The organism is Nocardioides marinquilinus (assembly GCF_039543705.1).
GTDB lineage: Bacteria > Actinomycetota > Actinomycetes > Propionibacteriales > Nocardioidaceae > Nocardioides > Nocardioides marinquilinus.
In genome coordinates this window covers 169,427-224,526 of sequence record NZ_BAABKG010000002.1, presented here as the reverse complement: position 1 = coordinate 224,526, position 55,100 = coordinate 169,427, and the positions used below count along the sequence as shown (strand labels likewise).

General features: G+C 72.6%; 57 protein-coding genes and 1 tRNA gene (2 of these 58 running past the window's edge). 18 read left to right on the top strand and 40 right to left on the bottom strand.

Annotation, left to right across the window (positions count from 1 at the left end; translation table 11 throughout):
• Positions 1-523, top strand: the 3' portion of a protein-coding gene (locus ABEA04_RS07135; RefSeq protein WP_345456211.1) for a hypothetical protein. Its footprint begins 488 nt before the window's first position; the window shows 523 of its 1,011 coding nt (coding positions 489-1,011); the start codon falls outside the window, past its left edge; it ends in the stop codon at positions 521-523.
• Between the two features lie 538 nt (positions 524-1,061).
• Here the strand turns inward: ABEA04_RS07135 and ABEA04_RS07130 are convergent.
• Positions 1,062-2,285 carry an HNH endonuclease signature motif containing protein gene (locus tag ABEA04_RS07130; protein ID WP_345456208.1) on the bottom strand — a complete coding sequence of 408 codons (1,224 nt, stop codon included), beginning with the start codon at positions 2,283-2,285 and terminating at the stop codon, positions 1,062-1,064.
• A 461-nt stretch (positions 2,286-2,746) separates the two neighbouring features.
• The gene (locus ABEA04_RS07125; protein WP_345456206.1) at positions 2,747-3,550 is read right to left on the bottom strand and encodes an acyl-CoA thioesterase; all 804 of its coding nucleotides are present in this window, start codon (positions 3,548-3,550) and stop codon (positions 2,747-2,749) included.
• Positions 3,551-3,639: 89 nt separating this feature from the next.
• On the opposite strand from ABEA04_RS07125, the gene ABEA04_RS07120 reads away from it, so the two are divergent.
• Both ABEA04_RS07120 and ABEA04_RS07115 read left to right on the top strand, forming a co-directional pair.
• Positions 3,640-5,625, top strand: coding sequence for an ATP-binding protein (locus ABEA04_RS07120; protein ID WP_345456203.1), 1,986 nt, complete (start codon positions 3,640-3,642; stop codon positions 5,623-5,625).
• 35 nt (positions 5,626-5,660) lie between these two features.
• Positions 5,661-5,882, top strand: coding sequence for a hypothetical protein (locus ABEA04_RS07115; protein ID WP_345456201.1), 222 nt, complete (start codon positions 5,661-5,663; stop codon positions 5,880-5,882).
• Here ABEA04_RS07115 and ABEA04_RS07110 read toward each other — a convergent pair.
• Together ABEA04_RS07110 and ABEA04_RS07105 are read right to left on the bottom strand one after the other, a co-directional pair.
• Positions 5,876-6,967 carry a TerC family protein gene (locus ABEA04_RS07110; protein WP_345456198.1) on the bottom strand — a complete coding sequence of 364 codons (1,092 nt, stop codon included), beginning with the start codon at positions 6,965-6,967 and terminating at the stop codon, positions 5,876-5,878. The genes ABEA04_RS07115 and ABEA04_RS07110 overlap by 7 nt on opposite strands.
• Before the next feature lie 198 nt (positions 6,968-7,165).
• Positions 7,166-7,882, bottom strand: a complete 717-nt coding sequence (locus ABEA04_RS07105) for a DUF6624 domain-containing protein (protein ID WP_345456195.1) — start codon at positions 7,880-7,882, stop codon at positions 7,166-7,168.
• 28 nt (positions 7,883-7,910) lie between these two features.
• Here ABEA04_RS07105 and ABEA04_RS07100 point away from each other — a divergent pair, with 28 nt between their 5' ends.
• On the top strand, positions 7,911-8,852 hold the full coding sequence (locus ABEA04_RS07100) for a TIGR03619 family F420-dependent LLM class oxidoreductase (RefSeq protein ID WP_345456193.1): 942 nt from the start codon (positions 7,911-7,913) through the stop codon (positions 8,850-8,852).
• Here the strand turns inward: ABEA04_RS07100 and ABEA04_RS07095 are convergent.
• A complete protein-coding gene (locus tag ABEA04_RS07095; protein WP_345456191.1) occupies positions 8,843-9,157 on the bottom strand; it encodes an EthD family reductase in 315 nt (104 codons plus the stop codon). The two genes, ABEA04_RS07100 and ABEA04_RS07095, sit on opposite strands and share 10 nt — an antisense overlap.
• On the bottom strand, positions 9,154-9,657 hold the full coding sequence (locus ABEA04_RS07090; protein ID WP_345456188.1) for a P-loop nucleotide/nucleoside kinase family protein: 504 nt from the start codon (positions 9,655-9,657) through the stop codon (positions 9,154-9,156). The genes ABEA04_RS07095 and ABEA04_RS07090 overlap by 4 nt, the downstream gene beginning before the upstream one ends.
• A 59-nt stretch (positions 9,658-9,716) precedes the next feature.
• Here ABEA04_RS07090 and ABEA04_RS07085 point away from each other — a divergent pair, with 59 nt between their 5' ends.
• The gene (locus tag ABEA04_RS07085; protein WP_345456185.1) at positions 9,717-10,217 is read left to right on the top strand and encodes a mycothiol transferase; all 501 of its coding nucleotides are present in this window, start codon (positions 9,717-9,719) and stop codon (positions 10,215-10,217) included.
• A 9-nt stretch (positions 10,218-10,226) separates the two neighbouring features.
• Here the strand turns inward: ABEA04_RS07085 and ABEA04_RS07080 are convergent, their stop codons facing one another.
• The gene (locus ABEA04_RS07080) at positions 10,227-10,565 is read right to left on the bottom strand and encodes a YnfA family protein (protein ID WP_345456182.1); all 339 of its coding nucleotides are present in this window, start codon (positions 10,563-10,565) and stop codon (positions 10,227-10,229) included.
• A 374-nt stretch (positions 10,566-10,939) separates the two neighbouring features.
• On the opposite strand from ABEA04_RS07080, the gene ABEA04_RS07075 reads away from it, so the two are divergent.
• A complete protein-coding gene (locus tag ABEA04_RS07075) occupies positions 10,940-11,575 on the top strand; it encodes a hypothetical protein (protein WP_345456179.1) in 636 nt (211 codons plus the stop codon).
• On the opposite strand, the gene ABEA04_RS07070 is transcribed toward ABEA04_RS07075, so the two are convergent.
• Together ABEA04_RS07070 and ychF are read right to left on the bottom strand one after the other, a co-directional pair.
• Positions 11,572-12,075, bottom strand: a complete 504-nt coding sequence (locus ABEA04_RS07070; protein WP_345456177.1) for an HIT family protein — start codon at positions 12,073-12,075, stop codon at positions 11,572-11,574. The genes ABEA04_RS07075 and ABEA04_RS07070 overlap by 4 nt on opposite strands.
• A 42-nt stretch (positions 12,076-12,117) precedes the next feature.
• Complete coding sequence (gene ychF, locus ABEA04_RS07065; RefSeq protein WP_345456173.1) at positions 12,118-13,194, bottom strand: redox-regulated ATPase YchF; 1,077 nt, start codon at positions 13,192-13,194, stop codon at positions 12,118-12,120.
• Between the two features lie 172 nt (positions 13,195-13,366).
• Between ychF and ABEA04_RS07060 the strand changes: the two genes are divergently transcribed.
• The 5 genes from ABEA04_RS07060 (at position 13,367) to ABEA04_RS07040 (ending at position 19,723) form a co-directional block, all read left to right on the top strand.
• Positions 13,367-15,502, top strand: coding sequence for an ATP-binding protein (locus tag ABEA04_RS07060; protein ID WP_345456170.1), 2,136 nt, complete (start codon positions 13,367-13,369; stop codon positions 15,500-15,502).
• 30 nt (positions 15,503-15,532) lie between these two features.
• Positions 15,533-16,321, top strand: coding sequence for an exodeoxyribonuclease III (locus tag ABEA04_RS07055; RefSeq protein ID WP_345456168.1), 789 nt, complete (start codon positions 15,533-15,535; stop codon positions 16,319-16,321).
• Entirely contained in the window at positions 16,318-17,892 is a 1,575-nt protein-coding gene (locus ABEA04_RS07050) for an EAL domain-containing protein (protein WP_345456165.1), read from the top strand. The genes ABEA04_RS07055 and ABEA04_RS07050 overlap by 4 nt, the downstream gene beginning before the upstream one ends.
• Before the next feature lie 221 nt (positions 17,893-18,113).
• On the top strand, positions 18,114-19,205 hold the full coding sequence (locus tag ABEA04_RS07045; protein WP_345456162.1) for a DNA recombination protein RmuC: 1,092 nt from the start codon (positions 18,114-18,116) through the stop codon (positions 19,203-19,205).
• A complete protein-coding gene (locus tag ABEA04_RS07040; protein ID WP_345456160.1) occupies positions 19,202-19,723 on the top strand; it encodes a DUF6542 domain-containing protein in 522 nt (173 codons plus the stop codon). The genes ABEA04_RS07045 and ABEA04_RS07040 overlap by 4 nt, the downstream gene beginning before the upstream one ends.
• Here ABEA04_RS07040 and ABEA04_RS07035 read toward each other — a convergent pair.
• Positions 19,686-20,306 (bottom strand): L-threonylcarbamoyladenylate synthase, encoded by a 621-nt coding sequence (locus tag ABEA04_RS07035; RefSeq protein ID WP_345456157.1) that lies wholly within the window; start codon positions 20,304-20,306, stop codon positions 19,686-19,688. The two genes, ABEA04_RS07040 and ABEA04_RS07035, sit on opposite strands and share 38 nt — an antisense overlap.
• Positions 20,307-20,432: 126 nt before the next feature.
• Between ABEA04_RS07035 and ABEA04_RS07030 the strand changes: the two genes are divergently transcribed.
• A complete protein-coding gene (locus ABEA04_RS07030; protein WP_345456154.1) occupies positions 20,433-21,434 on the top strand; it encodes a glycosyltransferase family 2 protein in 1,002 nt (333 codons plus the stop codon).
• Positions 21,431-21,859 (top strand): GtrA family protein, encoded by a 429-nt coding sequence (locus ABEA04_RS07025; RefSeq protein ID WP_345456151.1) that lies wholly within the window; start codon positions 21,431-21,433, stop codon positions 21,857-21,859. Before ABEA04_RS07030 ends, ABEA04_RS07025 begins: the two co-directional genes overlap by 4 nt.
• Positions 21,860-21,891: 32 nt before the next feature.
• Here the strand turns inward: ABEA04_RS07025 and ABEA04_RS07020 are convergent, their stop codons facing one another.
• Complete coding sequence (locus tag ABEA04_RS07020) at positions 21,892-22,893, bottom strand: 4-hydroxy-3-methylbut-2-enyl diphosphate reductase (RefSeq protein WP_345456148.1); 1,002 nt, start codon at positions 22,891-22,893, stop codon at positions 21,892-21,894.
• Positions 22,894-22,958: 65 nt separating this feature from the next.
• On the opposite strand from ABEA04_RS07020, the gene ABEA04_RS07015 reads away from it, so the two are divergent.
• Positions 22,959-23,936: a ketopantoate reductase family protein gene (locus ABEA04_RS07015; protein WP_345456145.1), complete on the top strand. Its 978-nt coding sequence runs from the start codon at positions 22,959-22,961 to the stop codon at positions 23,934-23,936.
• Here ABEA04_RS07015 and ABEA04_RS07010 read toward each other — a convergent pair.
• The 12 genes from ABEA04_RS07010 to ABEA04_RS06955 all read right to left on the bottom strand — a co-directional run bounded on the left by ABEA04_RS07010 (position 23,911) and on the right by ABEA04_RS06955 (position 32,164).
• The gene (locus tag ABEA04_RS07010) at positions 23,911-25,167 is read right to left on the bottom strand and encodes a hypothetical protein (RefSeq protein ID WP_345456142.1); all 1,257 of its coding nucleotides are present in this window, start codon (positions 25,165-25,167) and stop codon (positions 23,911-23,913) included. The genes ABEA04_RS07015 and ABEA04_RS07010 overlap by 26 nt on opposite strands.
• Positions 25,164-25,667: a SigE family RNA polymerase sigma factor gene (locus tag ABEA04_RS07005; protein WP_345456139.1), complete on the bottom strand. Its 504-nt coding sequence runs from the start codon at positions 25,665-25,667 to the stop codon at positions 25,164-25,166. Before ABEA04_RS07005 ends, ABEA04_RS07010 begins: the two co-directional genes overlap by 4 nt.
• A gap of 160 nt (positions 25,668-25,827) precedes the next feature.
• The gene (rplQ, locus tag ABEA04_RS07000) at positions 25,828-26,406 is read right to left on the bottom strand and encodes a 50S ribosomal protein L17 (RefSeq protein WP_345456136.1); all 579 of its coding nucleotides are present in this window, start codon (positions 26,404-26,406) and stop codon (positions 25,828-25,830) included.
• Positions 26,407-26,675: 269 nt separating this feature from the next.
• Positions 26,676-27,692, bottom strand: coding sequence for a DNA-directed RNA polymerase subunit alpha (locus ABEA04_RS06995; protein WP_345456134.1), 1,017 nt, complete (start codon positions 27,690-27,692; stop codon positions 26,676-26,678).
• 94 nt (positions 27,693-27,786) lie between these two features.
• Positions 27,787-28,395: a 30S ribosomal protein S4 gene (rpsD, locus tag ABEA04_RS06990; RefSeq protein WP_345456131.1), complete on the bottom strand. Its 609-nt coding sequence runs from the start codon at positions 28,393-28,395 to the stop codon at positions 27,787-27,789.
• Between the two features lie 24 nt (positions 28,396-28,419).
• Positions 28,420-28,824, bottom strand: a complete 405-nt coding sequence (rpsK, locus tag ABEA04_RS06985) for a 30S ribosomal protein S11 (protein WP_345456128.1) — start codon at positions 28,822-28,824, stop codon at positions 28,420-28,422.
• Positions 28,825-28,892: 68 nt separating this feature from the next.
• Positions 28,893-29,270 (bottom strand): 30S ribosomal protein S13, encoded by a 378-nt coding sequence (gene rpsM, locus ABEA04_RS06980; protein WP_345456127.1) that lies wholly within the window; start codon positions 29,268-29,270, stop codon positions 28,893-28,895.
• Between the two features lie 167 nt (positions 29,271-29,437).
• Positions 29,438-29,551, bottom strand: coding sequence for a 50S ribosomal protein L36 (gene rpmJ / locus ABEA04_RS06975; RefSeq protein ID WP_028656369.1), 114 nt, complete (start codon positions 29,549-29,551; stop codon positions 29,438-29,440).
• A 32-nt stretch (positions 29,552-29,583) separates the two neighbouring features.
• On the bottom strand, positions 29,584-29,805 hold the full coding sequence (infA, locus tag ABEA04_RS06970; RefSeq protein ID WP_300401326.1) for a translation initiation factor IF-1: 222 nt from the start codon (positions 29,803-29,805) through the stop codon (positions 29,584-29,586).
• Positions 29,806-30,031: 226 nt separating this feature from the next.
• Positions 30,032-31,081 carry an LLM class flavin-dependent oxidoreductase gene (locus ABEA04_RS06965; protein ID WP_345456118.1) on the bottom strand — a complete coding sequence of 350 codons (1,050 nt, stop codon included), beginning with the start codon at positions 31,079-31,081 and terminating at the stop codon, positions 30,032-30,034.
• 49 nt (positions 31,082-31,130) lie between these two features.
• Positions 31,131-31,943, bottom strand: coding sequence for a hypothetical protein (locus ABEA04_RS06960; protein WP_345456116.1), 813 nt, complete (start codon positions 31,941-31,943; stop codon positions 31,131-31,133).
• A gap of 139 nt (positions 31,944-32,082) precedes the next feature.
• Positions 32,083-32,164 (bottom strand) — tRNA-Tyr (locus ABEA04_RS06955).
• A gap of 147 nt (positions 32,165-32,311) precedes the next feature.
• Here ABEA04_RS06955 and ABEA04_RS06950 point away from each other — a divergent pair.
• Entirely contained in the window at positions 32,312-32,803 is a 492-nt protein-coding gene (locus ABEA04_RS06950; RefSeq protein ID WP_345456113.1) for a YajQ family cyclic di-GMP-binding protein, read from the top strand.
• A gap of 6 nt (positions 32,804-32,809) precedes the next feature.
• On the opposite strand, the gene ABEA04_RS06945 is transcribed toward ABEA04_RS06950, so the two are convergent.
• The 5 genes from ABEA04_RS06945 to ABEA04_RS06925 all read right to left on the bottom strand — a co-directional run bounded on the left by ABEA04_RS06945 (position 32,810) and on the right by ABEA04_RS06925 (position 38,114).
• A complete protein-coding gene (locus ABEA04_RS06945) occupies positions 32,810-34,279 on the bottom strand; it encodes a PASTA domain-containing protein (RefSeq protein ID WP_345456111.1) in 1,470 nt (489 codons plus the stop codon).
• Between the two features lie 140 nt (positions 34,280-34,419).
• Positions 34,420-35,397, bottom strand: a complete 978-nt coding sequence (locus ABEA04_RS06940; protein WP_345456109.1) for a sulfate/molybdate ABC transporter ATP-binding protein — start codon at positions 35,395-35,397, stop codon at positions 34,420-34,422.
• Entirely contained in the window at positions 35,394-36,275 is an 882-nt protein-coding gene (locus ABEA04_RS06935; RefSeq protein ID WP_345456107.1) for a sulfate ABC transporter permease, read from the bottom strand. The genes ABEA04_RS06940 and ABEA04_RS06935 overlap by 4 nt, the downstream gene beginning before the upstream one ends.
• Complete coding sequence (gene cysT, locus ABEA04_RS06930) at positions 36,268-37,047, bottom strand: sulfate ABC transporter permease subunit CysT (protein WP_345456105.1); 780 nt, start codon at positions 37,045-37,047, stop codon at positions 36,268-36,270. The genes ABEA04_RS06935 and cysT overlap by 8 nt, the downstream gene beginning before the upstream one ends.
• A 68-nt stretch (positions 37,048-37,115) precedes the next feature.
• The gene (locus ABEA04_RS06925; RefSeq protein ID WP_345456103.1) at positions 37,116-38,114 is read right to left on the bottom strand and encodes a sulfate ABC transporter substrate-binding protein; all 999 of its coding nucleotides are present in this window, start codon (positions 38,112-38,114) and stop codon (positions 37,116-37,118) included.
• Positions 38,115-38,410: 296 nt separating this feature from the next.
• On the opposite strand from ABEA04_RS06925, the gene ABEA04_RS06920 reads away from it, so the two are divergent.
• Together ABEA04_RS06920 and ABEA04_RS06915 are read left to right on the top strand one after the other, a co-directional pair.
• The gene (locus ABEA04_RS06920; protein ID WP_345456100.1) at positions 38,411-40,321 is read left to right on the top strand and encodes a 2-oxoacid:acceptor oxidoreductase subunit alpha; all 1,911 of its coding nucleotides are present in this window, start codon (positions 38,411-38,413) and stop codon (positions 40,319-40,321) included.
• A gap of 26 nt (positions 40,322-40,347) precedes the next feature.
• Positions 40,348-41,427, top strand: a complete 1,080-nt coding sequence (locus tag ABEA04_RS06915) for a 2-oxoacid:ferredoxin oxidoreductase subunit beta (RefSeq protein ID WP_425577011.1) — start codon at positions 40,348-40,350, stop codon at positions 41,425-41,427.
• A 37-nt stretch (positions 41,428-41,464) separates the two neighbouring features.
• Here ABEA04_RS06915 and ABEA04_RS06910 read toward each other — a convergent pair whose 3' ends face one another.
• Positions 41,465-42,202 carry a class I SAM-dependent methyltransferase gene (locus ABEA04_RS06910; protein WP_345456095.1) on the bottom strand — a complete coding sequence of 246 codons (738 nt, stop codon included), beginning with the start codon at positions 42,200-42,202 and terminating at the stop codon, positions 41,465-41,467.
• Positions 42,203-42,332: 130 nt separating this feature from the next.
• Positions 42,333-42,860 (bottom strand): hypothetical protein, encoded by a 528-nt coding sequence (locus ABEA04_RS06905; protein ID WP_345456093.1) that lies wholly within the window; start codon positions 42,858-42,860, stop codon positions 42,333-42,335.
• Positions 42,861-42,989: 129 nt separating this feature from the next.
• Here ABEA04_RS06905 and rarD point away from each other — a divergent pair, with 129 nt between their 5' ends.
• A complete protein-coding gene (gene rarD / locus ABEA04_RS06900) occupies positions 42,990-43,910 on the top strand; it encodes an EamA family transporter RarD (protein ID WP_345456091.1) in 921 nt (306 codons plus the stop codon).
• Between the two features lie 2 nt (positions 43,911-43,912).
• Here the strand turns inward: rarD and ABEA04_RS06895 are convergent, their stop codons facing one another.
• The 10 genes from ABEA04_RS06895 to ABEA04_RS06850 all read right to left on the bottom strand — a co-directional run.
• Complete coding sequence (locus ABEA04_RS06895) at positions 43,913-44,083, bottom strand: hypothetical protein (protein WP_345456089.1); 171 nt, start codon at positions 44,081-44,083, stop codon at positions 43,913-43,915.
• Positions 44,080-45,012 carry a polyprenyl synthetase family protein gene (locus tag ABEA04_RS06890; RefSeq protein ID WP_345458253.1) on the bottom strand — a complete coding sequence of 311 codons (933 nt, stop codon included), beginning with the start codon at positions 45,010-45,012 and terminating at the stop codon, positions 44,080-44,082. The genes ABEA04_RS06895 and ABEA04_RS06890 overlap by 4 nt, the downstream gene beginning before the upstream one ends.
• Positions 45,013-45,095: 83 nt before the next feature.
• Positions 45,096-46,694, bottom strand: coding sequence for an NADH-quinone oxidoreductase subunit NuoN (nuoN, locus tag ABEA04_RS06885; protein WP_345456086.1), 1,599 nt, complete (start codon positions 46,692-46,694; stop codon positions 45,096-45,098).
• A 1-nt stretch (position 46,695) separates the two neighbouring features.
• The gene (locus ABEA04_RS06880) at positions 46,696-48,342 is read right to left on the bottom strand and encodes an NADH-quinone oxidoreductase subunit M (RefSeq protein ID WP_345456084.1); all 1,647 of its coding nucleotides are present in this window, start codon (positions 48,340-48,342) and stop codon (positions 46,696-46,698) included.
• A gap of 40 nt (positions 48,343-48,382) precedes the next feature.
• Complete coding sequence (nuoL, locus tag ABEA04_RS06875) at positions 48,383-50,311, bottom strand: NADH-quinone oxidoreductase subunit L (RefSeq protein ID WP_345456082.1); 1,929 nt, start codon at positions 50,309-50,311, stop codon at positions 48,383-48,385.
• A 16-nt stretch (positions 50,312-50,327) separates the two neighbouring features.
• Entirely contained in the window at positions 50,328-50,621 is a 294-nt protein-coding gene (nuoK, locus tag ABEA04_RS06870) for an NADH-quinone oxidoreductase subunit NuoK (protein WP_345456080.1), read from the bottom strand.
• A complete protein-coding gene (locus ABEA04_RS06865) occupies positions 50,622-51,455 on the bottom strand; it encodes an NADH-quinone oxidoreductase subunit J (RefSeq protein ID WP_345456078.1) in 834 nt (277 codons plus the stop codon). It abuts the gene before it with no gap.
• Positions 51,455-52,081, bottom strand: coding sequence for an NADH-quinone oxidoreductase subunit NuoI (nuoI, locus tag ABEA04_RS06860; RefSeq protein ID WP_345456076.1), 627 nt, complete (start codon positions 52,079-52,081; stop codon positions 51,455-51,457). Before nuoI ends, ABEA04_RS06865 begins: the two co-directional genes overlap by 1 nt.
• Entirely contained in the window at positions 52,081-53,400 is a 1,320-nt protein-coding gene (gene nuoH / locus ABEA04_RS06855) for an NADH-quinone oxidoreductase subunit NuoH (protein WP_345456074.1), read from the bottom strand. Before nuoH ends, nuoI begins: the two co-directional genes overlap by 1 nt.
• On the bottom strand, positions 53,397-55,100 hold the 3' portion of the coding sequence (locus ABEA04_RS06850; protein ID WP_345456072.1) for an NADH-quinone oxidoreductase subunit G. 726 nt of this gene lie beyond the right edge of the window; the window shows 1,704 of its 2,430 coding nt (coding positions 727-2,430); its start codon lies beyond the right edge, outside the window; it ends in the stop codon at positions 53,397-53,399. Before ABEA04_RS06850 ends, nuoH begins: the two co-directional genes overlap by 4 nt.

The following is a 55,100-nucleotide window of genomic DNA, read 5'->3' as shown; positions in this document are numbered from 1 at the left end:
GGGGCTGTTCACGTTCCGGCTCGCGGACGTCGTCCGGCTGGCCGACCCGCGCGCCGCCTTCGGCTACCGGCTGGTGCTGCCGGTGGCGTGGCAGTACCGGGCGCGCACGGCGGAGGGCGTCGAGCGGTTCCGCTACTCGTTCCTGGGCCTCGACCACGGCTCGGCCGGCGGGCCGTCGTTGCTCGCCGGCGAGTACACCAACGCGGCCGCGCGCACCCGCCGGCTGGCGCGACTGCCGCTCGACCCCATCACCGGCCTGCCCACCGGGGACGTCGAGCTGATCGGCTCCGGCCCGCTGCGCATGCAGGGCGTCGCCGCCGCCGGTGGCCGCGTGTTCACCTCGGTCTCCCAGGGCCGCACCACCCGCGGCTCGGTCTTCGCCGACGACGTCGAGCACCCCCACGCCACCCCCATGGGCAACGAGGACCTCGCCCACTCCCCCGCCGACGACCTCCTCTGGGGCGTCAGCGAGCACCCCACCGCCCGCTGGCTGTTCACCATGCGCCGCAGCTACTTCGACTGACGGGTACCCACCGCTGGTCGAGCAGGCCGAGCACCTGCGCGAGGCCGTCGTCGAGACCCCGGGAAGTCAACGCAATCGCGCCCGCACGGACCCTGAGCTTGTCGAACCAGGGCCGGTGGTCTCGAGGCTCGTCACCGGGGCTCCTCGCACCTCGACCATCGTCGGGCGCCTTCGCGGTGGTCGAGGTGCGAGGCCGGCCACGGCCGAGCCTCGAGACCCCCCACGGTCAACACGAACGCACCCCCACGGACCCTGAGCTTGTCGAAGGGACGTCGTGCGCGAACCTACGCGTGTATCTCCGGTGGTCGAGGTGCGAGGCCGGCCACGGCCGAGCCTCGAGACCCCCCACCGTCAACGGCAACGCACCCCCACGGACCCTGAGCTTGTCGAAGGGACGTGGTGCGCAAACGCCCACGTGGATCTCCGGTGGTCGAGGTGCGAGGCCGGCCACGGCCGAGCCTCGAGACCCCGCAGGGTCAACGCGAACGTGACGCACGGGGCATGCCGGTAGCCCCGCGGTGGGCGGGGTGTGGGGCGGTCAGGGTCGTCGGCGGCGGTCGACGAGGTGGGTGCGGCCGGTGGGGCTGATCCACTCGTACAGGCCGGGCTCGAGCATCCGGTAGCGCCAGCGGCTGTGGGTCTTCGCGCGGTGGTGCCGGCGGCAGAGCGGGGCGAGGTTGGACGTCGAGGTCGGTCCGCCGGCCTCGTGAGGGTGGATGTGGTCGAGGTCGACCCGTCGTCTGGTGCAGCGCGGGAAGACGCAGTGCCGATCGCGCAAGGTCACGTGCTCGATGACGGTCGGGCTGGGGCGGTAGGCGTCGCTGGACGTCTCGACGTTCAGGTCGACGACCGGTCGCACGGTGACCTTCGTGCCGGCGGCTGCGCACCACGCCTTGATCTGCTCGATGAGCACAGGGGTCTGTGTGTTGTCGAGGACGCCGACGTCGGTGCCGTCGAGGTGCGCGTACAGCGTGACGCCGCGTCCCGACCCGGGCTCGGTGTCGAGGTCGAGGGCCAGCTGTGCGCGGGCCATCTCGCCGAGGGCCTGGGAGCGGCGGACGTCGAGGGTCTGGGTCGAGCCGAGGTCGGCGGACTGCTGCGCACCGGCGCGGACGGCGGCCTCGAGGTCGATCGCGTCGGCGACGTCGAGGGTGGCGGCGATCTCGACGGTGCCGTTGATCGGGACGTCGAGCCCGTTCAAGCGGATGTCGACGCCCCGTCGCTCGGCGGCCTCGACCCGGCGCCGCTCGGCTTCCTCGGGGTCGAACCGGGCCATGGCACCGGCCGTGGTCCGTTCGATCTGGGCGAGGGAGAGGTCGTGGGCGAACGGCGCCAGGGCGTGGTCGACGAACGCGGCGCCGACCTTGCTGAGGATCACGGTGTGCTCGGCGACGCGGAAGGCCCGCCACACCGGAACCTCCATATCGAGGACCCGGCGGTATAGGCGGGGCAGGCGGTGGCGCAGCTCGAGGGCGTGACCGAGGTAGCGGAGTCCGGAGTCGGTGGAGACGCCCATGACCGCGGCCAGGTCGAGGGCCGCCCATTCGCCGACCACCGGCGCACCCGGGCCGGCGACCTCGAGGCCGGGCTCGGCCAGGGTGTTAGTGATGTAGTCGGCGTCGGTGGTGGTGTGGTCGGCCGCCCAGGCCAGCACGGCGCGGAGCTTGGCGACGTCCACCCGGGCCTGCTCGGCCACCACGGACTCGACCGCGTCGAGCAGCGGGTCGCTGCTCACGCGGGGTGTCTGGGTGGTGGTCGGCATAGGCCGATCCTACCGTCGACCACTGACAACCGCTAATGTGTTCGATGACCTGTGGAGAACGTCGAAGTGCCCCTCGACAGGCTCAGGGTCCGTGGGGTCGGGCTGGGCTTCGACGGGCCGGCGGTCTCGAGGCTCGTCGCCAGGGCTCCTCGCACCTCGACCATCGTGAAGGCCTGCGCAATTCTCGCGCGAACGCGCGCCGACGGACCCTGAGCTCGTCGGAGGGACGTCGTGCGCGGACGTCTGCGTGGAGGGCCGGTGGTTTCGACGACGCTCGCGCAGACGCTCGCTGCTCAACCACCGGTGTGGGCCCTTCGACAGGCTCAGGGTCCGTGGCGTCGGGCTGGCCTCAACGGGCCGGTGGTTTCGACGACGCTCGCTGGGGCCTGCTGCTCAACCACCGGCGGGGGCCCTTCGACAGGCTCAGGGTCCGTGTGGGTGGGCCGGCGTCGAACGGCCGGTCAGCGCGGGAGGCGGGCGAGCTGGCGGGACTGGGCGACGAGGCGGCCGGCGGCGTCCCAGACCTCGCAGTCCTCCTCGAACAGCCCGCCGGCCATGTTGCGGGTGCGGTGGGTGACGAGCAGCCAGCCGGGGGCGGGGCGGGCGCGCACGTGGGCGGTTAGCTCGAGCGTGGGGGCCCAGCCCATCGCGCCGAAGGTGAAGGTCACCGGCGGCAGGGCGTCGACGGCGAGCAGGAGCGCGAGCGGGTCGGGCTCGCGCTCGTCCTCGAGCCGGAACCACGCGGTCAGCACGCCGGAGTCGTCGGGCCGCCCGCGGGCCCAGCCCAGCGCGGCCGGGTCGAAGCGCAGGTCGAAGCGCCGCAGCAGCGGCGAGGCGTCCAGGAACTCCTCGGGCGTGGCGTCGCGGTGCGAGACGCACTCCTCGGGCGGCGGCAGGTCGGGGCGCACCGCCGTCGTGCGGACGTCGTCCGCCTGCCTGCCGAGGTCGCCGAACGTGGCGAGCACGCTGAGCCGGGCGACGCCGTCCTGGCTCACGTCGGCGGCGGCGGTGGCGGTGCTGCCGCCCTCGCGCAGCACCCGCACGTCGACGTCGGCGGGGCCGGGCCGGCTGGCGGAGAGGTAGTAGGCGCTGAGGGCGACGGGGTCGGGCCGGTCGGCGAGCTCGGCGCCGAGCGCCTGTGCGGCGACGGCGAGCAGGTAGCCGCCGTTGACGCCGCCGCCGACGACCCAGCCGGCGTCGAGCCCGGCCCGGTAGGCGCCGTCCTGGCCGGTCACGGCGGTGGCGCGGTCGAGCACGGAGGTCACGCCACGCAGGCTAGGCCACGGCGATTCGGGTCCGCGGCGGCGTCCGGTCGGCCACACTGGGGCGCCCCCACTCCCCCGAAGAGACGTCGATGCCCGAGGCCACCAGCCGCACCCCGACCTGGGTGCTGGCCGCGCTGACCGCGCTCGCGGTCGTCACCTGCGCGACCACCGACGCCCTGCCCGACGCGGTGACCAACGTGCTGATCATCGTGGTCAACGCCGGCGCGGCGTCGTGGGCGTGGCTCGGCTCGCGCCGCCACGGCGGGCTGCGCCGCCTCGTCTCCACCACGCTCGCGATCGCGCTCGCCGCCAACGCGCTGGGCGACCTCGTCTACTTCGTCGACGCGGTGAGGCGCGACGTCCCCGACGCGTCACCGGCCGACGTCCCCTACCTGCTCGCCGTCGCGCTGCTCGGCCTCGGGCTGTTCTTCGGCTCGGCCAACGCCAGCGGCCGCCTCATCGACCTCGACTCGGTGGTCGACGCGCTCACCGTCGCGGTGATGTCGGTGCTGGTCGTCTGGGAGGTGCAGCTGCGCCTCGGCGGCACGGCGGGCCCGACCGACCTCGGCACGCTCGTGCTCTCCGCCTACCCCGTGCTGGACGCCGTCGCGCTCGGCCTGCTCGTGCGGGTCGGGCTCAGCCCGCGGCGGCGCAGCGAGATCGGCGGCGCCTGGCTGATCGCCGGCCTCGCCTGCTGGATGGGCGCCGACCTCGCCTCGCTGCTCGACCTGGTGTCCGACCTCGACGACCGCTGGACCAACCTCGGCTGGACCCTCGGCGGCGCCCTCATCGCGCGCGCCAACTGGTCGACCGTCCGCGCCGTCGCCCCCGTCACCGGGGCGGCGCGCTCGGCCACCGGGCAGGTGCTGGTGGCGATCATCCCGCTGGCCACGCCGACCGTGCTGCTCCTGCTGCCGACCGGCGACGAGCCGGTGGCACGGCGGGTGATCCTCGCCGGCACCGTCGCACTGGTCGCGCTCGCGGTCACGCGCACCGTGCGGGTGCTGCACGCGATGGACCGGGCCCGCGCCGACGTCGAGGCCGCCCGCGACGACGCGGTGGCGGCGTCCCAGGCGAAGTCGGAGTTCCTGGCCACGATGAGCCACGAGATCCGCACACCGATGAACGGCGTCCTCGGCCTCAACGCGTTGCTGCTCACCAGCGACCTCGACGACCGTCAGCGCCGGTGGGCCGAGGGCGTCGACGGCGCCGGCAAGGCCCTGCTGTCGATCCTCAACGACGTCCTCGACTTCGCCAAGATCGAGGCCGGCCGCATCGAGGTCGAGACGGTCGAGCTGGACGTCGCCCGCGTGCTGCGCGACGTCGCCGACATCGTGGTCGACCCCGAGCGCGCCGGCGAGGTGCGGGTGCGCGTCGACGCCGACGCCCCGCCGGGGCTGCGCGGCGACCCGTGGCGGCTGCGCCAGGTGCTGCTCAACCTGGCCGCGAACGCGGTGAAGTTCACGCCGCGCGGCGAGGTCGGCATCTCCGCCCGGACCGAGGGGTCCGACCTCGACCCGCCGGACGTCGTCCGGGTGCGCTTCGAGGTCACCGACACCGGCATCGGCATCGAGCCCGACGACCTGCGCCGCATCTTCGAGCCCTTCGCGCAGGCCGACGCCTCGACGACGCGCGAGTTCGGCGGCACCGGCCTGGGCCTGTCGATCAGCCAGCGGCTGGTGACGGCGATGGGCGGAGAGCTGCGGGCCGAGAGCACCCCCGGCACGGGCAGCCGGTTCTGGTTCGTGCTGCCGCTCGGCCGCGAGGTCGCGACCCGCGTGCTGCTGCTCGAGGACGGCGAGGTGAGCCAGCTGGTCGCCGAGGGCGTGCTGCGCCACCTGGGCTACGAGGTGCTCACCGAGGCCGACGGGGCCAGGCCGGGTGACGCCGACGTCGTCCTGGCCGACCTCGACCGGGTGCCGGCCGACGCCGACGGCACGCCCGTCGTGGTCACCTCGGCCGACGTCGTCCCACCGCCCGACGGCGTGGCCGCGCTGGTGCGCAAGCCGCTGCGACCGGACGACGTCGCCGTCGCCCTCGACCGCGCGCTCGGCGCGGGGAGGACGGCGACGTAGTCACCGGCCCGGCGGCGTCGTGTGATGCTGCCCGGGTGCTGTGGTTCCTCGGCGTGCTGACGGGCGTCTCCGGCCTGTGGTGCGCGCTGGCCGTCTGGCTGCTCGTCGCCTCACGCGTCGGCGACCCGGGCGACGACCCGCACGGCTACGCCGCGATCGCCTCGGTGCTGATGCTCGTGGTCGGCCTGCCGGTGCTGCTCGGCGCCGCGCCGCCGTTCGTGCGGCGGCTGCGGCGCCGTCGCCGCGGAGGTCAGTGACCGGCGGTCTGGTTGCCGGACGACGCCTCGGCCGCCGACGGCGAGTCGACCGGACCGGCCGGCTCGGTGTCCTGAGCGGCCGCGGCCAGCTCGGCCTCCTCACGCTTCTTGGAGGCGATCAGGCTGGTGACCGTGGTGATGGCCAGGACGCCGACGACCACGACGAGCGAGGTGACGTTGCCGATCTCGGGCACCGACGTCCAGTTCAGGTGCGCCCAGTGCAGCACCAGCTTGACGCCGATGAAGCCCAGGATGATCGACAGGCCGTAGCTCAGGTGCACCAGCTTGGTGAGCAGGCCCTGGATGACGAAGTACAGGGCGCGCAGGCCGAGCAGGGCGAAGGCGTTGGTGGCGAAGACGAGGTAGGGGTCCTCGGTGATGCCGTAGACGGCGGGCACGGAGTCGACGGCGAAGACGATGTCGGTCATGAACACCGCGACGACGACGAGCGCGAGCGGGGTGAGGGCGCGGCGTCCGTTCTGGCGCACCGTCATCTTCGGGCCGTGGTAGTCGTCGGTGACCGGCATCAGGCGACGCATCAGCTTGACCGAGCGCATGGTCGAGGGGTCCTTCTCGTGCTCCTCGTCGCCCTTCACGGCGTCCTTGAGCAGCTTGGCGCCGGTGAGCAGCAGGATCGCGCCGAAGAGCAGGAAGACCCAGTTGAACGCGCTGAGCGCGGCGGCGCCGACGGCGATGAAGATGCCGCGCAGCACGAGCGCGCCGATGATGCCGTAGAGCAGCACCCGCTGCTGCAGCGCGGCCGGAACGGCGAAGGCGCTGAGCAGGAGCATGAAGACGAACAGGTTGTCGACGCTCAGGCTCTTCTCGACGAGGTAGCCGGTGTAGTAGTCGACGCTGGTGGTGCCGCCCCACTGCGACCACACGTAGAGGCCGAAGGCGAGCGGCAGGGCGACGTAGAAGATCGACCACGCCGCGGCCTCCTTCATCGAGACCTCGTGCGGCTTGCGCGTGGCGATGAAGTCGACGACGAGCAGCGCGATGACGGCGCCGATGGTGACCGCCCACAGCGTGGGCGTGCCGATCGTCTCGATGGCGAGCGGCGAGAGAGGGGTGGGCAAGGACATGACGGACTCCTCGAGTGTCAACTCGAGGTCTCCCTCACCCGCGGCGGCCGAACGGTGCCGTTGGCTCAAGCCCGGGGAGCCGATGGCGACTCCGTACTGACCGGGACGAGACTTATGAGGTACTCCCCTCGTGCCTCAGTGTAGTGGGCGCGTTCAAGCCCTAGGGGTGAGAAGCCTGGACGCCGTCCCGCGCGCGTGCTAGCCGCGGCCGCAGACCCGCGTCATCTCGGCGAGGTAGTCGGCGTAGGGGTCGAGGCCGGCGGCGCGGCGGCGCTGCTCGAGGCCGGCGCGGTCGCGGATCGGTGTGGCCGGTCGTGGCCCGGCGCGGGCGCACCCGACCTGCGTGCCGTAGCGCTGGGGACGGCCCTGCCCCACGTTCACGCGGTCCTCGAGATAGGCGAGGTTGCCGGGCGAGGCGTTGCCCTCGGCGACCTCGGCGCGCAGCAGCTCGAGCGCCTCGGCCTGGAAGGCGGGGTCGAGGTCGGAGTGCTGCGCGATGGCCCACGCGGCGGTCTCGGCCTTGCCTCCCACCAGGTCCCAGCCGGGCCAGCCGTACTGGTCGAGGATCTCCTTGAGCCGCTCGGTGCGGTCGACGTCGGTCTCGTCGCTCGTCGCGCCACCGGTGCGCTCGCCCTGGTCGCGACGCAGCATGCCGAGCAGCTCGCGGCGCAGCGCGGCGGCCTCGTCCACGGGCTGCTCGGGATCGGTGGGGGTGGGGGTGCCGGACGGCGCGCTGGGGCTCGGCGGGGTCGCGGACGGACCCGCGGGCTCGGTCGTCGGGCTGGACGCCGGGCTGGACGCCGGGCTGGTCGTCGGGGCCGCGGCGGGCTCGTCGTCCGCGCACCCCGCGGCGAGCGCGGCGCAGGCGAGGGCCAGCGCGAGGCTGCCGAGCAGCCGGGTGGGGCGCCGTCCCATCGACCCACGGTAGGGCAGGATCCGCCGCATGGCCCGCGATCTGCCCGAGATCGGCTTCGGGCTGCCCGTCTCGGGGTCGTGGGCGACCCCGCCGACGATGGTGCACGTCGCGCGGCGGGCCGAGGCGCTCGGCTACGCGTCGCTGTGGACCTTCCAGCGCACCCTGACCCCGGCGGCCGACGGCCACCACGGCGGGAGCCCCGCGTTCCGGTCGGTGCACGACGCGCTGCTGCCGCTGGCGCTCGTGGCCGGGCACACCGAGCGCATCCGGCTCGGCCCGGCGACGATCTGCGCGCCGCTGACACCGCCGGCCCAGCTGGCCAAGGCGCTCACCACGCTCGACCACCTGTGCGGCGGCCGGCTGAGCGCCGGGCTGAGCATCGGCTGGATGGCCGAGGAGTACGCCGCGGCCGGCGTCCCGTTCGAGGGGCGCGGGGCGCGCATGGAGGAGTACCTGCACTGCCTGACGGCGCTGCTCACCGACGACCCGGTGGCCTTCGAGGGCGAGCACTACACCGTGCCGCCCTCGCACAACGCGCTGCGACCGCTGCAGCAGCCGCACCCGCCGGTGCTGCTGGGCGGCTCGGTGCCGGCCGCGCTGCGCCGCGCCGGGCGGCTGGCGCAGGGGTGGATCGGGGGCGGCAACGGCGCGGCCGACGACCTCGAGCGCACCGTCGAGACGGTGCGGGACGGCGCTCGCGAGGCCGGGCGCGACCCGGACGCCGTCCGCGTGCTGCTGCGCTGGGTCGTCGAGCTGACCGACGACGACCCGGGGCCCGACCGCAGCCCGGGCACGGGCACCGCCGAGCAGGTGCTCGACGACCTGGCCGCGCTGCGCGGGCGCGGCGCCACCGAGGTCTTCGTCGACCTCAACTTCTCCCGGCGCGTGGGCTCCCCCGACGTCGACCCGGCCGAGGCGCTGGCCCACGCCGAGCGGGTGCTGGAGGCGCTGGCGCCCGGTCAGCCGTAGACGGCGGTGGGGCCGGTCATCAGGTCGACGCCGGCGCCCGCGAAGTTCCTCAGGTCGTCGACGGCCGCCTTGCCCTCCACGCCCGAGAGCGCGGCGTCCATGGCGGCGGCGTCGTCGAAGCCCAGCACGGCGACGAAGTAGTAGGCCGGCGGCGACCCGTTGGGACCCGGGCGCGGGTGGGTGCCGGTGAACGAGCGGACGCCCGGCAGCGCGAGGCCGAGCCGGGAGTGGACGTCGGCGTAGTGACGGTCGAAGGCCTCGGGGTCCTCGGGCCGGCGGTAGCAGGCGATCAGCTGGGCGGTCACGGGCGTGAACCTCTCGTCGGGGGCTGCCCATCATGCCGCGGCGGGACGACGACCACGTCGGTCTCGTCGGGCCCGGGCGCCTCGAAGCCGGCGAGGTAGCCGGTGACGACGTCGGGGTCGAGGCGGTAGTCGTCGGGGTGGCTGCCGGACCGGGCCTCCAGCCGGCGCCGCAGCTCGGCCTCGTCGACGGGCAGGTAGACGACGTCCACCTCGGCGCCGTGGGCGTGGCCGAGCTGGCGGTAGTCGTCGCGCTGGGCGCGCGAGAAGAAGGAGTAGTCGACGACGACGTCGCGGCCCTCGCGCAGCGCCTCGACCAGCCGCTCGCGCTGGCGGGCCCGGATCTGCTCGGCCAGCCCGTCGGGGAACGGCAGCGTGCGGTGCCCGAGCGTCCACGCCTCCGCGTCGATCGACAGGCGCAGCCAGCCCTGCCGCTCGAGCTGCTTCGCGTGCGTCGACTTGCCCGCGCCGGCGACGCCGCACATCAACCGCAGCCACGCCACCCGCGGAGGCTAGCCCGCCGGGGGTTGACGCTCACCGGACGGGAGCGTTGATTGAGGTCGTGGACGACGACCGCGCCCCGCAGCCGGACGCCGACGACGAGCGCGACCTGACGCTCGGCTGGCTCCGCTTCCACCGCGACGCACTGGCCGCCAAGTGCGCGGGACTGGACGACGACCAGCTGGTGCTGCGGGCGGCCCCGCCGTCGCCGCTCTCGCTGCTCGGGCTGGTGCGGCACCTCGCGGAGATGGAGCGCGCCTACGGCTCGTGGCCGCAGGGCACCGACCGTGGGTTCAGCTGGGTCTGGGGCGACTACGCCGACGGCGCCGAGGACGACGTCGACTGCACGGCCGACGACGTCCGGGAGTCGTTCGAGACGTGGATGCGCGAGCGGGCGGTGACCGACACCGCCCTCGAGGCCCGGCCCGATCTCGACGCGCGCAGCGAGGTCAACGGCCACAGCGTCCGGTGGAACCTCGCCAAGCTCGTCGGCGAGTACGCCCGTCACAACGGCCACGCCGACCTGCTGCGCGAGCGGATCGACGGTGCGACCGGCGAGTGAGACGGGTCCTCACCCGGCGCGGCCGGGCGCGTACATGATCACCGCGACGCCGGCGAGGCAGAGCAGAGCGCCCGTGACGTCGTAGCGGTCGGGCCGGAAGCCGTCGACGGCCATGCCCCAGGCGAGCGAGCCGGCGACGAAGACCCCGCCGTAGGCGGCGAGGATGCGTCCGAAGCTCGCGTCGGGCTGCAGCGTGGCCACCAGCCCGTAGACCCCGAGGGCGACGAACCCCGCCCCGATCCACAGCCACCCGCGGTGCTCGCGCACGCCCTGCCACACCAGCCACGCCCCGCCGATCTCGGCGAACGCGGCCGCGACGAACAGGACGATGCTGCGCAGCGTGTCCACGGCCGCGACCCTACGGGTCCAGACGGGCACGGCGGACCCGCCCGTTCCGGCCCGCTGCATCGGCTCGCCCGGTGGATCCAGGCGAACCCGGCCGCCTTCGCCACCGACCGGCTCGGCGACCCCCACCACCTCTACGTCGACAGCCTGTACCCGGTCCTCGGAGACGGAGTGGAGCGGTTCGGGCCGCGCGTCCACCGCGGCTGAGGGTCGGCCTCGTACAGCGACGTGCATACCTGAGCTGAAGACACGCACAGGAGGCGTCCCCACGCGGCGACGCGGCCGACCCGGCGCACCTTCGCACGTCCGTCTACGACAGCCGGCCGGTTGACCGATTCACCCACGGACGCCGACCACCGCGACCTAGCCTCCGCACCATGCGATCGCTCATGGGGTGGATGGTCGGGGCGTTGCTGGTCGGCGGGGTCACGATGGGCGCGGCGCCGGCGCACGCCGAGGAGTACGTCAACGTCGACCAGGCCGGCGACGTCCGCGCCCACGACCTGTGGGGCGACGGAGACATGCCCTCGGGGTACCGGCCCGAGCGCCGTCAGGCCGACCTCGTCGGCTACACCGTGCGCTACGGCCTCGAGCGGGTCCGGGTCGAGCTGCGGTTCCGCGAGCTCGACAGGCGCGACCCCGTCCTGCACCTGCAGGCGCGGTTCGCCTACCTGGACGACGGCGAGCTCGAGACGGGCATCGTGGGGGTGACCGCCGACCGTCGGGTGCCGGGCGGCGAGCCCTACTTCAGCCCCGTCGGGTGCGACGTCATGTGGCACGTGGGGTACCAGGCGAACAAGGCGTGGCTGTCGTTCTCGGCCAGCTGCATCGGCACCCCCGACTGGATCCAGGTCAACCCCGTCGCCTTCGCCACCGACGCCGACACGTCGTACTGGTTCGTCGACAGCCGGTTCCCGATCTACGGCCCCCACGGCGAGAAGCAGTTCGGCAAGCCCGTCCACCGGGGGGTCTGGCCCACGCCGCCCGCGCCACCGAGCCGGGTGCGGCGCTAGCCGCCGAGGCGAAACTCGGGCGAGTCGCGCCGCGCGACCACCTCGGCGGTCAGGGCCGCGCGCAGCTCGTCGTGCGCCGGCCCGAGGGCGGTGCTCGGGTCGCGCCAGCGGCCGGGGTCGTAGAGCCACACGGGCCGGCCGATGATCTCGGGCGGCTCCCACTCGTAGCGCGGCCACACGTGGCAGTGCAGGAAGGCGTCGGTGTTGCCGAGGATCTCCACGTTGAGCCGCCGGTAGGCCGGGTCGAGCCGACGGCAGACGGTCTCGACGGCGTCCGCGAGCAGGTCGACGTCGGCGAGGTAGCGCAGCCGCTCGGCGCGCGGGAGGTCCGAGAGCCGGTCGACGCCCGGCGTCCTCGTCAGCGCCAGTGCGTAGCCGGGGAGGAACTGCACGTCGCCGATGACGGCGAACGCGGCGGGCAGCTCGGCGAGCACCGTCGGGTTGCGCCCCTCGATCGCCGCCCGCACCCGGTCCTGACGCCAGTCGTCTGCCTCGGTCACGGGCGACGACGCTAGCCGGACGCCGTCCGCGCCCGGTCGGGCCTACACGTTGAAGCGGAACTCCACGACGTCGCCGTCGGCCATGACGTAGTCCTTGCCCTCGATGCGCACCTTGCCGGCCTCCTTGGCCTTCTGCATGGAGCCGGCGGCGACGAGGTCGTCGAAGCCGACGATCTCGGCCTTGATGAACCCCTTCTGGAAGTCGGTGTGGATGACGCCCGCGGCCTCGGGCGCGGTGGCGCCCTGGCGGATGGTCCAGGCGCGCGACTCCTTGGGGCCGGCGGTGAGGTAGGTCTGCAGGCCGAGGGTGTCGAAGCCGACGCGGGCCAGCGTCTCGAGGCCGGGCTCGTCGACGCCCATCTCGGCGAGCATCTCGCGGGCCTCCTCGTCGTCGTCCAGCTCGACCAGCTCGGCCTCGAACTTGGCGTCGAGGAAGATCGCCTCGGCGGGGGCGACGAGGTCGCGCATGCGCTGCTTGAGCTCGTCGTCGGCCAGCTCGTCGGCGTCGCAGTTGAAGACGAAGATGAACGGCTTGGCCGTCAGCAGCGACAGGTCGCGCAGCAGCGCGCGGTCGATGTCGGTGGCGATGATCGGCGTCCCGGCCTCGAGCGCTTCCTTGGCCTCGCGGACGGCGGCGGCCTTCGGCTGCGTCTCCTTCTTGATCTTCGCCTCCTTCTCCAGCCGCGGCAGCGCGTTCTCGACCGTCTGCAGGTCGGCCAGGATCAGCTCGGTCGAGATCGTGGAGATGTCGGACGCCGGGTTGACCTCGCCGTCGACGTGGGTGACGTCCTCGTCGCGGAAGACCCGGGTCACCTGGCAGATCGCCGCCGACTCGCGGATGTGGGCCAGGAACTTGTTGCCCAGGCCCTCGCCCTCGGAGGCGCCGCGCACGATGCCGGCGATGTCGACGAACTCGACCGTGGCCGGCACGACGCGCGCCGAGGCGAACAGCTCGCCGAGCACCGGGAGCCGCGTGTCGGGCACCCCGACCACGCCCACGTTGGGCTCGATCGTGGCGAACGGGTAGTTCGCCGCGAGGACGTCGTTCTTGGTGAGCGCGTTGAAGAGGGTCGACTTGCCCGCGTTGGGCAGGCCGACGATGCCGATGGTGAGAGCCACGGGCCGCGAGTCTACGAGCGGGCGGCGCGTCGTCCCGCATCGAAGCGTCACCGCTCGGTAACCCCCGGGGGCCTCTATTCGGCTGCCGCAAGACCCGGTCGGGCCATATCCTGCGGACGCCGGGGCAGCGCGGCCCCGACGGTGCGCACCACACCGGGCAACGGGGACAGCCATGACCACTCACCTGCGCGATCCGCGGGAGGCGCTCGCCCGCGCCGTCGACGACCTCGACGCCGCCGCGGTCGCCGACGCCATCGTCGAGCACGGCGCCCAGGTGCTGCGCAGCGTCGACCTCGCCCTGCTGCGACGCGCGGCCGAGGTGGTGGCCCCCGACGGCGGGCCGATGACCACCGCGGTGGCCTGGCGCATCGGCTACGCCTTCCACCAGACCGGCAGCTTCACCGAGGCGCTCACGGTCTACCCCCGCGCCCACGACGTCGCGACCGCGCGGCCGGTCGACCGGGCCATGCTGCTGTCGAGCACGGCGTCCTCGCAGTGGGCCACCGGCGACACCGCCGGAGCCCGCGTGAGCGCCGACGACGCGCTCGTCGAGGCCCAGGCCACGCGGGACGACGGCGCCCTCACCCACGCGTGGGTCGCGCAGGCGCTGGTCTGCGCCGCCGAGGGCGACCGCGACGCCAACCACGTGGCCTACGAGAAGGCGCTGGTCTCCGCGCGCCGGGCCGGCGACGAGCTGGCGCAGATGCGCATCCACAACAACCTCGGCTCCTCGGCCACCGAGCAGGGCCACTACGACGACGCGCTCGCCCACCTCGACGAGGCCATCGCCCTGGCCGAGACCGGCGTCCCGCCGGCGGTGAAGGCGCTGGCGCTCATCACCCGCTCCGAGGCGCTGCTCGGCCTGGGCCGCATCGAGGAGTGCCTGGCCGAGCTGCACCTGGCCCGCGACCTGGCGCGCGACTCCGAGTCGCCGCTGCTGGGCCTGGCCGTGCTCGGCCTCGGCGACGCCAACCGGGTCTGCGGCAACGCCACGCAGGCCGCCACCGCCTACCGTCAGGCCATCGCCATCGCCGAGCGCGCGGTCAACGCACAGGTGCTGGTGCCGGCCATCGCGGGCCTCGCCCGCGCGCTCGTGGTCGACGACGTCGACGAGGCGCAGGGGCTGGCGAAGCGGGCCCTCGACCAGCCCGCCGCCCTCGGCCAGGTCGAGCCGCTGCTGGCCGCCGGCTGGGTGTGCCTGGCCACCGGCGACCGCACGTCGGCCGGCGAGTTCTCCCGGCTCGCCGTCCGCGAGGCCGGACGCCGCCAGGACAGCCACGGCATGGCCGAGGCGCTCGAGCTGCAGGCGCTCGTCACCACCGGCGCGCGCGCCGACGACCTGCTCGACGAGGCGGCCACGCTGCGGCGGGCCGCGTGCGACCCGATCGGCCTGGCCACCAACCAGGCGCTGCGGGCGCGGGCCGCCGGCGACCACCTGTCCGAGCAGGCGGCCCGGCGCCGGCTACGGGCGCTCGGCGTCCGCGACGACGCCAGCCGCATCGCCGGACCGCTGCAGGCGCTGGGCCGCACCGAGCGCGCCCGGGTCTCGATCCGCGCGCTCGGCGCCTTCGCCGTGCTGGTCGACGGCGAGCCGGTGGCCGCCTCGGCGTGGCAGTCGCGCAAGTCCCGCGACGCGCTGAAGATCCTGGCCGGACGCCGCGGCCGCGCGATCACGCGCGAGGCGCTGGCCGACCACCTGTGGCCCGACTCCGACGGCAGCGGCAACCGGCTCTCGGTCGTGCTGTCGACCCTGCGCGGCGTCCTCGACCCCGGCAAGGAGCACCCCTCCGACCACTACCTCGTCGCCGACCGCGAGTCGGTGCGCCTCGACACCGACCACGTCGAGGTCGACGTCGTCGCCTTCACCCACACCGCGGCGGGCGCCCTGCGCGCCGTCCGCTCGGGCGACGGCACCGACCTCGGCGCCGTCGAGGAGCTCGAGCGCGCGGCCGCGATGTACACCGGTCACTACCTCGAGGACGACCCCTACAGCGACTGGACCGTCAGCCTGCGCGACGAGCTGCTCTCGACGTCGCTGGAGGTCAAGCGCGAGCTGGCGGCGGCGCTCGTCGCCCGTGACGAGCGGCAGCGCGCCATCCCGTGGCTCGTCGGCCTCATCGCCGACGACCCCTACGACGAGCCGTCGCACCACGAGCTGGTGCTGGCCCTGCACCACGCGCGTCGCCACGGCGAGGTGCGGCGGGCGCACCGCGGCTACGTGGCCCGCATGGCCGAGCTCGGGATGCCGGCCACTCCCCTCGACTCGCTGATCGCGCCGCCGGGTGAGCCACCGGCGGCGCGTCGGTGACCCACCTCACGTCCCCTTAGGGTGGCGCACGTGCGTCTGGCCACCTGGAACGTCAACTCGCTGCGCTCGCGCATCGGGCGGGTCGAGGCGTTCTGCGAGCGCCACGAGGTCGACGTCCTGGCCCTGCAGGAGACCAAGGCGCGCGAGGAGCAGCTGCCGCTGATGGGGCTGCAGGCCATGGGCTTCGAGATCGCGGTGGCCGGCGTCAACCAGTGGAACGGCGTCGCGCTGCTCAGCCGGGTCGGCCTGGACGACGTGCAGGTCGGCTTCGAGGGCATGCCCGGCTGGGGCGAGCCCGAGGCGCCCGAGGCCCGCGCCATCGGCGCCACCTGCGGGGGCGTGCGGGTGTGGTCGCTCTACGTGCCCAACGGCCGCAAGCCGGGCGACCCGCACTACGTCTACAAGCTCGCGTGGCTCGAGCGCCTGCGCGAGGCCGCCCGGCCGTGGCTCGACGGCCCCGCCGCCCTCGTCGGCGACTGGAACATCGCACCCCAGGACGACGACGTCTTCGACGTCGCGGCCTACGCGAACAGCACCCACATCACCCCGCCCGAGCGCGAGGCGTTCCACGGCTTCGTCGACGACGGCTGGACGGACGTCGTCCGCCCCCACACGCCCGGCCCGGGGGTCTACACGTACTGGGACTACTACCGGCAGCGCTTCGAGCGCAACCGGGGCATGCGCATCGACTTCGTGCTCGGCTCCCCCGCCCTCGCCGCCCGCGTCGACGCGGCGTTCGTCGACCGCGACGAGCGGGCCGGCACCGGCGCCTCCGACCACGCACCGGTCGTCGTCGACCTGGTGGACGACGCCGCGTGACCCCCGACGAGCGCACGGTCGTCGACGTCCTGGCCGAGGCGGCCATCGAGATGCCGTGGCCGGAGGCCGAGATCGAGCCGTGGCTGCTGTCCTTCGCGCGCCGGGTCATGGCCTGCGAGGTGCGCATCGGGTCCGCGCCCGCGCCGCCGCCCGACGTCAGCCTGCTCTTCGCCGACCAGCGCTTCCTGGTCGCCACCCGCCCCGACGGCGGCCCGCCCTTCGACGAGGCCGACACCCGGCTGCTGGCGGCGCTCACCGCGATGGCCACCGCCTCGCGCCACGCCGCCCGCCGCGACGAGCGGCTGCGCCGCCAGGCCGTCACCGACGACCTCACCGGCCTGTGGCACCACAACTACTTCCGCGAGCTGCTCGAGGCCACCGTCGAGGGACGCGTCGGCGAGACGATCGGCGTGCTGTTCCTCGACGTCGACGGCATGAAGCGGCTCAACGAGCACCTCGGCCACCTCGACGCCGACGAGGTGCTGCGGGTGCTCGGCAGCCGGCTGCGCTCCGACGTGCTGCCCGAGGGGTCGTTCGCGGCGCGCATGGGCGGTGACGAGTTCGCCGTCGTCCTGCGCCACCTCGACGGCGACGACGGGGCCGCCCACCTCGAGCGCATCGTGGCCGACCTGCACGCCGCCCTCGGCGCGGGCGTCGCCGTCGGCGACACGCTGGTCACCGTCGACGTCAGCATCGGCGCCGCGCTGTCGACGGCCGGCGACGACGACCCCGACCTGCTCCTGCGCGAGGCCGAGCGGCAGATGCGCGAGCGCAAGCGGTCGCGGCGTCCCGACGCGCTGCCGCCGCGCTGGTACGACGACCGCACCGTGCTGCGCGACATGCTCGACCAGGGCCGCGTCGAGGTGGCCTACCAGCCGATCGTCGAGCTGGCGTCGGGCCGCGTCGACGGGTGGGAGGCGCTGGTGCGCGGTCGGCACCTCGACTTCGGACCGGTCTCGCCGATGATGCTGGTGGGCGCCGCGTCGAAGCTGCGGATGCTCGACGAGCTCACCGAGGCGGTGCTCGACCAGTCGCTCGAGGCCATGCGCACCGTGACGGCCCGGCTCGGCCGCCCGGCGGCCCTGAGCGTCAACATCGAGTTCGAGCAGCTGCGCCTCGACAGCCGGCTGCTGCGCTCGCTGCCCGAGCGGATCGCCGGCACCGACGTCCGGCTGGTGCTCGAGATCTCCGAGCGGCACGTCTCGCGCTGGAGCCCGGCGCAGCGCATGGTGGCCGGCGAGCTGGCCGAGGCCGGCATCGGCCTGGCCGTCGACGACTTCGGCACCGGCTACTCCGCGCTCAGCCTGCTCACCAGCTGGGAGTGGCACTGGATCAAGATCGACCGTGCCCTCGTCGCCGACCTCGGCACCCGCCAGGGACGCACCGTGCTCGGCCACGTCGCCCGCATGCTCGCCGACCTCGGCCACACCGCGGTCGCCGAGGGCGTCGAGACCGAGTCCGAGCTCACCGCCCTGCGCGACCTCGGCCTCGCGCTCGGCCAGGGCACCCACTTCGCCGCCCCCACGTCCGCGGACGCCGTCCTCGCCTCGTTGGAGCCCGACGCGCCCTGACGCCCGACGCCTGTCGAAGGGCCACCCCGACGGACCCTGAGCCCGTCGAAGGGCACCCCGACGATGGTCGAGGTGCGACGAGCCCTGCGAGGAGCCTCGACACCCTCCGGTCCGGCCCGCCCACGTCAGGGCCGGCATCGCGTCGACCCCGCCCGGTCCCGACACGCCCGAGCCCTGCCGCTCGCCCGAGACCTGTCACACCCCACGGTCATGCTGCCGTCATGGACACCTGGACCCTCGTCGCGCTCACCGTCGGCCTCGTCGTCGGCAAGCTGCTCGGGCACGCCGTCGGCGTCCTGCGCGCCCGGCCGAGCGCGGCCGTGGCCGACCAGGCCGTCCTGCGCGAGGGCCTCGAGCGGTTGCACGACCAGATGCGCGAGCTCGAGCACAACCGCGCCAGCTGGCAGGGCCAGCTGCACCAGCAGGTGCTCGACATGCGCCACACCACCGACGGGCTGCGCCGCGAGACCCGCTCGCTCGCCACGGCGTTGCGCCGGCCGCAGGTGCGCGGCCGCTGGGGCGAGCTGCACCTGCGCCGCACCGTCGAGCTGGCCGGCATGGTCGAGCACTGCGACTTCACCGAGCAGGTGCGCCTCGACGACGGCGCGCTGCGGCCCGACCTCGTCGTCCACCTCGCCGGCGGACGCAGCGTCGTCGTCGACGCCAAGGTGCCGCTCGACGCGTGCCTCGACGCCGCCGAGGCCGACGACGACGACGAGCGCGCCGCCCACCTGGCCCGCCACGCCCGCCAGGTGCGCACCCACATCGAGCAGCTCGGCTCGAAGGCCTACTGGCGCTCGCTGCCGGAGTCGCCGGAGTTCGTGGTGCTCTTCGTGCCGGCCGAGTCGGTGCTCGCCGCCGCCCTCGAGACCGACCCCACCCTCATCGAGCGCGCCGCGCCCCGCGTGGTCCTGGCCACCCCCACCACGCTGATCGCGCTGCTGCGCACGGTGGCCCACGGCTGGACCCACGAGGCGCTGACCCGTCAGGCCTCCGAGATCCACGCCCTCGGCCGCGAGCTGCACGAGCGGCTGCGCCGCCACGGCGACCACCTCGACCAGGTCGGCCGCTCGCTCAACGCCGCCGTCGCCGGCTACAACCGCGCGGTCGGCTCGCTCGAGTCGCGGGTGCTGGTGCAGGCGCGCCGGTTCCGCGAGCTGTCGGTCACCGACGACGAGCTGGCCACGCCCCGCTCGGTCGAGCTGCGGGCCGTCGAGCGGTCGTCGGGGGCCGCCGACGTCCCCGAGAGCGGAGGCACGCCCCGGCGCGGCGACCACGACGAGCCGCCGCGTCCACGTAGCGTGGGACTGTGAGCCTGCCCGGCACCCGCACGCTGTGGGAGGAGGGGCGCGAGCCCGGCCGCGAGATGGTCGCGCTCGGCGTGGCCCTCGCCCTCACCGCAGCAGCCCTCGACCTGATGCTGACCGCACGGGTCGGCGCGCTGTTCGACGTCGGCTTCGTGCTGCTCTGCCTGGCGCTGGCGCTGGCCGTGCGGCCACGCGACTTCTTCACCGTCGGTGTGCTGCCGCCGCTGCTGATGCTCGCCACGTTCCTGCTGCTGGCCATGTCGCGCGCCGAGGCGATCGCCCGCTCCGGCGACTCCGTCGTCCAGGCCGTCGTCTCGGGCCTGTCGCACCACAGCCTCGCGCTCGGCCTCGGCTACGCCGGCGCCCTCGGCGTCCTGTTCGTGCGGCAGCGGGTCGGCGCCGCCCGGCTCGCCGACGAGTACGCCGACGAGTACGGCGGCGACCACGTGGACGACGACGGCTACGCGGACGACGACCTCGAGGCCGTCACTCGAACCGGTCGGGGTCCCCGGCTCCCCGTCTGACCACCTCGGGCTCGCCGCTGCTCCAGTCGACCACCGTGGTCGGCTCCGCGGGGGTCTCGCCGGCCTCGATGACGATGTCGACGTCGTGGTCGAGGTCCTCCTTGACCTCCCAGCCCATCGTGCGGGGCTCGGTCTCGCCCGGCAGGATCAGCGAGCTGCTCAGCAGCGGCTCGCCGAGCGCCTCGAGCAGTACGTGCACGAGGGTGTGGTCGGGGATGCGGACGCCGACGGTGCGCTTCTTGGGGTGCAGCAGCCGCTTCGGCACCTCGGGCATGCCCGGCAGGATGAAGGTGTAGGGCCCCGGGGTCGCGGCGCGGATGGCGCGGAACGCGGCGTTGTCGACGCGCACCAGCTGGCCGAGCTGGCTGAAGTCCTTGCAGACCAAGGTGAAGTGGTGGCGCTCGTCGAGCCCGCGGATGCGCAGGATGCGGTCGCGGCCCTCGCGGTTGCCGACGCACGCGCCGAGGGCGTAGCCGGAGTCGGTGGGGTAGGCGACGAGGGCGCCGTCGTGCAGCGCGTCGACGACCTGCTGCACCAGCCGCGGCTGCGGGTTGTCGGGGTGGATGTCGACGTACCGGGCCATGACCCGATCCTCCCACCGCCCGCCGACACGCGGGGTTTTCCCAGCGGGCGCACGCGTGTTGCACAGTGGAGCGCTGGTCTGCGGCGGTAGGACGGTGCCGACAGTCCCGACGAGGAGGACCTGAAGGTGGACGACGCACGCGAGACCGACGACCTGGGCCTGGGCGTGACCGCGCCGCGGCGCCGGGTCAGCTACGTGCTGCCGGTCTACAACGAGGAGCAGAACATCGCGGTCTTCCACGCCGCGCTCGTCGAGGCCACCGACGCCCGGCCCGACCTCGACTTCGAGTTCGTCTACGTCGACGACGGCAGCCGCGACGACTCGCTGGCCCGCCTGCTCAAGCTGCGCGGCGACGACGACCGCGTCTCGGTGCTCAGCTTCTCGCGCAACTTCGGCCACCAGGTCGCCGTCACGGCCGGGCTCGACGCCGTCGGCGACGCCGACGCCGTCGTCGTGATGGACACCGACCTGCAGGACCCGCCCCGGGTCAGCCTCGAGATGCTGCAGATGTGGGAGGGCGGCGTCGACGTCGTCTTCGCCCAGCGCCGCAGCCGCAAGGACTCCCCCTTCAAGCGGGCCACCGCGTTCGGCTTCTACTGGGTGCTCGACCGCATGGCCGACATCGAGATCCCCCGCAACGTCGGCGACTTCCGGCTGATGGACCGCAAGGTCGTCGCCGAGGTCTCACGCTACCGCGAGCAGGACCGCTTCCTGCGCGGCATCGTGGCGCACGTCGGGTTCCGCCAGGAGGCGCTGCTCTTCGACCGCGACCCGCGCTACGCCGGCGAGACCGGCTACCCGCTGCGCAAGATGATCAAGTTCGCCGCCAGCGGCATCGTCGGCTTCTCCACCGCCCCGCTGCGCTGGATCTCGCGACTCGGGTTCGCCATCTCGGCGTTCTCGGTGCTGCTGGCCCTCTACGTGCTCGGGGTGCGCATCTTCCGGCCGGAGGAGTCGGTGCCCGGCTGGGCGTTCCTCGGTGTCGGCATGTTCCTGCTCAGCGGCCTGCAGCTGATCATGATGGGCGTCATCGGCACCTACCTCGGCCGCGTCTACGCCGAGGCCCAGGACCGTCCGCTGTACTCGCTCGCCCTGACCGCCCGCGGCGCGCGGGACGACACCCGTTGAGGCGCCTGCTCAACCCCGTCCTGCTGCGCTTCGCCGCCGTCGGGGTGGTCAACACCCTGATCGACCTGGTGCTGTTCCTGCTGCTGGAGGCCCACCTCGGCATCACGCTGGCCAACTTCTGCTCCACCAGCGCAGGCATGACGTTCAGCTTCGTGGTCAACGGCCTGGTCACCTTCGAGGCCGGCCGGCTGACCCTGCGCCACGCCCTGCTCTTCCTCGCCACCACCGGCACCGTGATGTGGGTGCTGCAGCCCCTCGTCATCCACGCCCTCGTCGGCGTCGTCGACGAGCTACTGGTCGTCAAGGTGCTCGCCATCGGCGTCTCGTTCTGCGCGAACTTCCTCGCCTACCGGTATGTGGTCTGGCCTGCGCGTCACGCTGACCCGTCAGACATGTCCGACGGGTCGACCGAGATCTCGCGCTGACCCGTCTCTTATAAGCGACGGGTCGACGTCGTTCAGGCGCGGCCGGCAGCCTTCATGTCGCGGCGCAGCTCCTTGGGGAGGCTGAAGATCAGCGACTCCTCGGCGGAATGGACGGCGCGGGCGTCGGGGTAGCCGCGCCCGGCGAGCATCGCCAGCACGTCCTGCACCAGGTGGTCGGGCACGCTCGCGCCGGAGGTGACCGAGACGGTGCGGACGCCGTCGAGCCAGGCCTCGTCGACCTCGGAGACGTCGTCGACGCGGTAGGCGGCGCGGGCGCCGGCCTCGAGGGCCACCTCGACCAGGCGCACCGAGTTCGAGGAGTTGGCCGAGCCGACCACGATGACGAGGTCGGTGCCGTCGGAGATCTCCTTGACGGCGAGCTGGCGGTTCTGGGTGGCGTAGCAGATGTCGTCGCTGGGCGGGTCGATGAGCAGCGGGAACCGCTCGCGGATGGCGGCCACCGTCTCGAGCGTCTCGTCGACCGACAGCGTGGTCTGCGACAGCCACGCCACGCGGGCGGGGTCGCGCACCACGATGTTCGGCACGTCGGCGGGGCTCTGCACCAGCTGCACGTGCTCGGGCGCCTCGCCCGCGGTGCCCTCGACCTCCTCGTGCCCCTCGTGACCGATGAGCAGGATGTCGAGGTCTTCGCCGGCGAAGCGGCGCGCCTCGTGGTGCACCTTGGTCACCAGCGGGCAGGTGGCGTCGATGGTCTTCAGGTCGCGCTCGGCGGCCTGCTCGTGCACCGCCGGCGAGACGCCGTGGGCCGAGAACACCACGGTCGAGCCGGGCGGCACCTCGTCGAGCTCTTCGACGAAGACCGCGCCGCGGGCGCTGAGGTCGGCCACGACGTGCTTGTTGTGCACGATCTGCTTTCGCACGTAGACCGGCGATCCGTAGAGGTCGAGCGCCTGCTCGACGGTGATCACGGCCCGGTCGACCCCGGCGCAGTAGCCGCGGGGCGCGGCCAGCAGCACCGCCCGCTCGGCGTCGTCGGTGGGCAGGACGCGCGGGGTGCCCAGGTCGGTCGTCATGCCGCGATTCTACGGGCCGCCGCTCACCCGTCCGACTCCTCGCCGGGCCCGCGTAGGTTGGCCGGATGCGCTATCTCGTGGTCGGGGCCGGGGCGATCGGCGGCGGCGTCGCCGGCCTGCTGCACCTGGCCGGGCTGGACGTCGTCGTCTCGGCCCGGGGCGAGCACCTCGCGGCCCTGCGCGAGCGAGGGCTGCGGCTGACCGTCGGCCACGACGACCCCGTCGACGTGCCGCTCGCGGTGGTCGGCGACCCCGCCGAGGCCGGCGTCGACGACGAGACCGTCGTCCTGCTGGCGGTGAAGTCGCAGCAGACGGCCGGCGCGCTCGACGGCCTGCTCCCCCACCTGCGCCCGACCACGCCGGTGGTCTCGCTGCAGAACGGCGTCTCGAACGAGCGCACCCTGCTGCGCCACCTCGCCCACGTGCACGCGGTGACGGTGATGATGCCCGCCAGCCACCTGCGGCCCGGCGAGGTGACCGTCCACTCCGCCGGCAAGCCGGGCCTGCTCGACATCGGCCGCTACCCCACCGGCGTGGACGACGTCGATCGCGCCGTCGCGGCCGACCTGACGACGGCCGGGTTCGAGAGCATCCCCCGGCCCGACGCCATGGCGTGGAAGCACCGCAAGCTGCTGATGAACCTCGGCAACGGCGTGCGCGCCGCCTGCGCCCCCGGCGACGACGCCGACGAGCTGCTGCGCGTCGTCCGGTCCGAGGGCGAGGCCGCCCTGGCCGCCGCCGGCATCCCGGTGGTCAGCGAGGACGACGACCTCGCCCGCCGCGGCGAGCTGCTGCGCCCGCTCGTCGACCGCGACGGCGTCGGCTCCTCGACGTGGCAGAGCCTGCAGCGACGCACCGGCGAGACCGAGGTCGACCACCTCAACGGCGAGATCGTGCTGCTCGGCCGCCTGCACGACGTGCCGACACCGGCCAACGAGGCGGTGCAGCGCGCGGTGGGCGACCTGGCCCGCCGCGGCGGCGAGGTGGCCTCGCTCGCCGCGGCAGACCTGCTGGCCGCTAGTCGGCGAGCTCGTAGTAGCTGATCCAGACGCCCCGGTCGGCGGTGGCCTGGCCGCCGCGGACCGTCAGGGTCACGCGCTCGCCGGCGTCGACCAGGGTGGAGGTCTCGCCGCCGCTGCCGATCAGTGCTCCGCTGACCCGCTCGTCGCCGATGCCGACGGCGAGCGTGCCGACCTCGGCGTCGCCCCCGGCCCAGAACAGGAAGGGCCCGTCTCCCTCGGGCGCCGTGGTCGGCAGCCGCGACGCGCCGGCCTCCGCGTCGAACCGAGCCACGCGGCGCCACAGGTGCCCGCCGTCCTCCACGAGGGTCTCGTCGGCCCGGTTGCCCGCACCTCCGGAGTCGGTGTAGAGCGCGGCACCCACCCGGAGCCCCGGCGCCCGCACCGGGGTGCTGTCCCGGTAGGACGTCTGCACCACGACGCGGACCGAGCCCTCGAGCGCGGCACTGTCCAGGGTCCACCACGACCCGGTGGCAGCCGCGTCGACCGGGAGGTCACCGCCGCACTCGGTGCCGCCCACGGGGCCGTCGCTGCCGACCGCGCGGATCCAGGTGCCGCGGGGCGCACCCTCGCACGACATCACCAGGCGGGCCCGTGCGGCCGTGCCGGGGTCGAGGGACAGCTCCGCCTGGCCCAGGTCGCCCACCTCGGCGTCCAGCAGCCGGGTGTCCGCCACCTGCTCGCGGTAGGTCACGCCGTCCCTGGTGTAGCCGTCGGGCCGCGACGCCGACGGCGACAGCGAGTAGACGGCCAGTCCGGGGTCGCCCTCCCGGGCCTCGACGCGCACCGAGCCGCTGACGCCCGGCTCGACGTAGACCCAGTCGGTCAGGTCGTCGGCCGAGTACGTGAGCGGGTCGGAGCCGAGCCCGGAGACCGTGACGACCTGGTCGTCGCCCGAGGTGGCCCAGCTGACCAGCCGCGGCACGTCGCTCGCCTCGAGCCGCAGCCGCACCGACCCGTCCTGTCCCTCGACGAGGTCGCCGCGGTCGTAGGTGTAGCCGAGCGAGGTCATCGTGTCGGGCGCGGTCACGCCGACGAGGCTGGCCGGCTCGGGCTCCCCGGAGCCGGGCCGGAGCACGACCGCGCCGGAGACGGCCACCACCGCGGCGACAGCCGCCACCGCGGCGGCCCGACGACGACGACGCACGACGGCCACCCGCCGGTGCACGGCGCCGACGCGCTGCTGCGTCTCGTGGTCGGGGACCTGGGGGGCGTGGGACTGCAGGGTGGCGCGCAGCTCGTCGATGCCGGTCATGCCCGGTCTCCCGTCTCGTCGGTGAGCGCGGGGTCGACCCGCAGCTTGGCCAGCGCCTTGCTGGCCTGGCTCTTGACCGTGCCGACCGTGCACCCGAGCACGTCGGCGGTCTGGGCCTCGGTGAGGTCCTCGAAGTAGCGCAGGACGACGACCGCGCGCTGTCGACGCGGCAGCCGGCCCATCGCGTGCCACAGGTCGTTGCCCTCGGCGACGGCGGTGCTGCGGTCGGGGACACCTGTCTCGGGCAGCACGTCGGTGGCCTGCTCGCCGCGCCACTTGCGCCGCCACCAGGTGGCGTAGGTGTTGACCAGGATGCGACGGACGTAGCCCTCCGGGTCGCCGTCGATGCGGCCCCAGGCGAACCACGCCTTGGTCAGGGCGGTCTGCAGCAGGTCCTCGGCCTGGCCGTGGTCGCGGGTCAGCAGGTACGCGGTGCGCAGCAGGCGCCCGGAGCGGGCGGCGACGAAGTCGTCGAAGCCGCCGCGTTCGTCGCCGCGCATCCGCACCCTGCCTTCCCGGGTCCTGTCGGCGAGTGCCGGCTCGATGGTCATGCCTGGACTACCACCCGGTCGACCCCGATGGTTGCCCGCGAAATGCGAGGGACCCCGCCACCGGTGGGTGGCGGGGTCCTCGGTCCTGCTGTGGTGCTGCGGGTGGGGCTCAGGCCTTGGTGTCGTCCTCGGTCGACTCCTCGGCGGCAGCCTCGTCGGCCTGCTCCTCGGCGACCACGCTGGTCTCGGGCGAGGCCTCCTCGTTCAGCTCGGTGGGAGCCTCGTCGGTGGCGGTCTCGTCCTCGGCCGGCTCGGCGGGCGCAGCCGGGGCCGCGGTGGCGGCGGGCTTGGCCGGGGCCTTGGGACGCGGCGTGTAGTCCTCGGTCACCAGCTCGATGACGGCCATGGGGGCGTTGTCGCCCTTGCGGGGGCTGACCTTGGTGATGCGGGTGTAGCCGCCGGGACGGTCGGCGAAGCGCGGGGCGATCTCGGCGAAGAGCTCGTGGACGACGCCCTTGTCACGGATCGTCTTGAGCACCTCACGGCGCTGGTGAAGCGGGTTCTCGCCCCGGTGCGCCTTGACCGCCTTGGTGATGAGCTTCTCGGCGTGCGGACGCAGCGTGCGCGCCTTGGCCTCGGTGGTGGTGATGCGACCGTGCTCGAACAGCTGGGTGGCCAGGTTCGACAGGATCAGCCGCTGGTGGGAGGCGCTGCCGCCGAGGCGGGGCCCCTTCTTGGGAGTGGGCATCTGCTGCTACTCGATTCTCCCGGGCCGTACCAGGTACCCGGGTTAGAGGTGAGGCGGACGACGGAAGCCGACCACCGTGGGTGCGATGAAGTTGTAGAGCCGAGCGGAGCAACTAACCAACGGACCCGCCACGAAGACGGAACCGAACGTCAAGCCAACCGCCGCGCGGCAGCGCGGCGTTCGGTGTCTCGGCCGACGCCAGCCCGAGCCGGGTGAAGCTCAGACCATGCGTCGGCCATGCACCGAACGACGCGCTCGCGCAATTCAGCTCAGTACTGCTCGTCCTCGACGAACGCGTCGTCGTCGTCGTCGCCGTAGGCGGCGAGGGCGGCGTGCGGGTCGAAGCCGGGGGCGCTGTCCTTGAGCGAGAGGCCCATCTCGACCAGCTTGGCCTTGACCTCGTCGATCGACTTGGCACCGAAGTTGCGGATGTCGAGCAGGTCCTGCTCCGAGCGGCTGATGAGCTCACCCACGGTGTGGATGCCCTCGCGCTTGAGGCAGTTGTAGGACCGCACGGTCAGCTGCAGGTCCTCGACCGGGAGGGCGAGGTCGGCGGCGAGCTGCTCGTCGACGGGCGAGGGGCCGATGTCGATGCCCTCGGCCTCGACGTTGAGCTCGCGGGCGAGGCCGAAGAGCTCGACGAGGGTCTTGCCGGCCGAGGCGATGGCGTCGCGGGGCAGGATCGACGGCTTGGTCTCGACGTCGATGACGAGCTTGTCGAAGTCGGTGCGCTGCTCGACTCGGGTGGCCTCGACCTTGTAGCTGACCTTCAGCACGGGGCTGTAGATCGAGTCGACCGGCATGCGGCCGATCTCGTTGTCGGCGCCCTTGTTCTGGACGGCGGAGACGTAGCCGCGGCCACGCTCGACGACGAGCTCCATCTCCAGCTTGCCCTTGTCGGACAGCGTGGCGATCTTGAGGTCGGGGTTGTGCACCTCGACGCCGGCGGGCGGCGCGATGTCGGCACCGGTGACGTCACCGGCGCCGGACTTGCGCAGGTACATCGTCACGGGCTCGTCGTGCTCGGAGGAGACGACGAGGCCCTTGAGGTTGAGGATGATCTCGGTGACGTCCTCCTTGACGCCCTCGATGGTCGAGAACTCGTGGAGCACGGAGTCGACCTTGATGCTGGTGACCGAGGCACCGGGAATCGAGGAGAGCAGGGTGCGGCGCAGCGAGTTGCCGAGCGTGTAGCCGAAGCCCGGCTCGAGCGGCTCGATGACGAAGCGGCTGCGGAACTCGTCGACGGTCTCTTCCGACAAAGTGGGGCGCTGTGCGATGAGCACTGAATTCGTTCCTTCCCGGGCCGACCGCTATATGACGACCCAGATGTGCTGGTGGTGGCGACGAAACAGCCGTGGGGGCCTGAGCCCCGACGGACTACTTCTTGGAGTAGTACTCGACGATCAGCTGCTCTTGGATCGGCATGTCGATCTGGGCGCGCAGCGGCAAGGAGTGCACGAGGATGCGCATCCGGTCGGACAGCACCTGCAGCCAGGCCGGGACGATGCGCTCGCCGTGCGTCTCGCGCGCCACGATGAACGGCGTCATCTCGAGCGACTTCTCGCGCACGTCGATGATGTCGTACTGCGTGACCTGGAAGGAGGGCACGTTGACCTTGCGGCCGTTGACCAGGAAGTGGCCGTGGACCACGAGCTGGCGGGCGTGGCGGCGGGTGCGGGCGAACCCGGCCCGGTAGACGACGTTGTCGAGGCGGCACTCGAGCAGCTGGAGCAGGTTCTCACCGGTCTTGCCGGTGCGACGCGCAGCCTCGACGTAGTAGTTGAAGAACTGCCGCTCCATGACGCCGTAGGTGAAGCGGGCCTTCTGCTTCTCCTGCAGCTGGGTGCGGTACTCGCTCTCCTTGATGCGCGCGCGGCCGTGCATGCCGGGCGGGTAGGGACGCTTCTCGAAGGCGGCGTCGCCGCCGACGAGGTCGACACCGAGACGGCGCGACTTGCGGGTCATGGGGCCGGTGTAGCGGGCCATGTCAGTCTCTCCTTCTGTCTCGGGTCAGACGCGCCGGCGCTTGGGCGGGCGGCATCCGTTGTGCGGGGTGGGCGTGACGTCCTGGATCGTGCCGACCTCGAGGCCGATGGCCCCGAGCGAGCGGATCGCGGTCTCGCGGCCGGAGCCGGGACCCTTGACGAAGACGTCGATCTTCTTCATGCCGTGGTCCATGGCACGACGGCCGGCGGCCTCGGCGGCCATCTGGGCGGCGTACGGCGTCGACTTGCGCGAGCCCTTGAAGCCGACGGTGCCGGCAGAGGCCCACGACACGACGGCGCCGGTGGGGTCGGTGATCGTGACGATCGTGTTGTTGAACGTGCTCTTGATGTGGGCCTCGCCCTGAGCGATGTTCTTCTTCTCCTTGCGGCGGACCTTCTTGGTCGCTGCCGCGCGAGCCTTCGGGGGCATCGGTTATCTCCTCGGAATGACGCTGAGCTGGTCTGCGATGGGGCCTGTGAGCGGTCGGACGACCAGGCTCACTTGGCCTTCTTCTTGCCGGCGACGGTGCGCTTGGGACCCTTGCGGGTGCGCGCGTTGGTCTTGGTGCGCTGGCCGCGGACGGGCAGACCCATGCGGTGGCGGCGACCCTGGTAGCTGCCGATCTCGATCTTGCGGCGGATGTCGGCCTGGACCTCGCGGCGGAGGTCGCCCTCGACCTTGAACTCCTGACCGTCGATCTCGTCGCGCAGCCGGACCAGCTCGTCGTCGCCCAGCTGGTGGACCCGCATGTTGGGGTCGACGCCGGTCAGCTCGAGGAGCTTCTGGGAACGGGTACGGCCGATGCCGTAGATGTAGGTGAGTGCGATCTCGATGCGCTTGTCGCGCGGGAGGTCGACTCCCATGAGGCGTGCCATGTGGATGGCCTTTCAGGTGCTGCAGCGGTTTCGTGCGCGCGGCGTCCGGGGTCTCGCCCGGCTCCGGCCTGCTGCTCCGGAGGTGGTTCGGTGGCGCCTGCTGGGCCACCTAGCCGTCACGTGGTGGGTGTGTTCAGTTGTGGGTGCTGCTCTGATGAGCGGCTGCGTCAGCCCTGGCGCTGCTTGTGGCGCGGGTTGTCGCAGATGACCATGACGCGGCCGTGGCGACGGATCACCTTGCACTTGTCACAGATCGGCTTGACGCTCGGGTTGACCTTCATGTCAGCCCTTCCTGGGTCGGGTCGGCTTGGTGCTACTTGTAGCGGTAGACGATGCGTCCACGGGTGAGGTCGTAGGGCGAGAGCTCCACCACGACCCGGTCCTCGGGGAGGATCCGGATGTAGTGCTGTCGCATCTTGCCGCTGATGTGCGCGAGCACCTTGTGGCCGTTGCTGAGCTCGACCCGGAACATCGCGTTGGGGAGGGCTTCGGCGACCGTGCCCTCCATCTCGATCACGCCTTCTTTCTTCGGCATGTCCTCACTTCTGAATCGCTTGAGTACGTCGTCCATCGCGTCGGCCCGCGAACCTCCGCCCCGGCGGGGCGGTGGACCTCATGTGGCCACCCCGGACCTCGACCCGCACCGCGATCGGGGACACTCGGTGAGGAGTGGCCCAGGCGGGACGAGCAGCCGCGAGGCACCATGGAGCGGACCCATGTTGGGCCGACACGCCAGTGTAGGTCGCGCTCGGTGACGCGCCCTAATCGCGGGCGGCGAGCAGCCGCAGGGTCTCCTCGCGGTCCGGCGAGGCGTGCGGCTCGGCGCCGACGTGGGCGCTCGCGACGGCGTTGACCATCACCTCGTCGACCCCGTAGGTGGCGGCCAGGTCGGCGATCCGGGCCCGCGCGGTGGGGCCGTCGCCGATCACCCAGCGGGCGGCCATGGCGTCGACGAGCTGCTGCTCGTCGGGGCCCAGCTGCTGCTTCTCGGCCTCCTCGACCAGCGCGAGCGGGGTCAGCGGGCGGCCGGTGCGCAGCGCCAGCATCGTGAGCAGCTGCGGGAGCGCCCGGCGGCGCGCCTCGTCGGCATCGCTCGCCACGGAGGCGTTGACCGTCAAGAAGGTGCGGGGCTCGGCCAGGCCGAGCGGACCGGACGACGGCTGGAACCGGCTGCGGTAGAGCTCGAGCGCCTCGGCGGTGCCCTGGCCGCTGAAGTGGTGGGCGAAGACGTAGGGCAGGCCCTTCTCGGCCGCGAGGCGCGCGGAGTAGTCGCTGCTGCCCAGCAGCCAGACCGTCGGCACGCTCGACGCCGCCGGCGTGGCCCGCAGGGCGTGGGTGCGACCGCCGACCGCCAGGCCGACCCCGGCCGGCTCCATCATGGCCAGCACGTTCTCGACGTACTCGGGGAAGCGCGCGACGGCGTCGTCGCCCACTCCCCCGGCGCCGTGGCGCAGCGCGAACGACGTCACGGGGTCGCTGCCGGGTGCCCGGCCGATGCCGAGGTCGATGCGGCCGGGGTGGGCCGCCTCGAGCAGCGCGAACTGCTCGGCGACCACGAGCGGGGCGTGGTTGGGCAGCATGACGCCGCCGCTGCCGAGACGGATGCGCTCGGTGGCGGCGGCGAGCATCGCGATCAGCACCGGCGGGTTGGTGGCCGCCACGGCCGGCATGTTGTGGTGCTCGGCCACCCAGTAGCGGTGGTAGCCGAGGTCGTCGGCGACGCGGGCCAGGTCGCGGGTGGCGCGCACGGCGTCCCCGGTGGTCTGGTCGGAGCGGACGGGCACGAGGTCGAGCACGGACAGGGTCGTCATCCTGGTCCCAACGTCCGCGCCCGCCCGCTTCATTCCGGGCCGGCCGGCCTCAGCCGACGGCCGGGGTGTCGGTGACGATCACGTAGAAGGCCTTGCGGGTGCCGGGGTCGGCCGTCGTGCCGGCGCCGGTGGTGACGCTGCCGTCGCTCAGCCGGGGGCTGACCACGAAGTGGCTGACGGTGTTGGTGCCCGGAGGCGCGCAGTTGGCCGCGCTGACCGCCGGCGCCGGGGCGGCGGGGTTGCAGCGGCTGACGGCGATCTCCCCGGAGAACTCCGGGTTCACGTCGGCCCCGGGTGCGCGGCCGTTGGTGTTGCCGTTGGCGTTCTGCTCGATGGTGTTCTGCAGGACGACGCTCGCCACGATGCCGTGACCGTCGAGGTCCTCGCCGGCGTCGATGTAGACGTTGCCGTTGGCGCGCAGCGCGGTCGGGTCGGTGCCGGGGTCGCCCAGCACCGGGTAGCCGGCGGTGACGGTGAAGCCGCCGGACTGGTCGACGATCTGGCCGTTCATGCCGACCAGCACCCAGCGCGCGGCGGCGCCGGGAGCGCCGTCGGCGCCGTCCTCACCGTCGGCGCCGGGCTCGCCCTGGGGCCCCTGAGGTCCCTCGGGGCCCTGGGGGCCGCGGCGGCCCTGCGCGCTCGGGGCGAGGTCGTCGCCGCGGATGGTGCCGTCGGCGATGTCGATGCTGCGGATCGTGCCGTCGGCGATCTTGGGCGAGATGACGGCGTTGTTCTCGAGGTCGGCGGTGCCGACGGTCGCGGCGGCGTACGACGTGCCACCGAGGGCCACGACGAGGGCGGCGGTCGACATCAGCATCGGGCCGCTCGGGCGGCGGCCGGCGAGGAACGAGGGCAGGGGCATGGAGGGAGACCGTTCTGGGAGAGGTCGTGACCCGCGGCGGACCACGTGCTCCCTATCCGGTGCCGACGACCGGCCGGATTGGCCCAGGCCCGCAGAAGACGACGAGGGCCCGCACGCGCTGTGCGTGCGGGCCCAGGTGTGGCAGGTGCTGGATTCGAACCAGCGTAGGCTGTGCCGGCTGATTTACAGTCAGCTCCCTTTGGCCGCTCGGGCAACCTGCCGGGATGTCGCGAGCGGCTTGGCCGGTCGGCGACGAGGCCTGAGAATAGCGCAGCAGGACTCCGTCGCGGCAATCCGGTTCACCCGGCCGCCCGGCGTCCACCCAGGCAGCACCAGGCACCCACCAGGCACGAGGAGCACGCTCACACATGGCCGACAGCTCGTTCGACATCGTCAGCAAGATCGACCGCCAGGAGGTCGACAACGCGCTCGGACAGACGGCGCGCGAGATCGCCACCCGCTTCGACTTCAAGGGCACCGGCGCCACCATCGAGTGGCAGGGCGAGCAGGCCATCGAGATCACCGCCTCGGCCGACGACCGGGCGAGCGCCGTCCTCGACGTCTTCAAGGGCAAGCTGGTCAAGCGCAACGTGAGCCTGAAGGTGCTCGACGCCTCCGAGCCGCGCCCCTCGGGCCAGCAGAGCAAGATCGGCGTGGCGCTGAAGGAGGGCATCAGCTCCGAGGACGCCAAGAAGATCACCAAGCTCATCCGCGACGAGGGCCCCAAGGGCGTCAAGGCGCAGATCCAGGGCGACGAGCTGCGGGTCTCCTCGAAGAAGCGCGACGACCTGCAGGCCGTGCAGGCGCTGGTCAAGCAGCAGGACTACGACTTCGCGGTGCAGTTCACCAACTACCGCTGAGCCCGGTCACCGCGCCCGGCCCCACTGCAGCGGGGCCGGCGAGGCCGTGAGACCGGGCAGCACCTGCGGGTCGCGCCCGTCGGGCCCGGCCCGGTAGTAGCTGCCGTAGAGGTAGGTCAGGTCGCCGTCCGGCGTCCACGACGGGTAGGCGCCCGGGCCGAGGCGCCGGTGGACAGTGCCGTCGGGATGCACCAGGTGCAGACCGCCGTCGAAGTCGGCGTAGGCGATCCACTCGCCGTCGGGCGACCAGGCCGGGAAGGCCGGCGTGGCGCCGGCGGGCAGGTGGGTGCGCAGGGGCCGCAGGTCGCGGCCGTCGGCGCTGACCAGCCACAGCTGCTGGGCGGCGGTGTCGTACCGACGGAAGACGACGTAGCGCCCGTCCGGCGACCAGTCGAGCTCGAAGGCGTCGACGTCGGCGACCAGCCGCTTGGCCGTGCCGTCGACGCCGACCACGAACACGCCGCCGGTGTTGTTGCTGTAGGCGATGCGTGAGCCGTCCGGCGAGAGGGCGAGCGCCGCGACCGAGCCGACGGTGACGTCGGTGACCTGCCGGCGGCCCGTGCCGTCCGGCCGGACGACGACGGCCTGCGACCCGCGGTCGGCCCGGGTGGTGTCGACGTAGGCGACGAGGCGGCCGTCGGCGCTGATGTCGGGCGAGTCGCCCGTGCCCACGCGGCGCTGCCGACCGTCGGGGTCGACGACGACGATCGGGGCGACGTTGACCGGGTCGCCGGGGCCGACCTGCTTGTGGACCGTCAGGTCGCGCACCTCGGGCACCGACCCGTCGCCGACCACGACCGTGACGCTCTCGCCCGGGGCGACCGTCGAGCCGGGCCCCGGGCGGGTCGCCACGACCCGGCCCGCGCGGGCCGCGGCGCTCGGCCGGGTGACGGTCACGACCTCGACGCCGGCGGCGTCGAGCTCGCCGGCCACCTCGACCGCGTCGCGGCCCCGCAGGTCGTCGAGCGTGAGCGAGGTCGGGGTCGTCGTGCCCCCGGTCCCACCCGTGCCGGTCCCGGCCGGGCTCGGCCCGTCGGTCGGCGTCGGGTCGGACGACGGCGCGTCGGCGGCCGCGGGCTCCCCGCCGGCGCGCCAGCCCCACGGGTCGGCGACGAGCAGGGCGGCACCGATCGCGACGACGAGGACGGCGACCGCAGCGGCGACCGTCGCACCGGCCCGGCGCCGGCGCGCGGGCGGCGGCAGCACCGGCGGCGGCACCGGCGGCGGCATCCGCGGCACGACCGGCTGTGCCGTCGGAGGGGCCGTCGGCGGGGCGGTCGGCGGGGCGGTCGGCGGGGCGGTGGTCGGCACCGGCCAGGGTGCCACCGTCTCGACCGTCGGACCCCACGGTGACGTCTCCGCCGCGTCGCCGGTCAGCGTGGGCGCGTCGAGGACGTCGTCGGACTCGGGGCCGGGGTGCTCGGGGCCGCCCGCGGGCGGGTCGGCAGGTGCGGGCGGGGGCGGCGGCGGGGTCATCGAGGGCCTCTCGTGGCGCGGTGCGCGCCGGCCCGGGCGGGTCGCCCCGCCCGGGCCGGCTCACACCTGGGGACTCGTCGACTCTGACGACTCCCCCGTCACCGGGGTTCCGCTCGGTCCCCGACGCCCTGCTCGGGCGGTCAGACCGCCGCGAGCACCGGCACCGTGGTCGCGCCGCTGGCCGCCGTCAGCCAGACGCGGCTGCCCTCGGCCAGGCCGAGGTTGCGGGCGTGGGTGCGCGTCATCTCGACCCGGACGTCGTCGCCGGCGTCGGTCTCGACGGTCAGGCGCACCTCGAAGCCGACCCGCAGGACGCGGGTGATGCGGCCGGGGACGCCGCCCTTGCCGAGGCCCGGCTCGACGGCCACCTCGACGTCGTGGGGCCGCAGCTGGACGCCGTCCAGGTGCGTGACGTCGCCGAGGAAGCCCATGACGAACGGGTTGGCCGGCTCGTCGTAGAGCTGGTCGGGGGTGCCGACCTGCTCGATGCGTCCCTCGTTGATGACCACGATCTCGTCGGCGACCTCGAGGGCCTCCTCCTGGTCGTGGGTCACGAAGACCGTCGTCACGTGCACCTCGTCGTGCAGGCGACGCAGCCAGTCGCGCAGCTCCTTGCGCACCTTCGCGTCGAGCGCGCCGAACGGCTCGTCGAGCAGCAGCACGGTCGGCTCGACCGCGAGCGCCCGGGCCAGCGCCATGCGCTGACGCTGACCGCCGGAGAGCTGCGAGGGCAGGCGGTGCGAGAACTGCGAGAGGTGCACCAGCTTGAGCAGCTCGTCGACGCGCTCGACGATCTCGGGCTTGGGCCGCTTGCGGATCTCGAGACCGAAGGCGACGTTCTTGGCCACCGTCATGTGCTTGAAGACGGCGTAGTGCTGGAAGACGAAGCCGACGTTGCGCTTCTGCGGCGGCAGGTGGGTCGCCTCGACGCCCTCGATGGTCACCGACCCCTCGTCGGCCGAGTCGAGGCCGGCGATGATGCGCAGCAGGGTCGACTTGCCGCCGCCCGAGGGGCCGAGCAGCGCCGTCAGCTGACCGGTGGGCAGCGAGACGGTGACGTCCTCGAGGGCGACGAAGTCTCCGAAGCGCTTGCTGAGGTTCTTGATCTCGATGCTCACGTGCTCTCCTTCACGAGCGGGCGGGCCTGCTTGCGTCGTGCCGGTCGCTGCGACTCGGGCTTGGGTCGCAGGATGGCGACCACCACGAGACACAGGACGGCGGCGAGGACGAGCAGGAAGGACACTGAGTAGGCGGTGTCCTGGTTGAAGTTCTGGTACTCGCGCTGCACGAGCAGCGTCGCGGTCTCCTTGTCGCCGATCGACTTGCCGGCGACGATCTTGACCGCGCCGAACTCGCCGAGCGAGCGGGCCAGGCTGAGGACGACGCCGTAGACGATGGCCCACCGGATGCCCGGCAGCGTGATCCGCCAGAAGGTCTGGCGGCCGTTGGCCCCCAGGCTGCGGGCGGCCTGCTCCTGCTCGTCGCCCATCTCCTCGAGCACGGGCACCACCTCGCGCACCACCAGCGGCAGCGCGACGAAGCAGGTGGCCATGACGATGCCGGGCGTGGCGAAGACGACGTCGATGCCGTTGTCGCTCAGCGTCTCGCCGAACCAGCCGTAGCGCGGGTTGTAGACCAGCACCAGGGCGAGGCCGACCACGATGGGCGAGACCGAGAGCGGCAGGTCGATGAGGGCCGACAGGATGCGCTTGCCCGGGAACCGGTAGCGCACCAGCAGCAGCGACATGCCGACGCCGAAGACCAGGTTGATGGCCACCGCGATCAGCGCCACCCGCACCGTCAGCCACAGCGAGTGGGTGACGTCGGGGTCGCTGAGGGCGGTCTTGAGGCCGTCCAGCCCGTTGGCGAAGGTGTTCTGCGCGACCAGGCCGGTGGGCCAGGCCACGATCATGAACAGGTACACCACCACGACGACCCGGAGCGTCCAGGTCACGGCGGCGGAGCGGTTGCCGACCGCGCGGCTCGCGTTAGCCACGACGCGCCAGCCGTCGCTGGGTGACGTCGAGCGCCACGATGGCGATGAGCGCGACCAGCAGCATCAGCGTCGCGACCGCGGCCGCCGAGGCGCGGCTGCCGCCCTCGAGGAGCGAGGCGACGCGGAAGGAGCTGACCTCGGTCTTGTTCGGCAGGTTGCCCGAGAGCAGCACCAGCGAGCCGTACTCGCTGATGCCCCGTGCGAACGAGAGCGCCGCGCCGGCGAAGATCGCCGGCACCAGGGTCGGCAGCACGATGCGGCGGAAGGTGGTGAACCGGCTCGCGCCGAGCGACGCGGCGGCGTCCTCGACCTCGGTCTCCATCTCCTCCAGCACCGGCTGCACCGTGCGGACGACGAACGGCAGCGTCACGAACGCGATGGCGAGGAAGACGGCCATGCGGGTGTTCTCGAACGAGGTGCCGAGCGGCCCCTGGCTGCCGTAGAGCGCCAGCAGCACCAGGCCCGCCACGATCGTCGGCATCGCGAAGGGGATGTCGATGATCAGGTCGAGCAGCGCCTTGCCGCGGAAGCGGTCACGCACCAGCACCCAGGCGATGGTCGTGCCCATCACCATGTTGATGGCGGTGGTGACGAGAGCCGCGATCACCGTGATCTTCAGAGCGTTGAACGTCTGGTCGTTGGTGAGCGCGTTCTTGTAGGTGTCCAGCCCGCCGCCCGACGCCTCGACCACGATGGCCGAGAGCGGGATCAGCACGAGCAGGCTGAACCACAGCAGCCCGATGCCCAGTCCGAGGGTCGACCCCGGCGTCATGGCACCAGGTCGGGTCGACCGGCGCCTGCGCGCCGGCCGCCCCGGCCTCATGACGGTGGTAGTCATGCTCAGCTGGTACCGAACTGCGACTGGATCTCGGCGATGACGCCCACGGGCTCGCCGTCCTCGCCGTCGTTGAAGTAGGCGTCGTCCGCCTCGGCCCAGCCGCCGAAGTCACCGTCGACGGTGAGCAGGGTGGTCGGGGCCGGGAACGGGTCGTCGGGGTTGGTCGCACCCTCGACGGTCACGGCGGAGGCGCCGGCGCTCTCGAGCGGGCGGTAGCCGTCGGCCGCGAGGACCTCCTGGCCGGCCGCGCTCTTCTCGAAGTCGAGGAAGGCCTGCGCCGCGTCGGCGTTCTCGGCGTCCTCGGTGACCGCGCACGGGTTCTCGATGAGCAGCGTGGTGTCGGGGACGACGTAGTCGAAGTCCTGACCGCCCTGGCGGGCCAGGATGGCCTCGTTCTCGTAGGAGAGCAGGACGTCGCCGGTGCCCGAGGTGAAGGCGGTGGTCGCGTCGCGGCCCGAGTCGGGCAGCGCGGCGACGTGCTGGAAGAACTCCTGCATGTAGGTCTTGGCGTCCTCGTCGCTGCCGTTGTCGGCGATGACCGAGCCGTAGGCGGCGAGCAGGTTCCACTTCGCCGAGCCGGACGAGGCGGGGTTCGGCGTGACGATCGAGACGTCGTCGCGCACGAGGTCCTGCCAGCCCTGGATGTCCTTCGGGTTGTCCTTCTTCACGATCATGACGACGACGGACTGCGAGCAGATGCCCGTGCTGTCGTTGTCCTTCCAGTCCTCGGCCACGATGCCGGCGTCGACCAGCCGGGTCATGTCGGGCTCGAGGGAGAAGTGCACGAGATCGGCGGGCTGGCCGTCGGCCACGCCGCGGCTCTGCTCGCCGGAGGCGCCGTAGGAGGGGCCGTTGAAGCTGATGCCGTCGCCCTCGTCGGTGTCGCCGAAGGCGGTGAAGAGGTCGTCGTAGGCGCTCTCGAGCACCGAGAAGCCGACCACGGAGACGTTGTTCTCGTCCTCGTCGCCGCCGCACCCGGTCAGCCCGGTCAAGGCCAGCACCCCGGCGGCTCCGACCGCCGCAACCTTGATCGTTCGGTTCATCTCGTCCCTGCACTTTCATCCGGCACTGCCAAGCAGCGCTGATCTGCTAACTCGACCAGACTAATCAAGATATGAAAGACAGGCGAATCAGACTCGCCCATGAGACGCCAGCGGTCTGGACCGGGCGCGTGTCGCGAATCACCTTCCACCCAGCAGTCACGGTTCGGGCACGCCCGCGCAGCCGCCTACTGTGGTAGAGGCGCGCAGTGGCGGCGCGCCACGACCGCGAGAGCGCCACGACGAAGGTGGGACACGTGTCCAAGCAGGTGCAGCAGCTCGACCGGGTGGTCATCCGGTTCGCGGGCGACTCCGGCGACGGCATGCAGCTGACCGGTGACCGCTTCACGCAGGAGTCGGCCGTCTTCGGCAACGACCTCGTGACGCTGCCGAACTTCCCGGCCGAGATCCGGGCGCCCCAGGGCACGCTGCCCGGCGTCTCGTCGTTCCAGGTGCACTTCGCCGACCACGACATCCTCACCGCCGGCGACGCCCCCGACGTCCTCGTCGCGATGAACCCGGCCGCCCTCAAGGCCAACCTGGGCGACCTGCCCAAGGGCGCCACGGTCATCGTCGACAGCCACGACTTCACCGCGCGCAACCTGGCCAAGGCCGGCTACGAGGCCAACCCGCTCGACTCCCTCGGCGAGCCGGACGACGTGCTGGCCGGTCTCGCCGTCCACCCCGTCGACCTCACCGGGATGACGGTCGCGGCGGTCAAGGAGTTCGGCCTATCGCGCAAGGACGCCTCGCGCGCCAAGAACATGTTCGCCCTCGGCCTACTGTCGTGGATGTACGGCCGCCCGACCGAGCCCACCGAGGCGTTCCTGGCCAAGCGGTTCTCCAAGGTGCCCGACATCCGCGACGCCAACCTGACGGCATTCAAGGCCGGCTGGGCCTTCGGCGAGACCACCGAGACCTTCGCGGTGCGCTACGAGGTGAAGCCGGCGCCCATGGGCCCGGGCACCTACCGCAACATCACCGGCAACCTCGCGTTGGCCTACGGCCTGGTGGCCGGCAGCGTGCGCTCGGGACTGCCGCTGTTCCTCGGCTCCTACCCGATCACGCCCGCCTCCGACATCCTCCACGAGCTGAGCAAGCACAAGGCGTTCGGCGTCACCACGTTCCAGGCCGAGGACGAGATCGCCGGCATCGGGGCCGCGATCGGCGCCTCGTTCGGCGGCGCCCTCGGGGTCACCACCACCTCGGGCCCGGGCATCGCGCTGAAGTCCGAGTCGATCGGGCTGGCGGTGATGACCGAGCTGCCGCTCGTGGTCATCGACGTCCAGCGCGGCGGCCCGTCGACGGGCCTGCCCACCAAGACCGAGCAGTCCGACCTGCTGCAGGCCATGTTCGGCCGCAACGGCGAGGCACCGGTGCCGATCGTGGCGCCCCAGTCGCCCGGTGACTGCTTCGCCGCCGCGGTCGAGGCCGCGCGCATCGCCGTCACCTACCGCACCCCGGTGATGCTGCTCTCCGACGGCTACCTGGCCAACGGCTCCGAGCCGTGGCGCGTGCCCGACGTCTCCCCCGACTCCGCCGACCTGCCCACGATCGACCCCGACTTCGCCACCGAGACCAACCACGGCGAGGGCGAGGACGCCGAGTTCTGGCCCTACCTGCGCGACGAGACGACGCTGGCCCGGCCCTGGGCGGTGCCCGGCACCCCCGGCCTCGAGCACCGCATCGGCGGCCTCGAGAAGGGCGAGGGGCACGGCAACATCTCCTACGACCCCGCCAACCACGACCTGATGGTGCGCACCCGGCAGGCCAAGGTCGACCGCATCGCCGACTCCCTGCCGCCGCTCGAGGTCGACGACCCGTCGGGCTCGGCCCGCGTGCTGGCCATCGGGTGGGGCTCGACGTACGGCCCCATCGGCGCCGCCTGCCGCCGCGTGCGCAAGGCCGGCCACGAGGTCGCCCAGGTGCACCTGCGCCACCTCAACCCCTTCCCCCGCGACCTCGGCGAGGTGCTCGCGCGCTACGACCGCGTGCTGGTGCCCGAGATGAACCTCGGCCAGCTCTCGATGCTGCTGCGCGCCCGCTACCTCGTGGACGCCGTGGGCTACAACCAGGTGCGCGGCCTGCCGCTCAAGGCGGCCGAGCTCGCCGAGGCGCTCGCCGCGCTCATCACCGAGACCCAGCAGACCGAGGAGTCCCGCCCGTGACCACCGACTCGTCCACCGAGCTCGGCATGCCCGCGCTGCGCACCGGCACCGAGCTGGTCCCGACGTTGGCCGACGGCGCCCCGCCGGCCACGGCGAAGGACTACACCTCCGACCAGGAGGTGCGCTGGTGCCCAGGCTGCGGCGACTACGCCGTCCTCAAGGCCGTGCAGTCGTTCCTGCCCGACCTCGGCCTGCGGCGCGAGAACATCGTCTTCGTCTCCGGCATCGGCTGCTCGAGCCGTTTCCCGTACTACCTCGACACCTACGGGATGCACTCGATCCACGGCCGCGCGCCCGCCATCGCCACCGGCCTGGCGACCGCGCGCGAGGACCTCTCGGTGTGGGTCGTCACCGGCGACGGCGACGCGCTCTCGATCGGCGGCAACCACCTCATCCACGCCCTGCGGCGCAACGTGAACATGACGATCCTGCTGTTCAACAACCGCATCTACGGGCTCACCAAGGGGCAGTACTCCCCCACCTCCGAGGCCGGCAAGATCACCAAGTCGACGCCCATGGGCTCGCTCGACCACCCGTTCAACCCGGTCTCGCTCGCCCTCGGCGCCGAGGCCAGCTTCGTGGCCCGCACCATCGACTCCGACCGCAAGCACCTCACCTCGGTGCTGAGCGCGGCCGCCGCCCACCGCGGCACGTCACTGGTCGAGATCTACCAGAACTGCCCGATCTTCAACGACGGCGCCTTCGACGCCATCAAGGGCCGTGACACCGCCGCCGACGCCCTCATCCCGCTGGTGCACGGCCGGCCGATCCGCTTCGGCGCCGACGGGGCCAAGGGCCTCGTGCGCGACCACGAGACCGGCGGCGTGCGCGTCGTCGAGGTCGGTCGCGACGGGGTCACCGACGACGACGTGCTCGTGCACGACGCCCACGCGGCCGACCCCTCCACGGCGTTCGCCATCTCGCGGCTGACCGACTCCGGCTACCTCAACCGCTCGCCCATCGGCATCTTCCGCCAGGTCGAGCGGGCGACGTACGACGACCAGGCGCGCGCCCAGGTGAGCGCCGCCGGCCACGCCGCGGCGGGCGAGCCGGCCGATCGCCTCGCCGCCCTGGTGGGCGGGGGCGACACGTGGACCGTCGTCTGACCGCCGTCTGACCGCCGTCTGACCGCCGTCCGACCAGTCAGCGCGAGCGCACGTAGCGCGCGGTGACCCGGCGTCCGCGCCGGTAGTCGCCGATGCCGCGCGCCTCGGGGTGCGCCGCGAGCAGCGCCTCCCAGTCGACGCGACGGTCGAGGCGGAAGCCGTGCGCCTCGAACATGACGTCGAGGGCGGCCACGGTGGGGCGGCCCACGAGCACGCGGTCGCCGGTCGAGAGGTCGTCGGGGGCGGCGTTGCCCTCGCGCTCGACGTCCTCGGCGACCACCAGCACCATCGGCACGCTCTGGTCACCGGGGCCGACGAAGGTGTCGACGACGACGTGGTCGGCGCCCGTGGCGCGGATGCCGGCGAGCAGGTGGTTGTAGTTGAGCGTGTGGTACAGGAAGCCGAGGCAGAGCACCGTGTCGCACTCGCCGGCCTCCTCGAGGCCGGCGACGGCGTCGCCGGTGACGAAGCGGAAGCGGTCGGGGTCGACCTCGAAGTGCGTGAGGCTCGCCTCGGCCTGGGCGACCAGGTCGGGGCGGATCTCGACGCCGGTGACCGCCGAGGCGCCGGCGTGGAGCGCGGCGTAGGACCAGCGGCCGTCGTGGCTGGCGATGTCGACCACGCGGCGGCCCTCGAAGCTGTCGCGGAACTCCTCGACGATGGCGAGGTGCCGCAGGTCGAGCCGGTCGGGGTGGGCCGAGGTCTCGCTGGTGGTCAGGAACCGGCGGTGCCGGGAGAAGAAGCCGTCGATGCTGCCCCGCTTGCGTCGCTGCACCCGCGGACCCTACCCGCGCCACGACCCCGGACACGGCACCAGGGCCCCAGCCGTGCGGCTGGGGCCCTGGTGGTGGATCGGGTGCGGGAGGACTCCCGCGGTTCGCGCTGCCCGAGGTCGCGCGGGTGGATCAGGGAACGGGGCACTCCCGCTGGCCCGAGCGCAGCTTGCAGGTCACCCAGATCTTGCTGTAGCTGGACTTGACCTTCGTGCGCCAGGCCCACGCGCCGCTCTTGGGGGCGAAGACGCGGGTCTCGTAGCGACCCTTCTTCAGGTAGATCTTCTTGTAGAACTTGAAGTTGCAGGTGCCCTTCTGACGGTTGCAGTCGGTGGCCTTCTGCACGTAGACGGGGCCCTGGGCCGGCTCGACGCCACCGACGAGCCACAGCTGGCCGCCGTTGCGCTTGACGATGCGGACGGTGATCTTCGGGGCGGCGGCGGCGCGGTACTCGGAGCCACCACGGGCTCCGGTGCCGAGGTACTCGGAGCCACCGCGGTACTCGGAACCGCCCTTGTACTCCGAGCCGCCACGGTTGGCGGAGTTGACGAAGGCGCGCTCGTTGGCGTTGTCGTTCGGGCCGGCCTGGGCGGAACCAGGCACGAGCAGACCGACCAGGGCCAGGGCGATCACGGCGATGAGGACGCGTGCGGGTCGCATGGGGGAGACTCCCTCGGGTCGTGGGTTGGGGGGTGGGACGCGAACAGTATGGCGAGACGACCCTGCCCTACCTATCCGGGGTCAAACCCTCCTTTCGGTGCAAGATTCGATCACTTCTAGGCTGGGCCCGTGGTGGACGGTCGCCGCGGGGTCGCGCTCGGCGTCACCGCCTACGTGCTGTGGGGCGGGTTCCCGCTGTACTGGCCGCTGCTCGAGCCCGCGGGCGCCGTCGAGATCCTCGCCCACCGCATCGTGTGGTCCGGGATCGTGATGGGGGCGCTGGTGCTCGCGCTCGGACGCCGCGGGCCGTTCCTCGCGATCGTGCGCGACCGGCGGGTGCGGCTGCTGCTGACGGTCGCCGCGGTGACCATCACCTGCAACTGGGCCACCTACATCTACGGCGTCAACAGCGGCCGTGTGGTCGAGACGTCGCTCGGCTACTTCATCAACCCGCTCGTCACCGTGCTCATGGGCGTGCTGGTGCTCGGCGAGCGGCTGCGGCCGTTGCAGTGGGCCGCGCTCGCCGTCGGGCTGACGGCGGTGCTCGTGCTCACCCTCGACTACGGCCGGCCGCCGTGGATCGCGATCATCCTGGCCTTCTCCTTCGGCACCTACGGCCTGGCCAAGAAGACCGCCAACGTCGGCGCGGTCGAGAGCCTGGCCTTCGAGACGGCGGTCATCACGCCCGTCGCGCTCGGCTACCTGGTGTGGCTGGCGGTCGCCGGCTCGGCGACCTTCGCGATCGGTGGCTCGGGCGGCCTGGGGCACTCGCTGCTGCTCGTCTCGACCGGGGTCGTCACCGCCGTCCCGCTGATCTGCTTCGGGGCCGCCGCCACCCGGGTCTCGATGGTCACGCTCGGCCTGCTGCAGTACCTCGCGCCGACCATCCAGTTCGTGCTCGGGCTGCTGGTCTTCGACGAGCGGATGACGCCCGCCCGCTGGGTCGGGTTCGTGCTGGTGTGGTCGGCGCTGGCCGTCTTCACCGCCGAGGCGGCACGGCACCACCGGCAGCAGCTCGCGCTGGCCGCGCGGGCCGTGCCGGCGTCCTGAGGTCAGCGCCCGCGGGCCGTGCGGTGGACGAGCACGCTCGCGATAGCGACCGCGACGAGCGGCCCGATCACGTAGACCATGCTCACGTCTAGGACGGCGAGCAGCGCGACCGCCGCCGCGCCGAAGACCACGAAGGTCGCCAGCGCGAGCAGCAGCGCGCGCTCGTGGGTCACGCGGTGCGCACCGCCACGCCGTCGGCGTAGCTCTCGAGCGCCGCGCGCACGGGGCCCTCGGGCAGCACGGCGAGCAGCTGCTTGGCCTCCTCGGCCCGGCCGACGACGAAGCGACGGGCCTGGTCGAGGGCGGGGTGGGCCCGCAGCAGGGCCAGGGCCTCGGCGTGCCGGTCGTCGTCGGTGAGGTCGGAGCGGAGCAGCTCGTGCAGACGGGCGTCGGCGGGGTCGTCGGACGCGAGCGCCATCAGCACCGGCAGCGTGCGCACGCCCTCGCGCAGGTCGGTGCCCGGCGTCTTGCCCGACTCGGTGGACTCGGAGGCGACGTCGAGGATGTCGTCGGAGAGCTGGAAGGCACCGCCGACGATCTCGCCGTAGCGCGTGAGCGCGGTCTGGATCTCGGGGCTCGCGCCGCCGAACAACGCGCCGTAGCGCGCGGCGGCCGAGATCAGCGAGCCGGTCTTGCCGGCGATCACGTCGAGGTAGTGCTGCAGCGGGTCGTCGTCGGGGCCGGGCTCGACGGTCTCGAGGATCTGGCCCTCGACGAGGCGGGTGAACGTCTCGGCCTGGATGCGCACGGCCTCGACGCCGAGCTGCGCGGTGAGCTCGGAGGCCTTGGCGAACAGGAAGTCACCGGTGAGGATCGCGACCAGGTTGTCCCACCGCGCGTTGGCGGTGACGGCGCCGCGACGCAGCTGCGCCTCGTCCATGACGTCGTCGTGGTAGAGCGAGCCGGCATGGGTGATCTCGACGACGCACGCCGCCGTGACGACGTCGTCGTCGTCCGGACGCCCGCCCACCTCGGCCGCGAGCAGCACGAGCAGCGGACGCATCCGCTTGCCGCCGGCGCCGATGAGGTGCTGCGCCGCCTCGGTGACGTAGGGGACGCGACTGACGGTGTGACCGAACAGGGCGTCCTCGACGACCGCCATGCGCGCACGCAGCCGCTCGGCCAGCGCGGCGTCGGGCACCGGCAGGGCGAGCTCGACCGGCCCGCCCCCGCTGCGACCCTCGCTCACCGGATGAAGTCTCCCACCTGCGCCGCGAGGTCGAGGAACGGGCCCGGCACGATGCCGAGCACGACCGTCGCGACCGCGCAGACGCCGATGGTGACGCTCGTCAGCAGCGAGGGGACGGTGACCGACGCGTAGTCGTCGGGGTCGCCCTCGGGCTCGGTGAAGAACATCAGCAGCACGTAGCGCACGTAGAAGTAGATCGAGATGATGCTGGCCGCGATGGCGGCCAGCACGACCGGCCAGGCGCCTGCCGACATGGCGACGGTGAAGACCGCCCACTTGCCGACGAAGCCCGCGGTGAGCGGGATGCCCGCCATCGAGAAGAGGAACAGGGCGAAGACGCCGGCCACCAGGGGCGAGCGGCGTCCGAGCCCGGTCCAGCGGTCGAACGCCGTGGCCTCGCCGCCGGCGTCGCGCACCAGCGAGACGAGGGCGAAGGAGCCGACCGTCGCGAAGCCGTAGCTGGTCAGGTAGAACAGCACGGCCTGCAGCGAGGTGACCTGGCCGTCGGCGAGGTCGCCGCTGGCCTGCACGCCGAGCACGCCGGTGAGCAGGAACCCGGTGTGGGCCACCGAGGAGTAGGCGAGCATGCGCTTGACGTCGCTCTGGACGACGGCGAGCACGGCGCCGACGAGCATCGTGAGGATCGCGACGATCCACATCATCGGCTGCCAGTCCCAGCGGTTGGCGCCGAAGCCGACGTAGAACAGCCGCAGGATCGCGCCGAAGGCGGCGATCTTGGTGGCCGCCGACATGAAGGCGGTGACCGCGGTGGGAGCGCCCTGGTAGACGTCGGGCGTCCAGGCCTGGAACGGCGCGGCACCGACCTTGAACAGCAGGCCGACCGAGAGCATCGCGATGCCGAGCAGCAGCAGGGTGCGGTTCTCGCTGCCGTTGACCACGGCGTCGTTGATGTCGCCGAGGCTCATCGACCCGGCGTAGCCGTAGACCAGCGCGACGCCGTAGAGGAAGAAGCCGGACGAGAACGCGCCGAGCAGGAAGTACTTGAGCGCGGCCTCCTGGCTCAGCAGCCGGCGGCGTCGGGCCAGGCCGCACAGCAGGTAGAGCGGCAGCGAGAGCACCTCGAGGGCCACGAACATGGTCAGCAGGTCGCCCGAGGCCGGGAACAGCATCATGCCGCCGACCGCGAACATCATCAGCGGGTAGACCTCGGTGTGGGCCATGCCCTTGGCCGAGACCTCCCGCTCGTAGTCGCTGCCGGGCAGCGCCGCCGCCGAGCCGGCGAAGACGGTGACCCCCGCCTCGACCTTGCGCTCGGCGAACAGCGCGACGCCGGCGAGGGAGAAGACGAGGATCAGGCCCCACAGGTAGACGCTCGGGCCGTCGACCACGATCGAGCCCATGGCGCCGAGGATGCCGCGCGCGGACCCGTCGCCGACCTCGGCGAGGTCGCGACCGACGAGCACGGTCAGGACGAGGGCGACGACCACCGCGACGCCCGCGATGGCGGTCTGCACGACGTGACGCCGCTCGCGGGGCAGGAAGGCCTCGACGACGACGCCGATGACCGCCGCGCCGAAGACGACGAAGAGCGGGGAGAGCTCGAAGTACTGGATGTCCGGCTTCACGAAGTCCATGTCACTCGCCCTCCTGGAGGCCGGCGCCGGTCACGGCGGGCGGGTCGTCGGTGACGCCGACCTGCACCATGAGCCGCTCGACGTAGGGGTTGCTGGTGTCGAGCAGCGGCTGCGGGTAGAAGCCGAAGAGCACCAGGGCGACCATCAGCGGTGCGACGGCGGCGATCTCGCGACGGCTCGCGTCGGGGATCGCCCGCACCGCCGCGGCGGCCGGGGCGGGCGCCGTCGCGGTGGCCGTGCCACCCGACGTGGCGGACGCCGTGCCCGAGAGCGGGACGTCGTGGACGTCGCCCTCGGCGTCGCCGTGGTCGTGGTGACCCGCGTGCGGGTCGGCCACCAGGGTCTCGGGGCCGGGGCCGGTGAAGATCCGCTGGTACATCCACAGCACGTAGACCGCGGCCAGCACGATGCCGAGCACGGCGATGGCACCGACCCACCAGTGGTAGTCGAAGGCGGCCAGCAGCACGAGGAACTCGGAGACGAACGGGCTCAGGCCGGGCAGCGCGAGGGTGGCGAGACCGGAGACGAGCATCAGCCCGGCCAGCACCGGCGTCGACTTCTCTAGGCCGCCCATCTCGCTGATGAGCGTGGTGCCGCGGCGGCGGATGACGTAGCCCGCCACCAGGAACAGCGCGGCGGTGCCGAGGCCGTGGTTGACCATGTAGAGCACCGAGCCCGAGCCGCCCTGGCTGCTGAAGACGAAGATGCCGAGGGTGATGAAGCCGAAGTGGCTGAGCGAGGTGAGACCGATCAGCCGCAGCACGTCGTCCTGGGCGATGGCGACCAGCGCGCCGTAGATGATCGAGACCAGCGCGATGGCGACCACGACCGGCGTGGCCCACTGCGAGGCCTCGGGGAAGATGCCGAGGCAGAACCGCAGCATGCCGAAGGTGCCGATCTTGTCGAGCACGCAGACCAGCATCACGCTGACGCCGGGCGGTGCCTGCTCGGTGGTGTCGGCCAGCCACGTGTGCACCGGGAACAGCGGCGCCTTGATCGCGAAGGCGACGAAGAAGCCGATGAACAGCCAGCGGCCGGCGGTGGTGCCGATGTCGAGCTGCTCGAGGTCGCTGAGCAGGTAGGACGGCGTGCCCTGCTGGGCCGAGACGACGTACAGGCCGATGACCGAGGCCAGCAGCACCAGGCCGCCGGCGAGCTGGAACATCAGGAACTTCAGCGCGGCGGCGCTGCGGCCCTTGCGGCCGAACCCGCCGATGAGGAAGTAGGCCGGGATCAGCGTGGCCTCGAAGACCACGTAGAAGAGGAAGACGTCGGTGGCGCAGAAGACGGCCAGCGAGAGCGCCTCGAGCGCCAGCATCCAGCCGTAGTAGCTGCGCGGGGCGGTCTCGCCCTCGTGCCAGCCGGCCAGCATGACGATCGGCACCAGCACCACGGTGAGCAGCACCATGAGCAGGCCGAGGCCGTCGACGCCGAGCGCGTAGTGCACCCCGAACGCCGAGATCCAGTCGACCTGCTCGGTGAGCTGGCGCGCGCCGTCGGTGGAGTAGTCGTAGAGCGCGGCGGTGGCCACGCCGCAGCCCAGGGTGCCGAAGGCGACGCCGAGGGCCAGCGACCGGCTGACGGCGGCGGGCGCGAAGGGGATCACCAGGGCCCCGACGAGCGGCACCAGGATCAGGACGGTCAGCATCGGCGGGCCTTTGCGGTGAGCGGGAGGTCGTGGGCGGTCATCACACGTTCACCGCCAGCAGGGCCGCGGCGACGATGAGGACGCCGACGAGCACGGAGAGGGCGTAGGAGCGGACGTAGCCGGTCTGCACCTTGCGCAGCTGGCCGCCGATCGCCTTGACCGCCGCGCCGCCGCCCATGAAGGAGCCGTCGGCGCCGGCGCGGTCGAAGGCGAATAGGCCGGCGACGAGCCGCTGTCCGGGACGGACGACGACGCCGTCGTTGATGGCGTCGCCGTAGAGGTCGTTGCGCGCTGCCGTGGTGACGAACGAGACGTCGGTGGGCGCGGTGCGCGGCACCTCGCGCTTCTGGTAGAGCAGGAAGGCGAGCGCGACGCCGGCGGCGACCACCAGGACGACGATCAACGTGATCACGATGGCGGGCACCGGCAGCTCGTGGTGCTCCTCGGGCCCGGTGACCGGCTCGAGCCAGTGCACGATCCAGCTGCCGAGCAGCAGGACACCGCCGAGCACCGAGAGCGCGGCCAGCACGACCAGCGGGAAGGTCATGACCTTCGGCGACTCGTGCGGGTGGACGTCGCGCTCCCACCGCTTGGAGGAGAAGAACGTCATCAGCATCAGCCGGGTCATGTAGAAGCCGGTGACGCCGGCACCCACCAGGGCGCACGCGCCGACGAGCAGGTTGTCGGCGATGGCGACCTCGATGATCTTGTCCTTCGACCAGAACCCGGAGAACCCGGGGAAGCCGATGATGGCGAGGTAGCCCATCGCGAAGGTCAGGAACGTCACCGGCATCATCTTGTTCAGCGCGCCGTAGTGGCGCATGTCGACGTCGTCGTTCATGCCGTGCATGACCGAGCCGGCGCCGAGGAACATGTTGGCCTTGAAGAAGCCGTGGGTCAGCAGGTGGAAGATCGCGAAGGCGTAGCCCGCGGTGCCGAGGCCGGCACCGAGCATCATGTAGCCGATCTGGCTCATCGTGGAGCCGGCGAGGGCCTTCTTGATGTCGTCCTTCGCGCAGCCGATGACCGCGCCCCACAGCAGCGTGACGACGGCGACGACGACCACGGCGGTCTGCGCGTCGGGGGCCCGCTCGAAGACGAAGTTGGAGCGGACGACCAGGTAGACGCCGGCGGTGACCATGGTGGCGGCGTGGATGAGCGCCGAGACCGGGGTCGGGCCCTCCATCGCGTCGAGCAGCCAGGCCTGCAGCGGCACCTGGGCCGACTTGCCGCAGGCGCCGACGAGCAGCAGCACGCCGAGGGCGGTCATCGTCGACTCGGACGCCTCGCCCGCCACGGCGCTGATGCCGCTGAAGCTGGTGGTGCCGAAGGTGACGAAGGCCAGGAAGATCGCGGTGACCATGCCCATGTCACCGACGCGGTTGATGACGAAGGCCTTCTTGGCGGCCTTGGCGGCCGACGGCTTGTGCTGCCAGAACCCGATGAGCAGGTAGGACGCCAGGCCGACGCCCTCCCAGCCGAGGAACAGGCCGAGGTAGTTCTCGGCCATGACCAGCAGCAGCATCGCGGCGACGAAGAGGTTGAGGTAGCCGAAGAACCGGCGCCGGCGCGGGTCGTGCTCCATGTAGCCGATGGAGTAGACGTGGATGAGCGAGCCGACGCCGGTGATCAGCAGCAGGAAGACGATGGTGAGCGGGTCGACGAGCAGGTCCATGCCGACGTCGAGGCCGCCGACCTGGATCCAGTCGTAGAGGTGCTGGCCGACCTGGCGCTCCTCCTCGCCGCGTCCGAGGAGCGCGAAGAACATCGCGACGGACAGGACGAAGGAGCCGACCGGCATCGCGGTGCCGAGCAGGTGGCCCCACTTGTCGGTGGCACGACCGCCGAGCAGCAGGACGGCGGCGCCCGCCAGCGGCAGGGCGATGACCAGCCACATCAGGCTGAAGACGCCGTCGGCGCTGCCCGGCTCGACGACCGGGACCTCGGCCGCGGCTTGGATCAGAAACATGTGCGGGTGGTCCCTTTCAGAACTTCAGCAGGCTCGCGTCGTCGACCGAGGCCGAGCGGCGGGTGCGGAAGATGGTCATGATGATGGCCAGTCCGACGACCACCTCGGCTGCGGCCACGACCATGACGAAGAACGCCGCGACCTGGCCGTCGAGGTTGCCGTGCTGCTTGGCGAAGGTCACCAGCGCGAGGTTGCAGGCGTTGAGCATCAGCTCGACGCACATGAAGACCACGATCGCGTTGCGCCGCACCAGCACGCCGACGGCGCCGATGGTGAACAGGATCGAGGACAAGACGATGTACTCGGTCATCTAGGCACCCGGGCCCTTCTCGACGTCCTCGGTGGTGCTGGCGGGGGCGCCCGAGATGCCGCCGGTGTTCGGGCGGGCCGCGGGGTCCTCGCCGAGCTGCCGCTTGAGCTGCTCGATGTCGTCGGCCATCGCCGGCGCGGAGCGCACGGTGCCGCGCGCGGCGAGCACCCGCGAGACCGAGGACTCGGCCGCGGTGCCGTCGGGCAGCAGCGCCGGGGTGTCGACGGCGTTGTGGCGGGCGTAGACGCCGGGCGAGGGCAGCGGGCCGAGCGGCTTGCCGCGCTCGGCGTAGTCGCGCACGCGCTGGGCGGCCCGGTCGGCCTGCGAGACGCGCGGGCTGAGCCGCTCGCGGTGGGCCAGCACCATCGCGCCCACGGCCGCGGTGATCAGCAGGGCGCTGGTGACCTCGAAGGCGAAGACGTAGCGGGAGAAGATCAGGTTGGCCAGGCCCTGGATGTTGCCCTCGCTGTTGGCGACGCCGAGGCCGACCGCCGAGCCGAGGGTGATCTGGCCGAGGCCCAGCAGCAGCAGCAGGCCGAGCAGCAGGCCGCCGACGGTGGCGAGCACGCGCTGGCCCTTGATGGTCTCCACGACCGAGTCGGCGGAGTCGACGCCGATCAGCATCACCACGAAGAGGAACAGCATCAGGATGGCGCCGGTGTAGACGATGATCTGCACCGCGAACAGGAAGGGCGCCTCGAGGCCGGCGTAGAGCGCGGCGAGGCTGACCATCACCACGGCCAGCAGCAGCGCCGCGTGGACGGCCTTGCGCACGAACAGGATGCCGAGCGCGGCGGCGACCATGATCGGCGCGAGGATCCAGAACCCGACCATCAGGACTCCCCTCCCGTGCTCGACGGAGCCGACGGCGCTGCCGGGGTGACACCGCCGAGGCCGCCACGGTAGTAGTCGCCCTCGTCGAAGCCCTCGTGCATCGCGTGCGGCGGCGAGGCCATGCCGGGCAGCAGCGGCGCGAGCAGGTCGGACTTCTCGTAGATGAGGTCGGCGCGGTTGTCGTCGGCCAGCTCGTACTCGTTGGTCATCGTCAGCGCCCGCGTGGGGCACGCCTCGATGCACAGCCCGCACAGGATGCAGCGCAGGTAGTTGATCTGGTAGACGCGGCCGTAGCGCTCACCCGGGCTGAACCGACCGCTGTCGGCGTCGTCGGTGGGCCCGTCGTGGTTCGACGCACCCTCGACGTAGATCGCGTCGGCCGGGCACGCCCAGGCGCACAGCTCGCAGCCGATGCACTTCTCGAGGCCGTCGGGCCAGCGGTTCAGCTGGTGACGGCCGTGGAAGCGGGGAGCGGTGGGCTCCTTCTCGAAGGGGTACTGCTCGGTGACCACCTTCTTGAACATCGTGCGGAACGTGACGCCGAAGCCGGCGACGGGGTCCCACAGCTGCTCCTTGAGCGACTTGGACTCGCTCTGGGCCTTCTTCGGCCGTGGCTGCTCGGCCATCAGCCCTCCTCACCGGACACGGTCGCGCCCGCGGTCGTTCGAGTGGGGTGGTCGAAGGTCAGCGGCACCGCGGCACCACGGACGGCGCCGCCGGCCGGCATGGGCGGCGTCGGGAACGCGTGCTCGCGCGGCGGCGCGTCGGCGTCCACCGTCTCGTCGTCGTCGCCCGAGGGCCCGAAGAACAGCACGAGCAGGAGGACGGCGAGGATCGCGCCGATGACGAACGGGAAGTTGTCGGACTGGAACCAGTCCTCGGTGCGGGCGACGCGCAGCGTGGCGACCGCGACGATCCAGGCCAGCGAGATCGGGATGAGGACCTTCCAGCCGAAGGCCATGAACTGGTCGTAGCGCAGTCGCGGCAGCGACCCGCGCAGCCAGATGAAGATGAAGATGAAGAACAGCATCTTGCCGAAGAACCAGATCATCGGGACGTAGCCCTCGTTGGCGCCCGCCCAGACCTCGTCGATCCAGAACGGCGCGCGCCAGCCGCCGAGGAACAGCGTCGTGGCCAGCGCCGAGACGGTGGCCATGTTGATGTACTCGGCGAGGAAGAACAGGGCGAACTTGATCGAGCTGTACTCGGTGTGGAAGCCGCCGACCAGCTCGCCCTCGGCCTCGGGGAGGTCGAAGGGCGCGCGGTTGGTCTCGCCGACCATCGCGATGCAGTAGATGAGGAACGAGGGGATCAGCAGGACGCCGAACCACCAGTCCTCCTGCGCGGCGACGATCTCGGACGTCGACATCGAGCCGGCGTAGAGGAAGACCGCGACGAGCGCGAGGCCCATCGCGACCTCGTAGGAGATCATCTGGGCGCTCGAGCGCAGGCCGCCGAACAGCGAGTAGGTCGAGCCGCTCGACCAGCCGCCGAGCACGATGCCGTAGATGCCGATCGAGGCGATGGCCATCACGAACAGCACCGCGACGGGCATGTCGGTCAGCTGCAGCGGGGTGCGCTCGCCGAACATCGTCACCTCGGGCCCGAACGGGATCACCGAGAAGGTCACGAAGGCCGGGATGACGGCCAGCAGCGGGGCCAGCACGAAGACGACCTTGTCGGCCGCCTTGGGGAGGATGTCCTCCTTGAACATCAGCTTCGCGCCGTCGGCCAGCGACTGCAGCAGGCCGAAGGGGCCGTGCACGTTGGGGCCGATGCGGTGCTGCATGCGCGCGACGACGCGGCGCTCCCACCAGATGTTGAACAGGGTGAGCAGCACCAGCAGGACGAAGATCGCCAGCACCTTGATGATGACGATCCACCAGACGTCCTGGCCGAAGCCGACCACGGACTCGGTGGCGAGCGGCGCGAGCGAGCCGGTCATGAGGCGTCCCCTCCGGTGACGGTGACCCGGGTGCCGGGCGAGGCGAGGTCGGTGAGCAGGCCCTGGCCGGTGGAGTTCGCCGGCAGCCAGACGACGCCGTCGACGAGGTCGTCGGCGATCTCGGCGGGCAGGGTGAGCGAGCCGCGGTCACCGGTGACGGTGACGGCGGGGCCGCAGGCGTCGAAGACCGCGCGGCCGACGCGCGCCACCGGTGGCCGGGCGGTGGCGGCGAGGTGCTTGTCGCCGGCCTGCATGGTGCCGCGGTCGAGCATGAGCTTCCAGCTCGACAGCGCGAGGCCGTGGGGCTTGCCACCGCCGGCGGCCGGGGCGCTCACCGGCTGCAGCCGGGCCCGCTCGCCGTCCCAGGCACCGAGCTCCTCGAGCTGCTCCCAGACCTCGGCGACGGTGCGGAAGCCGAGCGGGCGGCCCTGACCGAGTCGCGCGAGCTCGTCGGCGACGCCGGAGAGCACCCGCAGGTCGGGCAGCGAGCCGGGGTTGGACAGCACGGCGTCGAAGGGTCGCACGCGACCCTCCCAGTTGACGAACGAGCCCGCCTTGTCGGTGACCGGCGCCACCGGGAAGACGACGTCGGCCGCCTCGGTGACCTCGGTGGCGCGCTGCTCGAGCGCGACCACGAACGACGCCCGGGCCAGCGCGGCCCGGAAGGCGGCGGGGTCGGCGGTGTCGGCGGGGTCGACGCCCCCGACGACGAGACCGGCGAGGTCGCCGGCGCCGAGCGCGGCCACGATGGCGTCGGCGTCGCGGCCGGGCGCCTCGGGCAGCGCGGGCACGCCCCAGGTGGTGGCGGCGTCGACGCGCGCCGCGGCGTCGGCCACGGGCCGGCCGCCGGGCAGCAGGTTGGGCAGGCAGCCGGTCTCGACGGCGCCCCGGTCACCGGCGCGACGCGGCACCCAGGCCAGCCGCGCGCCACTGGCGGCCGCCAGCTCGGCGGCGGCCGTCAGCGCACCCGGCACCGTGGCGAGCCGCTCGCCGACCATGACCACGCTGTGCTGGTCGAGGCGCCCGGCCTCGACGAGCGAGCGCAGCGCGGCGGGCTCGTCGCCCGGCGCGGTGGGCAGCAGGGTGCCGTTCATCTTGGTCAGGCCGCGGGTGGTGAACGGCGCCACGGCCAGCACCTGCAGGCCGTGCTGCCGGGCCGCCTTGCGCAGCCGCAGGAAGATCGCGCCGGCCTCGTCCTCGGGCTCCAGGCCCACGAGGACTACGGTGCCGGCGGTCTCGAGGTCGCCGTAGGTGACCGCTCCCCCGCCGGGTCCGGTGGCCACGACGTGGGCGGCCAGGAAGTCGGCCTCCTCGGCCGAGTGCGGCCGGGCGCGGAAGTCGACGTCGTTGGTGCCGAGCGCCACGCGGGCGAACTTGGCGTAGGCGAAGGCGTCCTCGCCGGTGAGCCGGCCGCCGGGCAGCACGCCCACGCCGCCGGCGTCGACGGCGGCCTTGAGGCCGCGCGCCGCGACGGCGAACGCCTCGACCCAGGACGCCGGCCGCAGGCTGCCGTCGGTGTCGCGGACCTGCGGGTAGGTGATGCGGTCGGGCTCGGTGGCGTAGGTGAAGGCGAAGCGGTCCTTGTCGGTGATCCACTCCTCGTTCACGTCGGGGTCGTCACCGGCGAGACGGCGCATCACCTTGCCGCGGCGGTGGTCGACGCGGATGGCGGAGCCGCACGCGTCGTGCTCGGCCACCGA

What these genes read in the sequence shown, in the direction of transcription:
- ABEA04_RS07130 (WP_345456208.1), bottom strand. Translation starts at nt 2,285, where the DNA reads ATGCCGACCACCACCCAGACACCCCGCGTGAGCAGCGACCCGCTGCTC.
- ABEA04_RS07120 (WP_345456203.1), top strand. Translation starts at nt 3,640, where the DNA reads ATGCCCGAGGCCACCAGCCGCACCCCGACCTGGGTGCTGGCCGCGCTG.
- ABEA04_RS07110 (WP_345456198.1), bottom strand. Translation starts at nt 6,967, where the DNA reads ATGTCCTTGCCCACCCCTCTCTCGCCGCTCGCCATCGAGACGATCGGC.
- ABEA04_RS07105 (WP_345456195.1), bottom strand. Translation starts at nt 7,882, where the DNA reads ATGGGACGGCGCCCCACCCGGCTGCTCGGCAGCCTCGCGCTGGCCCTC.
- ABEA04_RS07100 (WP_345456193.1), top strand. Translation starts at nt 7,911, where the DNA reads ATGGCCCGCGATCTGCCCGAGATCGGCTTCGGGCTGCCCGTCTCGGGG.
- ABEA04_RS07075 (WP_345456179.1), top strand. Translation starts at nt 10,940, where the DNA reads ATGCGATCGCTCATGGGGTGGATGGTCGGGGCGTTGCTGGTCGGCGGG.
- ABEA04_RS07060 (WP_345456170.1), top strand. Translation starts at nt 13,367, where the DNA reads ATGACCACTCACCTGCGCGATCCGCGGGAGGCGCTCGCCCGCGCCGTC.
- ABEA04_RS07045 (WP_345456162.1), top strand. Translation starts at nt 18,114, where the DNA reads ATGGACACCTGGACCCTCGTCGCGCTCACCGTCGGCCTCGTCGTCGGC.
- ABEA04_RS07035 (WP_345456157.1), bottom strand. Translation starts at nt 20,306, where the DNA reads ATGGCCCGGTACGTCGACATCCACCCCGACAACCCGCAGCCGCGGCTG.
- ABEA04_RS07020 (WP_345456148.1), bottom strand. Translation starts at nt 22,893, where the DNA reads ATGACGACCGACCTGGGCACCCCGCGCGTCCTGCCCACCGACGACGCC.
- ABEA04_RS07015 (WP_345456145.1), top strand. Translation starts at nt 22,959, where the DNA reads ATGCGCTATCTCGTGGTCGGGGCCGGGGCGATCGGCGGCGGCGTCGCC.
- ABEA04_RS07010 (WP_345456142.1), bottom strand. Translation starts at nt 25,167, where the DNA reads ATGACCGGCATCGACGAGCTGCGCGCCACCCTGCAGTCCCACGCCCCC.
- ABEA04_RS07005 (WP_345456139.1), bottom strand. Translation starts at nt 25,667, where the DNA reads ATGCGCGGCGACGAACGCGGCGGCTTCGACGACTTCGTCGCCGCCCGC.
- rplQ (WP_345456136.1), bottom strand. Translation starts at nt 26,406, where the DNA reads ATGCCCACTCCCAAGAAGGGGCCCCGCCTCGGCGGCAGCGCCTCCCAC.
- rpsD (WP_345456131.1), bottom strand. Translation starts at nt 28,395, where the DNA reads ATGGCCCGCTACACCGGCCCCATGACCCGCAAGTCGCGCCGTCTCGGT.
- rpsK (WP_345456128.1), bottom strand. Translation starts at nt 28,824, where the DNA reads ATGCCCCCGAAGGCTCGCGCGGCAGCGACCAAGAAGGTCCGCCGCAAG.
- rpsM (WP_345456127.1), bottom strand. Translation starts at nt 29,270, where the DNA reads ATGGCACGCCTCATGGGAGTCGACCTCCCGCGCGACAAGCGCATCGAG.
- rpmJ (WP_028656369.1), bottom strand. Translation starts at nt 29,551, where the DNA reads ATGAAGGTCAACCCGAGCGTCAAGCCGATCTGTGACAAGTGCAAGGTG.
- infA (WP_300401326.1), bottom strand. Translation starts at nt 29,805, where the DNA reads ATGCCGAAGAAAGAAGGCGTGATCGAGATGGAGGGCACGGTCGCCGAA.
- ABEA04_RS06965 (WP_345456118.1), bottom strand. Translation starts at nt 31,081, where the DNA reads ATGACGACCCTGTCCGTGCTCGACCTCGTGCCCGTCCGCTCCGACCAG.
- ABEA04_RS06960 (WP_345456116.1), bottom strand. Translation starts at nt 31,943, where the DNA reads ATGCCCCTGCCCTCGTTCCTCGCCGGCCGCCGCCCGAGCGGCCCGATG.
- ABEA04_RS06950 (WP_345456113.1), top strand. Translation starts at nt 32,312, where the DNA reads ATGGCCGACAGCTCGTTCGACATCGTCAGCAAGATCGACCGCCAGGAG.
- ABEA04_RS06945 (WP_345456111.1), bottom strand. Translation starts at nt 34,279, where the DNA reads ATGACCCCGCCGCCGCCCCCGCCCGCACCTGCCGACCCGCCCGCGGGC.
- cysT (WP_345456105.1), bottom strand. Translation starts at nt 37,047, where the DNA reads ATGACGCCGGGGTCGACCCTCGGACTGGGCATCGGGCTGCTGTGGTTC.
- ABEA04_RS06915 (WP_425577011.1), top strand. Translation starts at nt 40,348, where the DNA reads ATGCCCGCGCTGCGCACCGGCACCGAGCTGGTCCCGACGTTGGCCGAC.
- ABEA04_RS06905 (WP_345456093.1), bottom strand. Translation starts at nt 42,860, where the DNA reads ATGCGACCCGCACGCGTCCTCATCGCCGTGATCGCCCTGGCCCTGGTC.
- ABEA04_RS06890 (WP_345458253.1), bottom strand. Translation starts at nt 45,012, where the DNA reads ATGGCGGTCGTCGAGGACGCCCTGTTCGGTCACACCGTCAGTCGCGTC.
- nuoN (WP_345456086.1), bottom strand. Translation starts at nt 46,694, where the DNA reads ATGGACTTCGTGAAGCCGGACATCCAGTACTTCGAGCTCTCCCCGCTC.
- ABEA04_RS06880 (WP_345456084.1), bottom strand. Translation starts at nt 48,342, where the DNA reads ATGCTGACCGTCCTGATCCTGGTGCCGCTCGTCGGGGCCCTGGTGATC.
- nuoL (WP_345456082.1), bottom strand. Translation starts at nt 50,311, where the DNA reads ATGTTTCTGATCCAAGCCGCGGCCGAGGTCCCGGTCGTCGAGCCGGGC.
- nuoK (WP_345456080.1), bottom strand. Translation starts at nt 50,621, where the DNA reads ATGACCGAGTACATCGTCTTGTCCTCGATCCTGTTCACCATCGGCGCC.
- ABEA04_RS06865 (WP_345456078.1), bottom strand. Translation starts at nt 51,455, where the DNA reads ATGGTCGGGTTCTGGATCCTCGCGCCGATCATGGTCGCCGCCGCGCTC.
- nuoI (WP_345456076.1), bottom strand. Translation starts at nt 52,081, where the DNA reads ATGGCCGAGCAGCCACGGCCGAAGAAGGCCCAGAGCGAGTCCAAGTCG.
- nuoH (WP_345456074.1), bottom strand. Translation starts at nt 53,400, where the DNA reads ATGACCGGCTCGCTCGCGCCGCTCGCCACCGAGTCCGTGGTCGGCTTC.